The following is a 44255-nucleotide window of genomic DNA, read 5'->3' on the forward strand; positions in this document are numbered from 1 at the left end:
GATTTGGCAAAGATTGAAAGTGGAAAAATGGAACTGCAATTGGAACAATCTGATATCATACCATTCATAAAATATTTATGTGAAAGTTTTAATTCTTTAGCTGAAGAAAACCAAGTCAGTCTTACTATATATTCTGAAATAGACACATTAATAATGGATTTCGATGCAAATAAACTAACATCTGTTATTTCAAATTTGCTTTCAAATGCGACTAAGTTTACTCCTGAGTACGGTAAAATAATAGTGCATATTAAAGAAATTAAACAAAAAGAGAAGAACTATTTATTCATAAAAATAAAAGACAGCGGTATAGGTATCTCCAATGAAGAACTCCCCTATATTTTTAATAGGTTCTATCAAGCAGACGCAACAACAATTCGAAAAAATGAAGGTGCGGGAATCGGTTTGGCATTAACAAAAGAACTCGTAGAGGTGATGAATGGAACTATAAAAGTTAAAAGCACACTCAATAAAGGAAGTGCGTTTAGCATCATGTTACCTGTGACAAGAAAATCTCCTGTTTCAAAAAATATAGAAATTAATAATTTATCTCATTCTTACTTATCCCATTCATCATCAATCCATACTGAACAAACTCCTGAAATAAATTCTGAATTGCCATTGGTTCTTATCATTGAGGATAATATGGATGTCGCATTCTATTTAAAAACATGCCTTTTAAATAAGTATGAAACTATCCATGCAGCAAACGGCATTGTAGGTATTGAAATGGCTTTGGAAAAAATACCAGATATTATTATCTGTGATGTAATGATGCCTGGAAAAGACGGATTTGACGTATGTGCAACGCTTAAATCTGATGAACGTTCAGACCATATTCCAATTATAATATTAACCGCCAAAGTAACTATAGAAGATCGGCTAACTGGATTGTCTCATGGTGCAGACGCTTATTTAGCAAAACCATTTAATAAAGAAGAATTATTTACACGATTAGATCAATTAGTTATATTAAGAAAAAAATTAATAAGTAAAATTCATAAAGATGGGTTTAATACTTTATTAAAAAACCGCACCAAAAATCCAAAATTACAATTCCTTCAAAAAGTTGTAAAAATAATCCATAAAAATATAGACAACTCAAAATTTGGATCTGCATACCTAGCTAAAAATTTACTTATAAGTGATTCTCAAATATATAGAAAAATAAAGGCTATTACAGGGAAATCTACAGCCGTCTTTATCCGTTCAATTCGTTTAAAATACGCAAAAGAATTGCTCTCAAATACAGACAAGACAGTTTCAGAAGTAGCCTACGAGGCTGGCTTTAACGACCCATCTTGGTTTAGTCGCACTTATAAGGATGAATTTGGTGTTTCTCCAAGTTCATCGTCTAAATAAGGCATTACAAAATTCTTTTCACCTAAATCTATCCTGTTTTTCTCTAATAGGGCAATTATTCTTTAATATTTCAGAAATACTCCTAGTCTTTGAATAAATAGTACATGCCATATTAAAGATATTGTAATAATCTTGTAGTGTACTTAATTACAGTTTTTTTAGTAAAAACGAAGCAACTATTAGGGCGTTTGTTTCAACAGTCACAAAAGATTTATAATTCAAACAATAGAATATTTTATTTAACTTAAAAAAAAACAATTATGAAAACAAAACAAGTATTAACAGTACTGATTACATCCCTATTTATTTTATATGGGTGTTCGAATAATGATGCCAGTGTTGAAGGATCAGAATTGGCTTCTAAAAGCGCATCTTTATCCAAGAGCGCATCTGAATCCCACGGTTCATCTGAAATTCACCGGGCATATCCAAAAGAAGAAGCAGAGGTCTTAGCAACTTTTGTGGACATTGCAACAAATATTACACTCGGAGCAGGACTTGGGGCTGATACCGAATTTATGAACCAACTTATCTCTTTTCATGATTATGAGGGATACACGTTTACCGAATTCAACTACGATTTTAATGGTGTGGGACATTCTTACACTGCTGCGGAAAATGAAGCTACTGAACGTACGCTTTTTGGTACTATGGTAAACCCAGAAGGAGTACAGAAATTTGCCGCTGTCCCTGGAACTTTGAAAATTGCTGTATATTATGGAAATGTAGCTAATTTAACCTTTATCTCAGATTTTGAACTGAAGATGAATCCGGATAACCCAGATGAAATTACTCCAATCAATAATCTAATTACTTTGTTATTTGTTAAAACAAATGGTGATTGGAAATTGGTTCACGAGCATCATTCTCCTGTGCATGTTGGAGCATCAACAGAGGGCACAACTTCCTATCCTTCTGAACAAGCTGACCTAAGTTCAACAGCACAGAAAGAGGTCTTAGCAACTTTTGGGGCCATTGGAGCAAGTATAATGGAAAATTCTGGAACAGGACCCGAAAATATGGATGAACTTATCTCTTTTCATGCCTATGGAAAAAAGTTTACTGAATTCAACTACGATGGTGGGGGTAATGGATATTCTTTCAATAGTGAGGACAATGAAGCTAATGAACGCGATTTTTTTGGTAAAAACACAGTTACTCAATTTGCAGCTAAAGCTAATACTGTGAATATTGTTGTATATCATGAGAATGTAGCTAATGTAACCTTTATCTCAGATTTTGTAGTGGATATTAAAGACGGACCAGTAGGTTATAAAGTAAATAACCTAATTACTTTGTTATTTGTTAAAACAAAGGGTGAATGGAAATTGGTTCACGAACATCATTCTCCTGAAAATCTACCAGTAATCTAAACATTAAAACGCAAAACCATTATGGTTATAATCCGCAATGGTTTTGCATACTATAGGTTTTGTCATTATCTATTAATCTAAGACACAAAAAATCCACTCAAGAAATTGAGTGGATTTTTTGTACTTAAAATTCTACTTTTCATTTACAATATCGTTTATTTTTATTCGATTGGAAATGCTAATATAAACCTGCTGTGCCGAACATGTTTATTATTTTACCAACTACTTATAATGAAATTTTGTGATTAAAGTATCAAGAACAATTGCCGATTTAGAAGGCGTTGCAGAAATTTCAACAGCACACATTTCTGAAGCTATTCAATACCGAAGTTTAGACAGAGAAGGCTGGCTGGGATAATAATTTTAAAATACCATTGATAAATGTTAAAAGAAAATGTTTTCGGCTTTAATGAAACGCCGAAGAATTATTAAAACAGCCATAAAATTAAAAAAGGGGGAATTTCCCCTTTTTTAAAGGGCTATTCCCCCTTAATTTTTTCAAATTTTCACCTTATTTTTGACTTAACGAAAAAGAAAAACACATTATTTTTTTTAATTATGGGAAATTGCTAAAAAAAGCCTCTCAAATTTGAGAGGCTTTTCTAGTTACAAAAATAACCAATATTAATATCTGTAATAATCAGGTTTATAAGGCCCTTCAACATTTACACCAATATATTTCGCTTGATCTTCTCGCAAAGTTTCCAATTCAACACCAATTTTAGCCAAGTGTAAACGAGCCACTTTTTCATCTAAATGCTTAGGCAACATATACACTTCATTTTTATAAGCCTCTCTGTTGTTCCACAATTCCAATTGTGCCAATGTTTGATTTGTGAATGAATTACTCATCACAAAACTTGGATGGCCGGTTGCACAACCCAAATTCACCAAACGGCCTTCCGCCAATATCAAAATCTCGTTTTTACCAATCGTATATTTATCAACCTGAGGTTTAATTTCAACTTTGGTATGTCCATAATTTTTATTCAACCAGGCCATATCCAGTTCATTATCAAAATGTCCAATGTTACAAACCACTGTTTTGTCTTTCATTTTCTCAAAATGACGAGATTGAACGATGTCTTTATTTCCTGTTGTTGTAATAACGATATCCGCATTTCCAACAACAGTATCTAATTTTTTCACTTCAAATCCGTCCATAGCAGCTTGTAATGCACAAATAGGGTCAATTTCAGTAATTGTTACGATAGAACCTGCACCTCTAAATGAAGCTGCTGTTCCTTTACCAACATCGCCATAACCGCAAACAACCACGCGTCTTCCTGCCAACATTAAATCTGTTGCTCTGCGAATAGCATCAACAGCACTTTCTCTGCACCCGTATTTATTATCGAATTTAGATTTAGTAACAGAATCATTTACATTTATTGCAGGCATTGGCAATGTTCCTGCTTTCACCCTGTCATATAAACGGTGTACACCCGTTGTTGTTTCTTCGCTTAAACCATTAATTCCAGCAGCCAATTCAGGGTATCTGTCCAACACCATATTGGTTAAATCACCACCATCATCTAAAATTAAATTCAACGGTTTTCTGTCTTCCCCAAAAAATAATGTCTGTTCAATACACCAATCAAACTCTTCTTCATTGAGTCCTTTCCACGCATAGACGGAAACTCCTGCAGCAGCAATTGCAGCAGCAGCCTGATCTTGCGTTGAAAATATATTGCAAGAACTCCAAGTCACCTCAGCGCCCAATTCAACCAATGTTTCAATTAAAACCGCTGTTTGAATGGTCATATGTAAACAACCTGCAATTCGCGCACCTTTTAAAGGGTTTTTGCCTTTAAATTCTTCTCTTAAACTCATTAGCCCAGGCATTTCTGCTTCAGCCAATTGAATTTCTTTACGTCCCCATTCAGCAAGATTGATGTCTTTTACTTTATATTTTACGTAAGTTGATGTTGATGTACTCATATTTCTTAAATTTGTTTTTATTTTAAACAACTAAAACAAGTTGTTTAATGAATGTGCAAAAGTACAAAATACCTTTTAAATTATAAATGCCTTTATTCAAAACTATAAAACCAAATAAACATACCACCATTTACGTGTGGAAAATTGAAGAATCTTTGAGCAATTTGTCCAAAAACATGCCATTGACGGAAAGAAGCGAAAAAAGGTTGCTTTCCATGAAATCTGAACTTCATCAATGCGGATTTTTAAGTGTGCGACATTTGTTGAAAACAGCAGGATATACGGACTTTGACTTATATTATAACGGGAATGGAAAACCGCATTTAACTGACGACAAACACATTTCCATCACACATTCCTTCACTTTTTCGGCCATTGCAATCAGTGATGCAGCAATTGGAATAGACATTGAAAAAAACAGGGAAAAAATTAAAATCATCCAACATCGATTTGTCAATTTTGAAAGAGGATTCATCCATAAAGATGATGATTATATTGAACAACTTACCGTAATTTGGGGTGCAAAAGAATCTTTGTACAAAATTTATCCATTTGGCGGATTGACCTTTAAAAATGATATTGATATTAACTCATTTCAAATAGCCGATAAAAAAACTACTGGTTATATCAAGGTTGAAGGCTGGAATAAAAATTATGATATTAGGTTTGAACAACTTGGTGGATTTACCTTGGTTTATGCTTTAGACAATTCAGAAAATGATTAAAAACATTTTAAAATTCATCCAAGAAGCAGCCATTAAAAAAGAAAAATTGCTGGCTATCTTATTAGATCCCGATAAAACTGCTTTAGAAGAACTGCCTGAAATTTCTTCAAGAATCAACAATTTAAATGCGAATTTTATTTTTGTAGGCGGAAGTTTTGTTGAAAACGGCATTACCGATTTGTTCGTAAAAACGCTGAAGAAACTCGCAAATTTACCTATTGTTCTTTTTCCGGGAGATTTTTCACAACTCACCAATCATGCAAATGCATTGTTGTTTTTATCATTGCTTTCAGGAAGAAATCCTGAATATTTAATTGAACAACAAATTAAATCGGTTCCTTTTTTAAAAAATTCAACCTTAGAAATTATTCCGACAGGCTATATTTTAATTGATGGAGGAACAAATTCATCTGTATTAAAAATTAGCAACACAATTCCAATTCCCCAAGAAAACATAACATTGGCAGTAAATACCGCAGTTGCAGGAATGTACAAAGGCAAACAACTCATTTATTTAGAAGCGGGCAGCGGTGCTGTTAATCCGGTAAACGGCCAAATTATAGCAAGCGTAAAACAACATATTTCAATTCCACTCATTGTTGGGGGAGGCATAAAAACCAAAAAACAATTAAACGACGCCTATAAAAATGGCGCCGATTTGGTGGTTGTTGGCACTGCTTTTGAAAACACTAACACTTTCAAATTTTAGCCAATGCATGATGTCCTAAACTTTTTCACAGAACCTTATCAATCGGAAAGCACCTTAAATATTTTACTCGAGTTTATTGCTGCCATTTTTGGTGTGTTAAGTGTTTTTTATGCTAAAAAAGAAAATATTCTGGTGTTTCCAACTGGTATTATAAGTACTGTAATTTATGTTTATCTTTTATCCAAATGGAATTTATACGGCGATTTAATAATAAACATTTATTACACTTTAATGAGTGTTTACGGCTGGTATATGTGGAGCAGAATTGTGGATAACAAACAACATCATTTACCAGTTTCAACAACAAACAGCATTGATAAATTAAAAACTTTTGGTATTTTTTTATTCACTTCCATTTTTGTAATTGCCGTTTACCGGCATTTTAATGTGATGCCGAATCATTTGAATTTTACGGGAAGTATTGATTATGCTTTGACTAACTTAACTGCTGGAAATTTAGAAGATTTCAGAAAAATAACACCTTTTTTAGATACTTTTACTACGGGAATCTTTTTTGCCGGAATGTGGTTAATGGCCAATAAAAAAATTGAAAATTGGTTGTTTTGGATTGCAGGCAATGTGGTTTCAATTCCGTTGTATTTTGTTAAAGGATACGGTTTTACAGGAATTCAATACGCCATATTTTTAATTTTGGCTTTTCAAGGATACAATGCATGGAAGAAAAACTTAAACAAACAAACATAAATATTGTAAAAGTGGTGCTTTTTGGACCTGAAAGCTCCGGAAAAACAACACTTTCCAAACTTCTGGCCCGTCATTATAACACGGTTTGGGTTCCTGAATATGCGCGAGATTATTTGCAAAACAAATGGAATAATGAGCGAAAAACCTGCGAAAATTCTGACATGATACCCATTGCTGAGGGACAAATGAAATTAGAAAACGAATTGGCTCAAAAGGCTGATAAAATATTAATTTGCGATACCGATTTACTGGAAACAAAAGTGTATTCTGAAGCATTTTATGGTGGTTTTGTGCATCCGGATCTGCAAAATGCCGCATTACAAAATACTTACGATTTATATCTATTAACCTACATTGACGCACCTTGGAAAAAAGACGATTTAAGAGATCGGCCAGAACAACGCAAAGAAATGTTTGATGCCTTTGAAAATGCCTTAAAAAAGCACCATCGGCCTTATATTTTATTGAAAGGCGAAAAAAAAGAGAGACTTGAAATTGCCATCCGTGAAATTGATAAAATTCTAAAATCGCGGTCAGATTTACACCGATTCTTGGGCAAATAATTCATTAAAAACAAAAAAATGAATACCGAATTGATCATTAAGGAATTGAAGTTTAAAGCAATTCGTAGCAGCGGTGCAGGCGGACAGCATGTGAATAAAGTTTCCTCAAAAATAGAATTGACATTTGATTTACAGAATTCAGAAAGTTTTACTGAGGAAGAAAAAACATTGCTGATTCAAAAACTAAAAAATAAACTTACCAAAGACAATATATTGCTGCTTCAATGCGATGAGCGTCGAAGCCAGCACAAAAATAAAGAAATTGCCATAGATCGATTTCTAAAAATTATTGCCGACGGATTGAAAGTTCAAAAACCACGAAAAGCGACAAAACCAAGTAAATCAAGTATTCATAAACGTTTGGATAAAAAGAAAAAACAAGCCTTCAAAAAAGCATTCAGAAAAAGACCTGAAATTTAAAATTGACCTAATTTCTTTTTGCTCTATTGTTTTAATTATAATAACGCCAACCAATTTTTCAATGCCTGAATGCCCTCAATTATCTTAGGGCAGTCTCTTTCCAAATTAAAGTCTTTTTTTTGAAGAGGATCCTCAAAATCCACATAAGACAATCGAACTGTTAAATGGTTTTCTTCCATTCCAAAGGCAGAACCCGGAAGCAATGCAACACCTGTTTCAGACAAAATCTTATTGCACAACTCATTAGATGTATTAATTCCAAGTTTTCCAAGCCTTTCAACATAATTTGAAAAATCAGGGAATAAGTAAAACCCACCTTCAGGAGGATACAATTTAATGTCAGACTGAACCAATTCAGTATAACAATAATTGCCAACTTCCTCTAATATATGACATTGCCGCTTAGCAAATTCCTGAGCCTTTTCAACATTTCCATAGGCAACTTTAGCCGCCATTTGAATTGGTGTTGCGGCACAGGAATAGGTCTCAGAAGCAATCCCAATGAGGGCCTTTTTAAATTCATCCTCAATTCCTTCGTAAAGCAATGCAACACCAAGTCGCCAACCTCCTGCTCCACACCATTTTGACAAACCGGTTGTTGTAATTGTTTTTTCAGGATAAAAATTCGCAAAAGAATGATGCTCTTGATTATGGGTAAGTAACCCATAAATCTCATCAGAAATCACTAAAATATTTAATTCACGGGCTTTCTTCGCAATTTGCATCACTTCCGCTTTTGTATAGGTAAGTCCGTCTGGATTCCCCGGATAATTTAATATCATTATAGAGACTTCATGTTCCTTTTTAGCATAAGCATGCTCCATTGATTCAGGAGTTACTCTCCACCTTTTGGCAAAAGAAGTTTCAATAGGAATTATGTTATGCCCCGCCAATTTGGCTTGCGGTGCGTAAGAAACCCAAGCAGGCGCAGGAATAAAAACATCTGCTTCCTTAAAACTCAACAGTATGCTGTAAATCAAAATTTTAGACCCAGGTGCTATCATAACATTACCGGCAGCCACTTTCAATCCATTTACTTGAAAATGAAAGTCGGCAATAAGCTGTCTCAATTCCGGGTCTCCCTGGACCGAGCTGTATTCTTTGCGGTGAACATTTGCTTTCAATGCTTCCATAACTTGAACTGGAGGCAAAAATGGAGATTGTCCAAATCCAAATTTGAATATCTTTTTTTGCAGACTCTCAAGATTTTTAGATTGATTATTTATCAGTAAAGTTTGTGACTCCTCTATTTTTCGAAAAATACTCATCGATTTCTTTTAAATTAAATATATAAACTCATATTGGTGATGTAATTTCCGAATGTACAAATACTATTGGTGTAATTATCAAAATTCTGAAAATGATCGCAATATCATCAAAAAGAATGTATCGATCTTTACCAACAGGTCAGGCTTTTCATTTCAACTTTTTTTTCGAAGAAAAACCTCAAAAAACCATTTCAGCAGCAATAATTACACTTCAGCAATATAATTTTAATAATTTACGATTAATTATAAAATAATAATTTTTAAATAAACTAGTTTAAAATTACCAATAATTAAATATATTTGCAGCATCTCAAAAGGGGTGCCTATAACGGCTGAGATCAAACCCATTGAACCTGAACAGGTAATGCTGTTAAGGGAAGTCAAGCGAAAAAATCGCAGGGACATTAAAATAATTATTCATAACATCGATTAATTACCTCTTTTTAAATCGTTTTATTTTAAAAAAAATGAAACAATATTTAAAATTGAAACTTAAAAAAGTGACGTTAGCAGTAACTTTTTTAATCATTGCATTTTCTATCAATGCAAACGCACAAGAACTTTTTACACTCTCTGGAAAAGTAAATGACGGCAGTAGTCCGCTCGCAGATGCAAGTGTTATCATAAAAGGAACTTCTGAAGGGACTACGACAAATTTTGACGGAAATTTTTCCTTTATTTTAAAAAAAGGCACTTATGTTCTAGTTATAAGTGCCATTAGCCAACCTAAAGAAGTGAAAGTTATTCTAAAGGAAAACACTTTTATTGCTATAGATATGTCAGATAGTTTTGTGAATCTTGAAGAAATATTGGTTTCAGCAGTTCGCGTAAAAGCAACATCGCCCGTCACACATAGCAATGTAACAAAAGAAGATTTAGAGAAACGTAATTTGGGACAAGATATTCCAATTCTTCTGAATTATTTGCCTTCTGTAGTTACCACATCCGACGCTGGAGCAGGCGTTGGATACACAGGAATAAGGGTTCGTGGCAGCGATGCAACACGTGTAAACATAACCATCAACGGAATTCCTTATAACGATGCTGAAAGTCAAGGAACTTATTGGGTAAACATGCCCGATTTCACTTCTTCAACAGAAAGTTTGCAGTTACAACGCGGCGTTGGAACTTCAACAAATGGTTCAGGCGCTTTTGGCGCCAGCTTAAACCTGTTGACCGATGCTATTTCAGAAAATCCTTATGGAGAAATAAGCAGTTCTTTCGGTTCCTACAATACTAAAAAACATACGGTGAAATTCAGTACCGGAAAAATTAATGACCATATAGAATTTGCTGGACGTTTATCGAAAATAGATTCAGACGGGTACATTGACCGCGCTTGGTCTGACCTGAAATCCTATTTTTTACAAGCTTCTTATGTTGATGACAATACCCTTCTAAAAGCATTGACTTTTGGCGGTCATGAAAAAACGTATCAGGCCTGGTATGGCGTTACTAAGGATGAAATGGAAACTTTAGGCAGAACCTACAATCCGTATTTCTACGAAAATGAAATTGACAATTACAAGCAAGATCATTATCAATTGCATTGGAATGAAAAATTATCAGAAAACTGGTCCACTAATGTTGGGTTAAATTACACCAAAGGCAGCGGCTATTTTGAGCAGTTTAAGGAAGGTGAAAATTTTGCAGATTATTTATTGACCCCAATTACTCTTGGCGGTGAAACTATTGACCAAACCGATTTAATTAGAAGACGTTGGCTGGACAATGATTTTTATGTAGTTAATGCAAATGCCACTTACAAAAATGATGATGTTGAGTTTATCTTTGGAACCTCCTACAGCAACTATAAAGGAAATCATTTTGGAGAAATTATCTGGGCTGAATTTGCCAGTAATTCAGAGATAAGAGATCATTATTATGAAAGCAACACTAAAAAAAATGATGTCAATATTTTTGGAAAATTGACCTATAATTTGAATGATTCCTGGACACTTTTTACCGATTTACAAGGTAGATTTGTGAAGTTTGACACAGAAGGATTGACATCTGACAGAACTCCAATTAACGTTGATGATAACTATTCATTTTTTAATCCGAAAGCCGGATTGACATTTGAGGCAAATACCAACAACAGTTTCTATTTATCGTATGCAAAAGCAAATAGAGAACCAAATCGCAACGATTTTGAAAATGGCATTTTCACTTCAGAAAAATTAAATGATTTTGAACTGGGCTGGCGTATTAAAAATGAATCTATTAAAATAAACAGCAATATTTATTATATGTTTTATAAAGATCAGCTGGTTTTAACCGGAGCAATTGACGATACCGGATCTCCAATAAGAGCTACCAGCGGAAAAAGTTACCGACTTGGTTTGGAAATTGATGCCCAAATTAAATTCGCCGATAAATTTTCAATTCAGCCGAATATTGCCATCAGCAGCAATAAAAATGTTGATTTTTTAACTTCCTGGAATGGCGAATTGGTTGATTTGGGAAATACCGACATCGCATTTTCTCCAAATTTAATTATTGGAAATTCCTTTGTGTTTCAGCCTAATGACAAAATGCAATTCTCCTTATTATCTAAATATGTTGGAGAACAATATATGGGGAATATTGACAATGCAAACTCAAAACTGGAAAGCTATTTTGTTAACGATTTTAATGTTTCTTATGAAATTAAACCGAAAAAAATAGTTAAATCAATTGTATTAAATGTTTTGGTAAACAATATTTTTAATATAGAATATATATCAAACGGTTATTATTATACCTATGATGATACCTGGTCAAATCCAAATCAAAGCACAACTTTAGATGGTGCCGGTTATTATCCGCAAGCCACAAGAAACTTTTTAGTAGGAGCGACATTTAAATTTTAAACAAATATCAATCATAATCCTTGATCATTTGTAAACGAAAAATCCCGAGGCAATAAATTGCCTTAGGATTTTTCTGTTTAATAAAGTTATTTCCGTTATTCTTCTGAAGTGTTCAAATTTACAAGAACTTCATGAATGCCTTCTATGGCTATAATATCCTATTTTTTAAAAGCAATGCTCCAAATCCCTCTTAATTCACCTTCTAAATATCCTACAGCCTTGTCATTAGGATAAAGCGATTTGATAATTGAATCCGTTTTTACAGTCACAAATTCTTTAACTATTCCGTGACAGACCAAACAATTTGCTTTCACTGTAATCGGCGCATAAAAATGTTTGTTATTATTGCTGTCCATTTCTACAATTGGTGCAATTTCTTTATGTTCTGAAATTAGTTTCTGGTAACTGTCAATAATTTTAGACTCTCTTTCTGAAGGTTTATTTTTTTGATTTCTTAATTTATCAGAAGTTCGTTTTATGGTAACATTATATTTTTCAGACAATTGTTTTGTAAGTGGCAAAGCTTCAACATTACAAAAGGGGATTGCTTTAGCAGCGCCTCCCGTTTTCATTTGTTCTGTCAATTTTTCGCTTAAAGCATTAAATGAAGCTTGAACAATTTCCTTTCCTTTATCAGAATATTCTTGCTTTTCTTCAGGAGTCAAAGAATGATTACATGATATAAATCCTGTAAAAATCAGAAATATGAAGAAATTTTTCATGGTAATTATTTTATGACCTCATTGTTGTTTTTTACCCAATTTAGGATTCCACCTTCCAAATCATATATTTGTTTAAATCCCGAATCTGATATTTTTTTCGAAGCCTGACCTGATCTATTTCCTGATTTGCAATAAATAAATACTGGCTCATCTTTTTTGTATTTAGAAATTTGTTCTAAAAAAGTAGCATCAAAAAAGTTAATATTTACAGCACCTTCAATATGGCCTTCACTAAATTCCTGAGGTGTTCTTACATCAATAATTGTATTATTTACTGCCTTTTCTTTAAATTCAGTTGGTGAAATAACGCTTATTGAATCAGTTTGTGATTGTGATTTGGTATTGCAGCTTATGCCTAAAACAGCCACAAATAATAAAATAGTAAGTTTTAATGTAGTTTTCATGTGTTCTTGATTTTTTTTTAAAAGTAAATTTACAAATAAATATTTGCAGTAACCAAAGTTACCTTATATAATAAAAATGGGAAGTAAAAAACTTCCCATTCATATTTATAGTTAAAAAAATATTTACAATAAAGTTGTTGGGCAAACATACTCCGTAAGTTTAGCGCCAGTATCTTTAATATCCTTAAATCCACCCCTTACATCTGTTACGTTTTTAACACCATTTGCCTGAAAAATTGAAGCGGCAATAAGTGAACGATATCCACTGGCACAATGTAAAAAGTATTCTTTATCAGGTTTTATTTCCGCAAAACTTGAATGAATAAAATCTAAAGGATAATTTTCAACCCCCACAACATGCTCTGAAAGATATTCAGATTCTTTTCGAACATCAAGTGCCACTTCAATGCTTCCTTCCTCTAATTTATTGGCAAATTGAGTTGCAGATACAGAGCCAATTTTATCAACTTTAAATCCAGCTGCCAGCCAAGCATGAATTCCACCACGTAAATATCCGAGGATATTATCATAGCCAACACGCGAAAACCGAGTTACAACTTCGTGTTCTCTTCCACCTTCTGCAATAAAAATTATTTTCTGATTTATATTTTTAATTAAACTTCCTACCCAAGGCGCAAAATTTCCGTCAACACCTATATACCATGCTCCCGGAACGGTTCCTTCTTCCGCATAATCATCTTTGGAGCGTGTATCTACCACTAAAATATCTCCGCGTTCACTCATTTCCTTAAAAGTAGCTGCATCAATTGGTCTGGTTCCTTTTGCTAAAACCTCATCAATACTTATATTTATTCCTTTATTCATACGAACATTGTTCCCAAAGTATTGTGGGGGTGGTTTTAAACCTGTGGTAACTTCAACAATAAATTCTTCTTTTGTCATATCCGCTCTAAGCGCATAATTTGTTTTCTTTTGATTTCCTAAAGTGTCAAAAGTTTCTGAACTCATGTTTTTACCACACGCGGATCCTGCTCCATGATTGGGATATACAATGATATCATCAGGAAGCGTCATTATTTTATTTCGCAAAGAGTCGAATAAATGTCCTGCTAAATCTTCTTGTGTTAATTTTCCTGATTTAACTGCTAAATCCGGTCGACCAACATCTCCAATAAATAAACAATCTCCAGTACATACATAGGGCGTATTGCCTTTTTCATCTGTAATTAAATATGAAGAAGATTCCATTGTGTGACCTGGTGTGTGTAACAATGTGATTTTTCCATTACCTAATTTAAATTCTTCGCCATCTTTTCCTTGATGAATTTCATATTGAGGGTCGGCATTTGGTCCAAAAACAATAGTTGCACCTGTTTTTTTAGCTAAATCTACCTGACCAGATACAAAATCGGCATGAAAATGAGTTAAAAATATATATTTTATTTTAGCGCCGTCGGCTTTCGCCATTTCAATATACGGTTCCGTTTCTCTTAAAGGATCAATTATGGCAGCTTCTCCATTCGACTCAATATAATAGGCCATTTCCGCCAAACAGCTTGTAAATAATTGTTCTACTTTCATATTGTTCTATTTTTTTGTTTAAATTCGGTCATATGTAATTCGCATTTTTTCATCGGTGTTTGAATCGTGTTCCGTAATGCTCATTTCATAATCGATTGATTTTTATTTAATTAAAATTACTTCTTGTTTTTCAAAATTACAAGATGCATCATATTTGTTTTGTAATCTTGGTCACTTAATAGAAAATATTCTCAAAAAATTAACTATTTGTCTGTTTTAAATAATCAAAATATTTTTTCCCTGCCGCTTTATTTTTTTCACCCTCTTCAAAAGCATCTACCGCTTCCTGAATACTCAAAAAGCAGTTTTGGTAACTTATTTTTTTCATGATGCCGCTTTTTTCCAACACATCCCTAACTGGCCCTTTCATTCCGGTAAAAGCAATGTCTATATTCATGCTTTTGTATTTGGCAATAACATCACTTAACATATAAACACCAGAGCTGTCTATACTGTTTATACTTTCTCCATCAATAATTAACAATTTTAATTTACCTCCCTTTTCTTTAACTGAGTCTTCCAATTTATCCTTAAAATATTGAACATTTGCAAAGAATAACTGGGCATCAAATCTTACAATTAAAATATCTTCTGAAGTGATTAGAAGTCCCTCAAATCTTTTTATATTCCTATAAAAGTGGGTATCAGGAATTCGCCCCAAAATTGCAATGTGAGGTTTGGCGCTTGTATAAATTAACATGCCTAGGGACAATATAACTCCTATAAAAATACCCTCTTTTATGCCAACAGTGGCTGTAATTAATAGTGTAATATTTAAAATAACCAATTCTCTTTTAGAATACTTAAGCAATTGCTTTGGAACTGTAAAATCCAATAAACCAAAAACCGCAACTATAATGATTGCACCCAACACAGCCTCGGGTAAATAGTAAAAAACAGGTGTAAAAAACAGCAAAGTTAGTCCTACTACTGTACCAGAAATTATGGCCGCCAAAGGTGTTTTGGCTCCTGTCTGATCGTTTACAGCAGTTCTTGAAAACCCCCCTGTTGCAGGATATGTTTGAAAAAAGGAACCCACAATATTACCCATTCCCAGCGCAATTAACTCTTGATTGGGAATCACTTTATAATCATTATGCTTTAATTCAACAGCTTTAGCTACTGAGATTGCCTCTAAAAAAGCAATGAAGGACAGGGTTAGTGCGATTGGAAATAAATCAATAAGTGTTTTCATTTCGAATTCAGGAATTATGAAATTTGGCAATCCTTCAGGAATATCACCAACTATTTTAACACCAATTTGTTCCAAATTAAAAATTTTAACCGCTAAAATTCCTAAAACAACGACCACTAAGGCAGCTGGGATTTTTTTTGAAAATTGTTTAAAATAAACTAAAACCATTATTGAAATTAAGCCAATTGCCAATGTGATTAAATTGGTGTCTTTTATATGCTTAAATGCTTCAAACAAAATACCGTGTATTTTATGCTGCTGAATATTAAACCCTAACAGATGTTTCAATTGACTTAAAGCAATAATTAAAGCTGCTGCAGACGTAAAACCACTAATTACGGGCCTTGATAAAAAATTAACCAAAAATCCCAATTTAAAAAACCCAAACAAAACTTGTAAAACGCCCATCATAAAAGCCAGAAGAATTGCAAATTCAATAAAATGTTCTGTGCCTATTTCTGCCAATGTCGCTACTCCTGAAGCCACAATAAGGGAATCCATAGCCACAGGCCCAACAGACAACTGACGGGAAGTTCCAAAAATAGCATAAACAATTTGTGGAATCATCGCAGTATACAATCCGTAAATTGGCGGTAATCCTGCGATCATTGCATAAGCAATTCCTTGGGGTATCAGCATAATTCCAACAGCTAACCCAGCGCCCAAATCATTTTTAAAAAATTCCCTTTTATAGTTTGGCAACCAATCTAAAATTGGAATAAATTTTTTAATATTCATTCTAAAACACTCTATTTACACTCGTTAAATAATTTAATGTCGCAATTTTCGCAAATAGCTATATCAACCTTTTTATAAATTGTTGAAAGGGCCGTATGTTTATCGTTAAAAAAGTTATCCGCTCCAATCATATCTATAAATCCACCTTTTATGAGCACTTCCTGACTAACTAATTTTAAACCTACAAAATAAATACCGCCACCTCTTTCCTGCCATTTTAAAACCTCATGAGTCAGCCATTCTGCACCTGCCAAATCAATAAAATTAATTCCATTCGCAATAATTAACAGATGCTTATTATCAATTTCCTCATACAAATTGGCAAAATAATTGGAGATGCCATCAACAGCGCCAAAATATATGGAGCCATCAATTCTAATCATTTTTAGCTGAGGACATTCCTGCGCCGTTTCATCTCTTATAATATTTACAAATTTCTCCTTGGCATTTTTTCCAAAAACAGCAATATTTGGTTTAGAAGTTCTTTCTAAATAGAAAAATAAAGAAATTAATATTCCTAAAAACAAGGCGATTTCCAATTCTAAGAATAAGGTTCCCAATAAAGTGACCATTAAAACTAAAAATTCACGCTTACTGGTTTTTATTATTTGTTTTATGTGCTTAACGTCAATTAAATTATATCCTACTAAAAGTATGATTCCTCCCATAGCCGCTTTTGGTAAAAAAGACGCATACTTTGCAAAAAATAAAACCACAATCGTTAACCCAATCGCTGAGATTATAGCAGAAAATGGTGTTTTGGCCCCAGCCTGGTAATTTACGCCAGATCGTGTAAATGAGCCTGAACTTACATAAGATGAGAAAAAACTGGAAATAACATTAGATAAACCTTGCCCGATAAATTCCTGATTATTATTTAATTTCTGATGAGAATGCAATGCCACAGCTCTTGCTATGGAAACGGCTTCAACCAAACCCAGCAGGGCTAATGTTATGGCTCCAGATGTTAATAAACGCATGTCCTCAAAATTAAAATTTGGAATTTTAAATGGCGGTAAGTGAGAAGGAATATTTCCAACACTTTCAATTCCATGCAGTTCACCTCCCAAAAAGAAAGCCAAGAAACTTCCTAAAACCATAGCGATTAACATATATAATCTAGCTATATATTTAATAAATCGCCTGATTAAAAGTGCTATTAAAAGCGTACCGAGAGCAACCCCCAAAACATAAAAATTTGTTTCTGTGATATGTAAAATTATATAGTTGATGATTTCATAAAAAGTACTTCCCCCTGGAACATTTATGCCAAATACATGTTTCAATTGTTTAAAAGCAATTAAAATTCCGGCCCCAGCAGCAAAACCAATTACCACAGAGTTTGACACAAAATTCACCAGCTTACCCATTTTGGCAAGCCCCATAAATAATTTAATAATTCCGGTCATAAAAGATAAGAGAATTGCTAAAGAAATAAATGCCTCTAAATCAGTTTCAGGACTTGCAAATTTACTTATAACTGCAAAAACCACGATGGAACCTGTAGTTGTTGGACCGGAAATTAAATGATAGGATGAACCAAATAAAGCTGCAATAATTGGTGTTATCATGGCCGTATAAAAACCATAAATTGGCGGTAACCCGGCAATCATGGCGAAAGCTACAGCTTGCGGAATTACAATAACAGTTCCTGTAATCCCCGCTATTAAATCATCTTTCCAAGAGTTTTTTACTAAAGGCAGCCAAACTAAAAAGGGAAATATTTTTTTTAAACTCATAGCACAATAAGTTTCAATTATTTGTTACAACAAAAGTAATGGGAACTATTTTTAGTTTTGTGATTCACATCACAAATAATGCTAAAATAGTCCCCCTTGGATGTTTCCTTTAATTCTCCCTAAATGTTTGTAAGCAAGCTCCGTCACTTCTCTTCCGCGAGGAGTTCTCATAATAAAACCTTCCTGAATCAAAAATGGTTCATAAACTTCTTCAATGGTTTCTGTATTTTCACCAACAGCGGTTGCTATAGTGCTTATGCCTACTGGACCTCCTTTGAATTTATCAATGATCGTGGAAAGAATTTTATTGTCCATTTCGTCTAAACCATGAGCGTCAACATTTAATGCGTTTAGCGCATATCTGGCAATTTCGATACTTATTTTTCCGTTTCCTTTAATTTGGGCGAAATCCCTGACTCTTCTCAAGAGTGCATTGGCAATTCGCGGTGTACCCCTGCTTCTTCCTGCTATTTCTATAGCAGATTCCATAGAAATTTGAACTTTTAAAATAGTTGCACTTCGTTGCACAATGGTTGTCAATAATTCAGTATTATAATATTGCAAACGGCTGCTAATTCCAAAACGCGCTCTCATTGGTGCTGTTAGCAAACCGGAACGTGTGGTTGCCCCAATTAAGGTGAAAGGCTCTAAATCTATTTGAACCGTGCGGGCATTTGGCCCAGATTCGATCATGATATCAATACGATAATCTTCCATCGCTGAATATAAATATTCTTCCACAATTGGACTTAATCGATGAATTTCATCAATAAATAATACGTCTCGTTCACTTAAATTGGTAAGCAATCCTGCCAAATCTCCTGGCTTATCCAATACCGGGCCTGAAGTAATTTTAAGGCCAACATTTAATTCGTTTGCTAAAATATGCGCCAAAGTTGTTTTACCAAGTCCGGGAGGACCATGAAATAGCGTATGGTCCAAAGCTTCGTTTCTTAAATTGGCTGCTTCTACAAAAACTTTCAGATTGTCTATAACCTGTTCCTGACCCGTAAAATCATCAAATGTTAAGGGACGTAACTTTTTTTCTACGTCTAAATCTTCAGGAGAAGAAAGGTTTTTATCCGGATTCAAGTTTTCGTTCATAAAAACAAAGATAACGAAGTAAAATAATTAATAATTGATAATTGATAATTAATAGTTGGTGATAGGGTATTGTTTATTCAAAAACAAAAATTCTCAGCAACATCTTCCTTGTAAGCATGTTTGCTGAGAATTTTCAGAAAAAATATTTTAGTTTAACAGAAAAAAATTAAGATTCCTCTTCTCCTTCATATAAAGGCGTAATTTGGGAAACATAATCTTCCGGCATCCCGGGTTTGCTGTAATCATAAGGCCAACGATGAACTGCAGGGATTTCTCCAGGCCAGTTTCCATGTATATGTTCAACAGGCGTAGTCCATTCCAAAGTATTCGATTTCCAAGGGTTTTGTGTGGCCTTCTTACCTTTATATATGCTAATAAAGAAGTTTGCCAAGAAAATGATTTGTGCGGCTCCCCCTAAAATAGCGAACATCGTAATTACAATATTTACGTCGGCCACATCATCAAATAAAGGAAATGCAGTATTGGCATAATACCTACGCGGCAATCCTGCCAACCCAACAAAATGCATCGGGAAAAATACGCCATAAGCGGCAATCGCCGTAATCCAGAAATGCCAGTATCCCAATGCTTTATTCATCATTCTTCCATACATTTTAGGAAACCAATGGTAAACACCGGCAAACATTCCATAAATTGCAGATACACCCATTACCAAATGAAAGTGGGCAACCACAAAATACGTATCGTGAACATTAATATCCAAAGCACTGTCCCCAAGAACAATTCCTGTTAACCCTCCTGAAATAAACGTAGAAACAAATCCTATGGAAAAAAGCATCGCGGGATTCATTTGAAGGTTACCTTTCCACAAAGTTGTAATCCAGTTAAAAGCTTTTACTGCAGAAGGAATTGCAATTAATAAGGTGGTAAATGTAAATACAGAACCTAAAAACGGATTCATTCCTGAAACGAACATATGATGTCCCCAAACAACGGTAGATAAAAATGCAATGGCTATAATTGACCCAATCATTGCTCTATACCCAAAAATAGGTTTACGCGAATTGGTGGCTATAATTTCAGAAACAATACCCATAGCAGGTAATATTACAATATAAACTTCAGGATGTCCCAAAAACCAAAATAAATGCTCAAACAATACCGGAGAACCGCCTTGGTAATGCAATACTTCCCCTTGAATAAATATATCTGATAAATAAAATGAGGTACCAAAACTTCTATCGAAAATCAATAACAATGCTGCAGACAATAATACAGGAAATGATACCACCCCAATAATAGCTGTTACAAAAAACGCCCAAATAGTTAAAGGCAATCTTGTCATTTTCATTCCCAAAGTTCTTAAATTAAGAACGGTAACAATGTAATTTAAGGCACCCATTAAAGACGAAGCTATAAATATTGCCATAGAAATCAGCCAAAGCGTCATTCCCAATCCTGAACCTGGAATGGCCTGTGGCAATGCACTTAATGGCGGATAGATTGTCCAACCTGCGGATGCCGGTCCTGCTTCAACAAAAAGTGAAAAAACCATAATTACACTTGACAAAAAGAACAACCAATATGATACCATATTTAGAAATCCAGAAGCCATGTCACGTGCCCCAATTTGCAATGGAATTAATAAATTACTAAATGTTCCGCTTAAGCCAGCCGTTAACACGAAGAATACCATAATAGTTCCATGAATGGTCACTATTGCCAAGTAAATATCGGGCGACATAACGCCCCCGTCCTGATGGCGGCCTAAAAACGCTTCAATTAAACTAAAAGAAGTATCGGGCCAAGCAATTTGCAATCGAAACATCATTGACATAAATACGCCAATAACGCCCATAAATATTCCAGTAACTAAATACTGTTTTGAAATCATTTTATGATCAGTACTAAAAACGTATTTTGTAATAAATGTTTCTTTGTGATGGTGATCTGACATATTTATATATTTTTTAGTAGTCTAGTAGTTAATTTTCTTTTATAACCTCAGCTATTGTTTTTTGACTGCTTAACCAACTGTTAAATTCAGCTTCCTCCTGAACAATAATCTTCATTTGCATATTGTAATGTGAAGCACCGCAAATTTTGTTGCAAAGCAATAAAAAATCAAATTCGTAAGGATCTTCTCCTTTTTCAGCCCTTATTTTATTGATTCCGTTTACTTTAGCAACCGTTTTTTCATTTACTCTCATTTCTTCAGTGGTCATATTTGGAGTGAAGGAAAATTGGGTAACCATTCCCGGTACACAGTTCATTTGCGCTCTAAAATGGGGCATAAATGCAGAGTGCAAAACATCTTGCGAACGAAATTTAAAAATAATTTGTCGTCCCTTTGGCAAATGCAATTCTCGGGTTGGAATATCATCTAACGAATTTAGATCGGTCATATCAACGCCCATTGTATTGATTCCTTTTATATTGCGCACATTCGCTTTTCCCAATTCATTATCAACTCCGGCATAGCGTGCTTCCCATTGAAATTGTTTAGCATACAATTCAATAATCAACGGGTTTTCTGCATCTGAAGCGTCCATCACATCATTCCAAACTGAGAGTCCGTAAAGCACCAAACCAGCAAGAACAACAGCCGGAACAATAGTCCAAATCATTTCCAATTTATGGCTATCTGCATAAAACAAAGCTTTTCTCCCTTCTGTCCCTCTGTACTTAAAAGCAAAATAGAACAGTAAAAATTGTGTCACCGCCTGTACAAATAAAATAAGCAGCATAGTCACTATGTACAATTTATCAATGCGGACACCTTCAGCTGAAGCAGATTCGGGCAATAGAATTACAGAGTATTTCCAAAAAGAAAATATCATTAACCCATAAAAGAAAACTCCAAAAGCTACAAATAAAATTCCTTGAGTGTTGTTGTCCTTCTCAGTGGCTATTGCGCCTTTTAAATTAAAAATACTTGTTATTTGCCATATGGCAACGCCGATTATAAAGGCAAGTAAAATATAAAGTAATGCTGTCATATTTTTTTAGCTAGTAGTTATAGTGTTGTCAAATATAAAAAAAATGCTGAATATTTAACCTTCAGGACTCTTTTCAATGTGTGTTTTTTTTTATATTTTAATAGTGAAAATGTTCACTTTCTGTTATAAAAGGATTTCCCTTAGCATTTAATGGTGATTTTGAAAGCGCATTAAATACTACATAAATAAACAAGCCCAAAAAGAATAGAATTGAACTAATTTCAGGAATACCAATTTGCCAATGATCGCCTACTGTAGCAGGGGATATCATTACAAATATATCAACATAATGGCCCAATAAAATAATGATCCCTGTACTTATTATAAACCAAGGAATTCGCTTAAAATCGCTATTCATTAGTACCAGTAGCGGGAAAACAAAGTTGGGAATTAGCATCCCTATAAATAATAATTGATATGGACCTAAAAGCCTCGGCGCAAAATAAGCCGTTTCCTCAGGCATATTTGCATACCAAATTAACATAAATTGAGAGAACCATAAATAAGTCCAAAAAACGCTGAAACCAAACATAAGCTTGGCCAAATCATGAAAATGGCTATTATTCACTTTTGGTAAAAACCCCTTCGATTTTAAATAAATAGTGACCATAGCAATTACAGTAATTGAAGACACAAATAAGGTTGAAAATACGTACCAGCCAAATAAAGTGCTTAACCAATGCGGTGTTAACGACATAATCCAATCCCAAGCCATCATAGATTCAGACACAACAAAAAATAGCAAGAAAAATATGGATGCTTTAAAATTTTTCTTATAATGTGTTAAATCAACTCCTGAATCTTGGGCCAAAGAATTTTTTACGGCAAAATAGCGATAGATATTCCACCCAAGTAAATAGATAAAAGTTCTAATCATCCAAAAAGGAACATTTAACCACCAGCTTTTACCTACTAAAATTTCATCATAAAGTTCACTTTGAGGATTGTAAAAATCCGGGTTCATCCAAACATAAAAATAATGACCATTTGCGACTGTAATGATTAAAAATGCCAATATAAACAATGATCCAGGCAATAAATACGCTGTTATTCCTTCCATAACCCTAAAAAGCACAATAGACCATCCTGCTTGAGAGGCGTATTGAATTGCATAAAAAACTAGTGTCCCCAATGCAATCATAAAAAAGAAAAACATGGCAATAAAAACTGCTGCATAAGGCCGATTTTGTAAAGCATGTAATTGGTGTGTAAGGTGTTCTGATTCTGTACCCTCACTTACTCCAGTATTGTTTTCGGCAGCATGATTTGCATTTTGTTCAATTTCGTTAGCAGCATTGGCTTCATTGTGCCCATGATTTTGTTGCTCCGTTAATTGCTTCACATCTTCAATAGAATTAGGAACCGTTAAAAAGCCGTAAGCAATGCCCAAAGCCCCTAAAATCATAAAAACGATTGCACTTATCTTTAATTTTTTTGAAAAACTATACATATCTTTAATATCTATCTAATTATTGGATGTGTTTTGTGGCAACAAATCTGTTCTTAGTTTTTGCACATACTGAACAATTTCCCAACGTTCGTTGTCTTTTAATTGAGAAGCATGAGATCCCATCATATTTCTTCCATACATAATTACATGGTAAATACTGCCTTCGGTTATTTCTCTATCTTTATAGTTAGGAATCCCCAGGACTTTATCACGTTGCACTAAAACTCCTTGTCCATCACCTTTATCACCATGACAAACAGTACAATTAATGGTATACAAAGCTTTTCCTTTTTCCAAGTTCCCCTCGTTAACTTCTAAAGGAGACATTACTGTTTCTTTAGCTAATAAGTAACCCTCTTCGGTATTAGGAATTTCATAAGGTACTTCTCCTCTAAAAATAGTTCCTGCAACAGGTAATTGAGCTTCTAGCCCATTTTTAAAATTAGGATTTTCAGCATACGTTTCATAACCAACAGAAGTATACATATCTGTAGCAGCCATAAAACGAACATTTGGTTTACGCATAACGCCATCGCTACAAGAACTCAAACTTATCCCTATTAAAGTTACAGCTACTATGTTAAATATATGTTTCATATTCTTTATGCTTTTATTTTGATTTCTTTAGCACCTGCTTTTTTCAGTAAGTCTTCTAAAGCATTTACATCGTCAGACACCGCTATTTCGATCATAAAGTGATCGTCGGTAGTTCTTGGGTCAGGATTTTCGGCGTTTTTAAAAGGCCATAATTTACTGCGCATATAAAAGGTAATTACCATTAAATGGGCGGCAAAAAACACTGTTAACTCAAACATAATCGGAACGAAAGCCGGCATATTTTCAGCAAAACTAAAACTAGGCTTACCGCCTATATTTTGCGGCCAATCGGCAATCATCATATAATTCATCATCCAAACAGCAAAAGAGAAACCAATAACACCATAAATAAAAGCCGTAATAGCAATTCGTGTATTTGGCAAACCTACTGCTTTTTCAAGCCCGTGGACGGGGAAAGGTGTAAATATTTCTTCAATATGATACTCAGCGGCCCTTAAGTCTTTTACAGCGCTTAAAAGCACGTCGTCGTCATCGAAAATAGCTTGTAACGTTTTATTACTCATGATTATTTTCTCTTAATTTTTTATAATTTTCTCCAGATGATTTCAAAATACTCTTTAACTCTGCCTGTGCTATTACAGGAAATGTTCTGGCGTATAACAAAAATAAAACGAAGAAAAACCCAATTGTTCCAATAAAAATACCAACATCAACAAAAGTTGGTGAAAACATCGTCCAAGATGAAGGCAAATGTCCGCGACTTAAACCAATTACAATAATGTCAAATCGTTCAAACCACATTCCTATATTTATAACAATAGAAATAAAGAATGACCATACATAATTAGTTCTTAATTTTTTAAACCACAATGATTGCGGAATAATGAAATTACAAATTATCAATGCCCAAAAAGCCCACCAATATGGTCCTGTAGCGGCACCAATTGATAAATAGATATAATCCTCATAACTACTTCCTGAGTACCATGCCAGAAAAAACTCTGTTATGTAGGCTACTGAAACAATACCTCCTGTTAAAAGGATTACTTTATTCATATTTTCGATATGAACTCTGGTTATGTACGCCTCCAAATTTGAAACCTTTCGCATAATTATCAATAGTGTTTGCACCATCGCGAATCCTGAAAATATTGCCCCTGCAACAAAGTAAGGAGGGAAAATAGTACTATGCCATCCGGGAATAACCGATGTCGCAAAATCCATAGATACAATTGTATGAACAGACAATACTAATGGTGTAGCCAAACCTGCCAACACCAATGAAACTTCTTCAAAACGTTGCCAATCTTTTAATCTGCCCGACCATCCAAAACTTAATAAACCATAAATTTTCTTCTGAAAAGGTTTTACCGCCCTATCTCTCAGCATTGCAAAATCAGGCAACAATCCAGTATACCAAAACACCAACGATACAGAAAGATACGTTGAAATGGCAAAAACATCCCACAACAATGGTGAGTTAAAGTTAACCCATAACGAACCCAATGCATTTGGCAATGGCAATACATAAAATGCATTCCAAACTCTACCCATATGAATAATAGGGAATAAGCCCGCTTGAAAAACGGCAAATATTGTCATTGCCTCAGCCGAACGATTAATTCCCATTCTCCATTTTTGTCTGAATAATAACAAAACGGCAGAGATTAAAGTACCGGCGTGACCAATACCTACCCACCAAACGAAATTTGTAATATCCCAAGCCCAGTTAACCCTGTTGTTTAATCCCCAAACACCAATTCCTGTTCCTATTGTATAAAGAATACATCCTATTCCAAATAAAAAGGCTACTAGTGCTATTGTAAATGCAATCCACCATTTTTTGTTGGCTTTACCTTCAACAGGTGCTGCCACATCAACAGTAATATCGTGATAACTTTTGTTACCATTTATTAATGGTTCTCTTATAGACGCTTCGTAATGAGACATAATATATTATAAATCTTAATTATAGTTATGATTCTTCAGTATTTCTAACTTTAAGGTGATACATCACATTTGGTTTTGTACCAATTTCTGCTAAAAGATGATAAGTTCTGTCGTCATTTATTAAATGCGCAACCTCACTTTTCTTGTCATTTACATCGCCAAACACCATTGATCCGGTTGGACAAGCACTTGAACATGCTGTTTGAAATTCTTCATCTTCAACAGGGCGCCCTTCTTTTTTGGCGGTTAAGATACTCAATTGGGTTTTTTGTATACACATAGAGCATTTTTCCATAACCCCTCTTGAACGCACAGTAACATCAGGATTCAAAACCATTCTTCCTAAATCATTGTTCATGTTAAAGTCGAATTCGTTATTTTCCGGATATTTAAACCAGTTAAATCTACGTACTTTATATGGACAGTTATTTGCACAATATCTTGTTCCAATGCAACGATTGTATGCCATCTGATTTTGTCCCTGACGACCATGTGAAGTTGCTGCCACAGGACAAACTGTTTCACAAGGTGCATGATTACAATGTTGACACATTACAGGTTGAAAAGCTACTTTAGGATTTTCAGAAGGAATCGTCATCGTATTAAACATTTCACCAGTTCCAAAAATATCTTCTTCTTTTGCCTTTTCATTGGTCATATCAGAGGTGTAATACCTATCTATACGCAACCAATGCATATCTCTGCTTACTCGAATTTCATGTTTACCAACTACCGGCACATTATTTTCAGCATGGCAAGCTACAATACAAGCAGCGCAGCCAGTACAAGTCGCTAAATCTATTGACAAATTAAAATGAGGCCCAATGGTATCATCAAACTTCTCCCATAAATCTACGCGTTCTGCTGCTACCTCTTCATGATTTAGAGAAAATTTATGTGTTTCATTCCATTCTTCTTTTGGCTTATTGATATAATCTTCTAGGATTGTTTCTTTAATAATTTCATCACGACCCATTATGGTGTGTTGCAATTGAACACAAGCAAATTCATGAATATTTGCCGTTTTTTCGATTTCAACTGTTTGGAAATTACTAAAATTATGCATGAAAGCAAAAGCGTTTACACCCGTCATCATTTCATTTTTCATTCCTGCTGTTCTTCCATAACCAACTGCCAAACCAATAGATCCATTTGCCTGACCTGGCTGAATAAGAACGGGTACATTTTCTAATGTTACGCCATTAGATTTAAGCGTTACAACACTTCCGTTTAAAGCACCATCGCTTACATTCCAGTTCTCTAAACCCAGCTTATTTGCGTCGGCAGCTGAAATGGTCATATAATTGTCCCAAGTAGTTCTTGTAATAGGGTCCGGTAATTCTTGTAACCAAGGATTATTGGCTTGTTTCCCATCACCTAAACTAGTTTTTGCATAAAGATTTAATTCAAAATCTGCAGGTTTTGTTTGCGTCAATAATGCCGATGCCGATGTTGTTAAATCTACCTCATTCTTTACTAAAGAAATTTCAGTATTGTTTTTATAAATACCATCATGCAATGCTTTATTCCAAGAACCGCCATTTAAGATAGAAGCCGACCAATTGTCTTTTATAAATTGATAATAGGTTTTATTTTCACCCATCCAAATTAGCATACTGTCTTCAAACTGACGTGTGTCAAATAATTGTTTTATGGTAGGTTGCATTAAGCTATATTCTCCTGCCTGAAACTGGGCATCACCCCAAGATTCTAAATAATGAGGAGTGGTCGCTACCAATTGCGATTGCAATGCGGTCTCGTCATTTGACATCGTGCAATTTACAGATAATTTAACCTTTTTTAATGCTTCATTAAATGCATCCGCATTCGCCAAAGAATAAGAAGGGTTGCTATTGTAAATAAATAATGCGCCAACGTTTCCAGCTGCCATTTCAGCAACTAAATTGGTAACATCAGTATCATTCCCAGCTTTTACAAATCGTGGTGTTGTGATATCATACACTTCAGATTTCAAAAATTCATTTAAAGCGTTGGCAATCAATTGCGCATTTTTATCTTGAATACCTGTTACAACAACAGCTTTACTGCCTGCTTGTTTTAGAAGATCTGCTGTTTTTTTGATAGCTGTATCGGCTAAAGTCTTTTTTGAAGGAAGATTATTTCCTGTTACAGCATTGTATAAATTAATAAGTGCATAAACTTGTTCAGAAGGTTTTATTGGAAACCTATTGTCTGCATTTGCACCTGTTAATGATAAGTTCGATTCAAATTGAAGATGTTTAGACATTTTGCCATTTACAGGAACCCTGCTTTTCGCATAATTTGCGCTGTATTGGCCACCTTGCCAGTCACCCAGAAAATCGGCTCCAATAGATACTATTACTGCTGCTTTATCAAATTTATAAGATGGCAGCGCTCTTAAACCATACATTGTTTCAAAAGCATCTAACGCCGCACTTTCTGTTAATGCATCATAAACAACATGAGAAACATTTCCATATAATTGTGAGAAGTTTTCGATTACTTTTTTAGTGGAAGGACTCGCTGTTGTTCCAGTTAAAATAATAATTTTCTCATTCGTATTTTTTAGAGATTCTAAAGTATCAATTACCTTTTTATCTAAATCTGACCAAATTATTGCTTCACCATTAGACAATGGCTCTCGTAATCTATTATTGTCATATAACGACAATACAGATGCCTGAACTCTTGCTGATGTTGCACCCCAATTTTCAGCCATTTTATTTGGCTCAATTTTAATTGGTCGTCCATCTCTAACTTTTACCAATATATTTGCAATATCAGAACCATCTGAAATTAAAGAAGCGTAATAATTTGCTACCCCAGGAATAATATTATCAGGTTTAACCACATAAGGAATCGACTTTACCACAGGACCTTCGCAAGAAGCTAAAGTTACTGCCGCTGTTGTAAATCCAACATATTTAAGGAAATCGCGTCGTGTTGTTGCCGATTGGGATAAATTTTCTTTATCACCTAAAAACTCATAGGTAGGTAATTCTTCTACAAATTCTTTTTGCATTAAGCTTTCAACAATAGGACTATCGGATTTGAGTTCTTCAACGCTTCTCCAGTATTTCTTATTTGATGCCATTGTTTATGTTCGTATTATCTAAATTTTTATTAATAGTGACATTTACCACATTCTTGCCCACCCATTTGAGCCACAGTAACTTTTTCTATACCGTATTTTTTCGATAATTGGTCGTGAATATTTTTGTAATACCCATTATTTTTCATGTCAACTTCCGTTGTTTTGTGACATTCAATACACCAGCCCATCGTTAATTTAGAAAATTGTTTTGCCTCAACCATTGTTTCAACAGGACCGTGACATTTTTGGCAGTTGATGCCGCCAACAGTTACGTGTTGTGAATGATTAAAATAAGCGAAATCTGCTAAATTATGAATACGGACCCACTCAATCGGCTTTTGTTCAAAACCTTCAATGTATTTTACATTTTCTTTATCCCAGCCAACTGCGTCATATATTTTTTGAATTTCCTTATCTAAATCTTCTTTTGTGTAATTCCCAAATAATTCTCCTTTATATTCTGAAATAGATTTGTGGCAATTCATACAAACGTTTACAGACGGTATGCCCGAAGTTTTACTGTTTTTTGCTGAAGAATGACAATACTGACAATCAATTTTATTATCACCTGAATGAACTGCGTGAGAAAATACAATTGGTTGAATTGGCTGATATCCAGTATCTACACCAACTTGCATAAAATAGCCAAATACCAAGTATGCGCCGCCTAACAAAACAAATATGAGTGCCAAGAAACGTAAGAAAGGACTAAAAAACATCGCTTTTAGTATACTTTCTTCTACTTCATCAGTAGCTAAACCTTTTTTATTTGTGGTAGCCGCAACAATAAATATCAATAATAAAAATACTAAAATTGTCACTCCAAGCATTGGTAAAACACCAAAACCTGGTTTATTGAACATTTCTTCATCTTTTGTTGAAGTTGTTGTTGCAACCGCTTGTTGAACATCGCCCACAGCCAAGTATTTTAGTAAGTCATCTAAATCCTGATCTGAAAGTTGAGGAAAAGGAGTCATGGCAATTGGAGAATATTCAGATGCCGTTTTTGCCAATTTATCACCTGACGCAACTAAAGCCGCATTGTCTTTTATCCATAATTTTAACCAAGCAGCGTCATATTTGTCTTCAATATGCAAAAGTGGCGGACCAATTAACTTCCCTTCCAGTTTGTGACAAGCCGCACAATTTATTTTATAAATTTGCTTACCGCGCTCAATGCCAGGGTCAACTTCCTGAGTTGCGGATACAATATCAGTTGCAACCGGTGCACCTTTGGTATATTCTAAAATATCAATGATATCCTGATCAGATAACTGAGGATTGGGAGTCATTGGCAATTTGTTGTTCTCTTCAAAAACCTGAATTGCTAATTTATCTCCTGATTTAATCATTCCCGGACTGTCTTTAATCCAGGCAATTAACCAATCTTGGTCTCTTTTCTCAGTAATTCCAAGTAATGCAGGGCCCACCAATTTTGCATCTAGTTTGTGACAGGCTGCGCATACAGATTTGAAAAGTTTCTCACCATTCCCAGCATCAGCTTGTTGCGCTGATAGGTTAAGCGAGAAAAAGAATAGGAAAGCAAGACTACTAATGACTAATCTTGATAATGGACTGTGTTGTTTCACACTTTTCATATTTAAAAAAGATATTTTCTTTCTAGTTTGGTACAATTTTTTCATATATAAAAATATGACTTAAATCATTTTTAAAAGGATTTGACAAAAGTAGCATATAATAATAAAACTTAAAATCTAAAAATTGTGTTAAATGTAATTTATATTCATTCTAAATAACTAATTTATCTCAAGGAAAATTATAAATTTGAAAAATATATAAAATATCATGAATAAATTATCGATCAGAGCAATTATCCCTTTGTTTTTTGTTGCTTTTTTAAGCATCACAAACGCCTACTCACAAAATGAAAATGATAAGATCAATACGTTAATAGCACAAAAAAAGGCATTTAATAAGACAAATAAAAATATAATTGTCTTTAAAATTCAAATTTATAACGGAAATGAAACTCAGGCTTATGCCATTAAACGAAGTTTTGAAGCTGATTTCCCTGAATACCGCACAAAAATTAAATATGATAACCCTGAGTTTAAAATACGATTCGGAAACTTTAGAACGCGACTGGAAGCTGATAGGGCTTTAAATATTATAAAAGAAAAATATGCAGGAGCCATTGTTTTGGAAGATAAAATTTAGGCTTTAAACCACCCTGTTTAATCTTTCAAACAAACGTTGTTTTAAATTGTTGTAGTTTATGATAGATTCCATTATTTTATCTCTTTCTTCTTCAATCCCAACTTCAGCAATTAATGAATTGATTTTTTGTTCAATAAGAATGCGGCGAATATTGTAAATGGCGTCAAGCACCATTTTAGGAAGGTCACTTTTTTTACTTCTTATGAAAATATCTTTTCGTTCCCAGTTGCTTAGTACATGCCTTTCATCATCCATTAAAATAGTGGTGACTAAATTTGCCACTTCATTATTCTCATGATTCACCAACATATCTACAGAAATTGTTTCATCTTGATTTAACTGATAAATTATTTCATAATAAATATTTTTAAAGGTCTCGTCTGTAAATTCAACCTCATCATCGTGTAAATTCAAATAAATTTCCTTGGAAACCACATTGCTGAATTTTACCTTTTTTATAGCATTAAAATCACGGTCATCAGATTCTTCACCTGCAATAATATCGACAAAATCAACCTCATTATTTCCATACAACAATAAAATTTTTATAATTTCCCGTTCATATTTCTGAAGCTCATTAACTTTTTCAAATTGCGGCGTTTTTTGCATAACAGCCTCCGTAGGTTTTTCCTGAACAGGCCTTTTTGCAGCATCTCTTTGTTCCTTTTTATCGATTTGCGCCAACTCATTAAATAGCACATTTTCAGAAATATCCATGATTCTTGAACATTCCTGAATATAAACCTCGCGTTGAATTCTGTCGGGTATTTTAGAAATGCTTACCACAATATCCCTAATTAGCCCTGCCTTTTTAACAGGATCGTGTTGTGCTTCTTCCATCAATAAAGCCACTTTAAAATTGATGAAATCTTTGGAATTTTGTTTTAAGTATTCTTTTAGTTCCTGGCTGGTTACTTTTTTGGAAAAACTGTCAGGATCGTCTCCATCAGGAAACATCACCACTTTTACATTTAAGCCTTGCTCTAAAATTAAGTCAATTCCTCTTATTGAAGCGCGCATTCCGGCAGCATCACCATCAAAAAGAATCGTGATATTTTTTGTTAGCCGGTTTATCAATCGGATTTGATTTTCAGAAAGCGCAGTACCTGATGAAGACACCACATTTTCAATACCTGCCTGATTTAATGAAATTACATCGGTATAACCTTCAACCAAAAAACAATTGTCTTCTTTGGCAATGCTTTGTTTTGCGTAATAAATACCATATAAAACATTGCCTTTATGGTAAATTTCACTTTCAGGTGAGTTTAAATATTTTGCTGCTTTTTTATCGTTGATTAAAATTCTGCCTCCAAAACCGAGAACCCTTCCACTCATACTGTGAATCGGAAACATCACACGACCTTTAAAACGGTCAAATTGTTTGGTCCCTGTTGATGAAAGTAAGTCATCCTTAACAATGGTAAGCCCTGTAGATTCGAGATATTTTAAGTTATATCCTTTATTTAGCGCCTCGCTTGAAAAAGCATCCCATTCGTTCAGCGAATATCCCAATTGAAATTTCCGGATCGTTTCATCCGTAAAACCACGTTCTTTAAAATAGCTCAGGCCAATCGCTTTTCCCTGCGTATTTTCAAGCAATGTCTCATGAAAATAATCTCGTGCAAACTCCGAAACAATAAACATGCTTTCGCGCTCATCAGCCTGATGTTTTTGTTCATTGCTTTGTTCCGTTTCCTCAATTTCAATATTGTATCTTTTTGCCAAAAACCGAATGGCTTCCGGATAGGAATAGTGTTCCTGTTCCATTAAAAAAGTCACCACATTCCCTCCTTTTCCCGAACTGAAATCTTTCCATATTTGCTTAACGGGAGAAACCATAAACGACGGACTTCTTTCTTCGGAAAAGGGACTTAATCCTTTGTAATTGCTTCCTGATTTTTTCAATTGAACAAACTCGCCAATAACCTCCTCAACACGAGCAGTTTCAAAAACTTTATCTATGGTACTTCTGGAAATCAACGGTGTTTATTTTATGGATTTTAATTTTTCTAAATTACAATTATTACTGACAAAAAAAAACTGTCTAAAAGGAAATTCTCATCTTTATGAACCATTCTGTCAACGACAAATATGGTTTAATGATTTTATACCCTTTTAGACAGCTTTTTAAAAATCTAAGTCTTTATAATTTTATTTTACGAAACAGCTTTTAATTTTTTTATGGTTGACCTGTTGATTTTATCTTCAGCATAACCTTTCGTGATTTTTAGTGTTTTTTCACCTGTTCCCGGCAAATCAAACATCGCATCCGTTAAAATAGCTTCACACAAAGATCGAAGTCCGCGAGCACCTAATTTATATTCCACAGCCTTATCAACGATATACATCAATGCATTTTCGTTAATGGTGAAATCAATTCCATCCATTATAAACAATTTTTGGTATTGTTTTATGATTGAATTTTTAGGTTCGGTTAAAATCATCCTCAATGTTTTTTCATCTAAAGGATCCATATGCGTCAATACCGGCAAACGCCCAATAATTTCCGGAATTAAACCAAAATCTCTTAAATCTTTCGGAATAATGTATTTTAACATATTTGACTTATCAATTACATCTCCTTTTATTGACGCATCAAAGCCAACTGCTTGACGGTTTAGTCTTTTTCCAATTACTTTATCAATTCCTGAAAATGCCCCACCTGCCATAAATAAAATATTTTTGGTGTTGACTTCAATAAATTTTTGGTCAGGATGTTTTCTTCCTCCTTTTGGCGGAACATTAACTACCGAGCCTTCCAATAATTTCAACAATGCCTGTTGAACACCTTCTCCCGAAACGTCACGGGTAATTGACGGATTGTCGCCTTTACGGGCAATTTTATCAATTTCATCAATAAAAACAATTCCTCGCTCAGCCTTACTCACATCATAATCTGCCGCCTGCAGCAAACGTGTTAAAATGGTCTCCACGTCTTCACCTACATAACCAGCTTCTGTTAAAACCGTGGCATCAACAATGCAAAACGGCACATTTAACATTCTTGCGATGGTACGGGCAATTAAGGTTTTACCAGTTCCTGTTTCTCCAACGATGATGATATTACTTTTTTCTATTTCAACCTCCTCTTCATCTTTAGATTCAGGCTGCAACAAACGCTTGTAGTGATTGTAAACTGCAACCGCCATTACGCGTTTTGCCTGATCCTGTCCAATCATATACTGATCAATAAACGTTTTTATTTCCTTTGGTTTTTTAACAATCAAGTCATTAGTAAGTCCGGAAGAATTACTTCCGGCAATTTCTTCCATCACAATTCCATGAGCCTGCTCAATACACTTGTCGCAAATATGCGCATCTAAACCTGCGATAAGTAAATCTGTTTCTGGCTTTTTTCTTCCGCAAAACGAACATTCCAATACTTCATCTTTCGCCATTTCTTCAGTTATTTGTTTTTAGTTATTAGTTTTTCAGCAGTTTTAATCTACCGATATTTTTATATATTATTTTCTAATCAAAACTTCATCAATCATCCCATAAGCTTTTGCTTCATCGGCTTTCATCCAGTAATCACGATCTGAATCGTGATGCACTTTTTTCATAGTTTGACCAGAGTGTTTTGAAATTATTTGATACAATTCATCTTTTAATTTCAAAATTTCACGTGTGGTGATTTCTATATCACTTGCCTGACCTTGGGCACCTCCCAAAGGCTGGTGAATCATTACACGAGAATGTGGCAACGCCGAACGTTTTCCTTTTGTTCCGGCGCACATTAAAACAGCCCCCATTGATGCTGCTATTCCTGTACAAATTGTAGCGACATCAGGTTTTATAAATTGCATAGTGTCATAAATTCCCAAACCGGCATAAACGCCTCCGCCCGGTGAATTGATATAAATGGAAATATCTTTTGAACTGTCTACACTTTCCAAAAACAACAATTGCGCCTGAATAATATTGGCAACATAATCGTCAATTCCCGTTCCTAAAAAAATAATTCTATCCATCATTAAACGTGAAAACACATCCATTTGGGCAACGTTTAACTGACGTTCTTCAATAATATAAGGTGTTAGACTGCTAACCAACTTGTCATAATACATGCTGTTGATACCTTGGTGCTTAGTCGCGTATTTTTTAAATTCTTTTCCGTAATCCATTTTTCGGTGTTTTAAAGTATTAAGAGGACAAAGATATGAAGTATTTATTTATTTTAAACCGTATTTAAAATTTGTGTGTATTTATCTAAAGTTATTGTAATTAATTATCTCATTTTATTATGCGTGCATAATATTATTTCTTATCTTTGATAGGAATTTTTGATATTAAACTTTAAATAAAAATCAAAGCAATGAAATACACTTTATTAACATTCTCTCTCTTTATTTTTTCAATAAGCAGTTACGGACAAGAATTTGTAAACGGAACTATTATTACCCAACGTCATGACACCATCGCAAATGTAAAAATTGAAACCATTAGCGAAGCTAAAAGTTTGTTGCATTTAACCTATATTGATGCTGATGGCAACAAACAAAAACCAGACATTGAATCTATAAAAAGTTATACCAGAGGCGATGAAAATTTTACCCGCATTTACCATAATGGGGAAATGATTTTGGTAAAACAAATCACCGCAGGAAAAAAATTAAATTTATATGGACGAGATTATAATAGCATAACAACCTATTATGTGGAAAAAGTTTTTGATGAAATTATAAAAGTTCCTGCATCCGATTCAAAATTCAGCAGGATTTTAGGGGATTATTTAAGTGATGCCCCTGAAGTTGCAAAAAAAATTAAATCCAAAGAATTACAGGACCTAAAAGAAATTGTAAAACTTTACAATAACGCCTAACATTATGGTCATGTGAAAAAGGTCCGCTGATGATTCATTAGCGGACTTTTTTATTTGTTTTCTTTCCCTTTTAGTTATCTTTGAAATTCATTATCATTATTTAAAAATGAAAAATTTTTATACCTTTTTAATTATATTAATTATTGTCCCCTTTACAATTACTGCTCAAAACTACAAACAACGTTTTGATGCCGTGGATATAAAACATTATAATTTAGCCATAGAAGTCAACGATTCCACCAACAGTATTGAGGCTACCATGATTGTTTATATGAAATTTAAACAATTGGCAAACGACTTTGAATTGGATTTGGTTCAAAAAAATTCCACAGGAAAAGGCATGAATATTGAATCTGTTTTTCAGAATAATGATACGATACAATTTATACACTCAGAAAATAAAATAACCATTCAGCCAAAATTTGTAAACACTGACAGCATTTTCAACTTTAAAATAAAATACTATGGCGTTCCTAAAGATGGCTTCATCATTGGCGAGAACATTTACGGAGACAGGACTTTTTTTGCTGATAACTGGCCAAACAGGGCTCAAAATTGGTTTCCTTGTGTAGACCACCCTTCTGATAAAGCCACCATTGAATTCTCCATCACAGCGCCCAATCACTATCAGGTAATTGCAAACGGATACTTGGCAGAAGAAACCAATTTAACCAATAATTTAAAATTATATAAATACAAAACTTCCGAGCCACTATCCACAAAAGTAATGACAATTGGCATTGCCCGTTTTGCCGTGCAGCATATTGGTGAAACACACAATATCCCGGTTTCAACCTGGGTGTATCCTCAAACAAAAGAACAGGGATTTTACGATTTTGGCAATGCAAAAAATATCCTCGATTTTTTTATCGAAAATTTTGGCAAATACCCTTACCAAAAATTGGCAAACGTGCAATCTAAAACACAATTTGGGGGCATGGAAAATGCTGGAGCTATTTTTTATTTCGAGAAATCAGTTACCGGAAAAAGAGACCATGAGGATTTAATTGCCCATGAAATAGTACACCAGTGGTTTGGGAATTCAGCCTCAGAAATTGACTGGCCACATCTATGGTTAAGTGAAGGTTTCGCAACCTATTTTACTGATTTGTATGTTCAAGAAACTAAAGGCGAAGATGCTTTTCAACAAAGGATCAAAGAGGAGCGGGAAAAGGTTTTTCAATTTTACAAAAGAAAACAAACACCAGTAATTGACTCAGAAAATGGCGATTTAATGAGCTTTTTAAACGCAAACTCCTATCAAAAGGGTGCCTGGGTTTTACATATGCTCCGAAAAAAATTAGGAAATGAAACTTTTTGGAAAGGAATTAGAACCTATTATGAAAAATTCAAATTTCAAAACGCTTCAACTAACGATTTCAAAAACGTGATTTCCGAAGTTTCCGGCCAAAATTTAGATGTCTTTTTTACGCAATGGCTTCAAAAATCAGGACACCCCATTTTAAAAACATCATGGCTTTACTACGAAAACAAACTTCGATTGATTATTAACCAAACTCAGAAAACTGCTTTTCAATTTCCGCTTGATGTTGAATTAATTTACACCGACGGCACTTCTGAAATAAAAACCATCGAAATTTCTCCTATCGAAATTCCCTATGAAATTGCGACCAAAGGAGAAGTGAAAGAAATTAAATTAGATCCGAATACCTGGTTGCTGTTTGAAATAGCCCCCTAGCCCCCGAAGGGGGAATTAATAAGTTATAAAGTTGTAATTATAATTACTAAAAACTTTTTAACATTTAACTTTTCAACTTTCTGACTTTCAGACTTTGTGACTTTCCTAATTTCCGGCTTCGGACTTTAAACTTTGAGTCCACTCCGAAAAGCGGCTAATACTAAAAAATCAGTTTTCCCCGCCCCTAAATGGTGACTGATTTTCAGCAACTTACCCCCTGCCGGCCGGACAGGCAGGCTTTAGGGCAGGGGTGAAAAGTTGCTGAAAATTGAATATTGGACTTATCAGAGCGGACTCAACTTTCGACTTTCTATCTTTGCAACTTATTAACTTATTAAGTATTACATTTGCAAAAAATAGAATAATGACCTTTTCCGATTTAAATTTAAACCGATTTTTGATTAATGCTTTGGACGACTTAGGCATTACCATTCCGACTCCCATTCAAGAAAGGGCGTTTTCGGTAATTATGAGCAGTAAAGATATGGTTGGTATTGCGCAAACAGGAACAGGTAAAACATTTGCTTATTTGCTGCCAATATTAAGACAGCATACCTACTCTGATCAAAAACATCCTCGTGTTTTAATTGTTGTTCCAACCCGCGAATTGGTGGTTCAAGTGGTTAAAGACATTAAAAGTCTTACTCCTTATATTAATGTTCGATTTGCAGGAATTTACGGCGGCACCAATATAAATACCGATAAACAGATGGTGCACGCAGGTGTGGATATTTTAGTTGCAACTCCCGGTCGTTTGCTCGACTTGGCTTTGGACGGTGTTTTAAAACTGAAATTTATTCAAAAATTTGTGATTGATGAAGTTGACGAGATGATGAACCTGGGTTTTAGACCGCAATTGATTACCCTGATGGATTTGTTACCTAAAAAACGCCAGAGCATTTTGTTTTCGGCGACTTTAACCAAAGAAGTTGATAATTTGCTGGATACCTTTTTTAAATCTCCCGTAAAAATTGAAGTCGCAAGCAGTGGAAGTCCGTTAGATACCATTCAACAGCAAGCCTATCCGGTTCCTAATTTTTACACAAAAGTCAACTTTTTAAAAAATATCCTACAAGATAAAAAGACTTTTAATAAAGTATTGGTGTTTGTAAAAAACAAAAAACAAGCCACCATTCTTTTTGATGAAATGGACATTGCGCTTCCAAAACAAGTGGCGGTGATTCATTCCAACAAAACGCAAAATTATCGCTTGCGGTCGGTAGAAAAATTTGAAAAAGGCAGCATTTCTGTTTTAATTGCAACCGATATCATTGCTCGTGGTTTGGATTTAACAAATGTAAGTCACGTCATAAATTTTGACATCCCTAAAGAACCTGAAAATTATATTCATCGAATTGGAAGAACCGGTCGCGCTGAGCAATTGGGAACTTCGATTTCTTTATTTACGGAAGCCGAAGCTGATTATTTGGGTGAAATTGAATTGTTAATGAATAGGGAAATAGACGTTTTTGATCTTCCTGAATCTGTTGAAATCTCAACCCAGTTGATTGATGAGGAAATTCCAAGATCAGAACTTGAGCTTTCCAATGAGAAGAAAAGAAAGGCTGAAGTTACAGGGGCCGCTTTTCATGAGAAAAGCGAAAAAAATAAAAAAATAAATCTAGGCGGTTCTTACCGAAGGGAACTTGTAAAAAAATACAAAAAACCGCTAACTCGCGGACAAAAAAGGAAGTAATATTTATCAATTCCTAAGTATAAAAGCCACATAAAAAAAACGCCTTAAATAAATTATTTAAGGCGTTTTTTAATTATATGAAAATGGAAACTTTTATTTATAAACTTCTTTTACAAACTCATCGTAGTTCACATCTTTTGTTTTAAAAGTGATTTTTTCTTTATAGAAATTCAGTAATTTTTGACTTACCAATTGATCTTGCAAACGTTTGGCTTCATCTTGATTGGTTAAAACACGTTGAACAATATCGTCCAACTCTTTTTCTTCAGGATTTAATTGCCCGTATTGTGCCATTTGAGTTTTTACAAAACCTTTGGTAAAGTCTTTTAATTCGTCAAAACTAACCTGCAGTTTATTTTCCGTTAAAATTTTACCTTCAATCAATTGATAACGCAAACCTTTTTCCGATTTTTCGTATTCTTCAGCAGCATCTTCTGGAGTCATTGGTTTTTCACCTGCAACAACCATCCATTTTTTTAGAAATTCAGCAGGCAAATCAAACTTTGTGTTTTCCACCAAATATTCGGTTACCGCATTTAATAACTGCTGATCAGCTTGTGTTTGAAATTGTTTTTCAGCGTCTTCTTTAATTTTGGCTCTTAATTCTTCTTCAGATTTAACAACATCAGCACCAAATATTTTATCAAACAACTCCTGGTTAATTTCAGCAAGTTCAGTCGCATTAATTTCTTCAATGGAAAAAGTTACCGGAATTTCCATTCCGTGAATTTCATCGTGACTCAATCCCAAAGCGCCCATTAATTTATGATCGTCATCAAACAGACCTTTTGTGTTTAATTCAACAACATCACCAACTTTTTTTCCAAGAAATTTTTGTTGATTTGCTTTTCCTTTAATGGAGTCTAAAGCGATGGTAGATTTTTTGTTAAGTTCTCTTTCCTCATTCACAAAAGTTCCTGCAATATTCACATCTTCTTCAACAGTTTCTTTAGGAACCAATTTCCCAAAACGCTTTCTGATATTTTCAACTTCTTTTTTTAACAATTCCTTGTCTGCAACAATATTGTATTGCGTGATTTTATTTTTTGCTTCAAGGTTTACTTCAAATTCAGGAGCAAGACCCAATTCAAATTCAAAAGTATAATCTTCAGTTTCCCAAGAAAATTCTTCTTCCATTTTTGGCAATGGATTTCCAAGAATGTCTAATTTCTCTTCAACTAAAAAATTATTTAACGCTTCTTGTAACAGTTTATTAACCTCATCAATCATAATAGATTTACCATACTGCTTTTTAACCATTCCCATTGGAACTTGTCCTTTTCTAAATCCTGGAATGTCAGCTTTTTTACGGTAATCCTGTAAAATTTTCGCTACTTTTTCTTGGTAATCTGCGGCTGATATTTCAACCTTTACCACTGCATTTAACGCATCAATATTTTCTTTTGTAATATTCATTTTATGCTGTTTTTATCTTAAATCATTCAAAATTGGGTGCAAAAGTACTATTTTTTACGCATCAAACAAATAATTAACCCGTTCAAATTCAACTATTATCTTTCTATTCCTCTAAAAATGAATATAAAAAGGATTGAAATATGGAGAGTATGAGACTAAATATTAAGGCTATCCAAAAGCCAGATACATAAAAACCGTCAATAAGATTATCGGCCAACATAATAATTAAAGCGTTGATAACCAACAAGAACAAACCCAAAGTCAGGATGGTAACCGGCAGTGTCAATATAACGAGAATTGGTTTTACGGTAATTCTCAATAAGCCCAAAACAATAGCTACAATTATTGCGCTGGTGTAATTTTCAATTGAAACACCCGGTAAAAAACGGGCAATTATCAATACTGCGGCTGCTGTTAATAAAATTTTTAAAATTAAGTTCATGGATTTATATTTTAAGTGAATTTATAAAATTAACTAAAATTATGCCAACATACTAATTAGATTAAAAAGTTGATCACCTCCTCATAAAACTGAGTTGGGTTTTCGGCATGAAGCCAATGACCTGCATTTTTAATAGTCACAATTTTTGAATTTGGAAAATGTGCTTCAATTAATGGCTTGTCACCTTCCGTAATATAATTTGAGTTTTCTCCTTTTAAAAATAAGGTTTCGCTATGAAACTGGGTAAAAGAAGGCAGTGCCTCTCCCACTTCGCTGTTATGTTCCATTAAACTATATAAATTGAATCGAAAGGCCAATTCATCTTTTGATTTCCAATAGACGTTTTTGAGTAAAAATTGCAAAACACCTTCTTCTTTAATGTATATTCTTAAAACGTCCTCCACTTTTTTTCGCGTGTTGTGAAGCGAGAAATTGACCACGTTCAATGCCGCTAAAATATCCTCATGGTGTGGCGTGTAAAATCTCGGACCAATATCTGCGACAATTAATTTATCAACCAATTCGGGATACGTAACGGCAAATTGCATGGCCACTTTTCCGCCCATGGAATGTCCGAGCAATATTGTAAATTCTAAATGATAATGCTGGATATAGTTGTATAAATCTTCCACCAATAATTCATAGTCAAAATCTTCCGCATGAAAACTTCGTCCGTGATTGCGCTGGTCAATTAAATGTACTTCAAAATTCTTAGAAAACTCGGTGCCCAAAGATTTCCAATTGTCACTCATTCCAAAATACCCATGTAATATGATAAATGGCTGTCCGCTTCCTAAAATTGTTGAATGCAGTATTTTCATTTTGGTTTTTGGTTTCATTGAAAAAGTTAAACAATTAAACGATTCAACCCACTATTGCCTAATGGCTATTGCCTGTTTTCAACTTATATTTATACATATTCACCACATTTTCCAATCCCAAATACAGAGACTCTGTGATTAATGCATGGCCTATGGAAACTTCCAATAAACCAGGGATGTTTTTGGCAAAAAACTGAATATTATCAAGGCTTAAATCGTGTCCGGCGTTAATTCCCAAACCAATTTCATTTGCCAGAACAGCACTTTCAACATAAGGATTTATGGCGTTTTTATTTCCTAAACCATACTGTTTTGCAAATTCTTCGGTATACAATTCAATTCTGTCTGTTCCCGTTTTGGCAGCGGCTTCAATTAATTTTAGATCAGCATCAATAAAAATCGAAGTTCTGATGCCTTTTAGATGAAATTCAGCAACCATTTCTTTCAAAAATTCTTGATGTTTAATGGTATCCCAGCCGGCATTTGAGGTAATGGCATCAATGGCATCGGGCACCAAAGTGACTTGTGTTGGGCGAATTTCCAATACCATATCAATAAATTGCTGTATTGGATTTCCTTCAATATTAAACTCAGTAGTCACTATTTTTTTTAAATCGAATGCATCCTGGTAACGAATATGCCGCTGATCGGGTCTTGGATGAATAGTAATTCCTTCAGCACCAAAATCTTGAATATCAGAAGCCACTTTCACTACATTTGGATAATCTCCTCCACGCGAATTTCGCAGTGTGGCAATTTTATTTACATTTACACTTAATTTTGTCATTCTTAAAAAATCTTTAAAATTTAAATGAGTGCACAAATTTACGAAGTAAGAAGCTGTTTTTGGTTTTATTTTTGATTAATTTTGTGGCATAACGGCAAACAACATGGAAACGACCCCTTATATTTTAAATGAATTTAAAGCATTTACAACGCACACAAAAATTGCCGATGTAAAATTGCTTTTTAGAGAAACCACTTATTCTCATTTTCCCATTGTTGAAAACGGTCATTTATTGGGTTTAATTTCAGAACTTGACATTCTCGGTGTTTTTGAAGATGAGAAGGAACTAAGTAATTTTCAATATTTATTTCAGTTATTCTTTACGGAAGAAGACAATAATTTATTGGAAATCCTGAAGATTTTTGCCGCAAATGAATCAAATTTAATTCCCGTAATTAACGATAAAAAGGACTATTTAGGCTATTGCGATTTAATTGATATTTTACATGTTTACAACAATACCCCATTTTTAAAAAATGAGGGGACAGTTTTAGGCATTGAAAAAAACATAACCGAATATTCATTTAGAGAAATTTGTCAAATTGTAGAATCTAATAATGGCAGCTTGCTGGGTATTTTTATTTCAGAAGCAGACGCAACATCCGTAAAAATAACCATTAAGTTTTTTGCCCAAGATGTAAATGAAATTATTCAATCTTTTAGACGGTACAACTACAAAGTGCTGTCTAAACATAAAGAAGATTTTTACCTGGAAGATTTAAAAGAACGATCTAATTACCTGCAAAAATACCTAAACATTTAAGGATGAAACGAGCATTACAAATTTTGACACACAAAGGAATGATTAATGGCGAACAGCATCTGTTACAGCTAAAAAATAAAATTTAAACAGATGAAAATTGCTATATACGGACAATATTACAAACCAGAAGATAAAGTATACATTGAAGAATTATTGCAGGCATTAAAAATTCACAAGATTGAATTTGTAATTGAACAGAATTATTATTTAGACTTAAAAAAACATATCAATATTTTAAAGGCCGAAACTTTTTCTACCCATACAGAATTGGA

Annotated in this window: 37 protein-coding genes, 2 pseudogenes and 1 riboswitch; of the genes and pseudogenes, 16 read left to right on the plus strand and 23 right to left on the minus strand. The window is 34.1% G+C overall.

The features are described 5' to 3' along the window. The 3 genes and pseudogenes from ABY285_RS05895 to ABY285_RS05905 all read left to right on the plus strand — a co-directional run. Nucleotides 1-1362: ATP-binding protein (locus ABY285_RS05895; protein ID WP_372768013.1), on the plus strand; the 1362-nt coding region annotated here is incomplete at its 5' end. 260 nt (nt 1363-1622) lie between these two features. After that, nucleotides 1623-2735, plus strand: a complete 1113-nt coding sequence (locus ABY285_RS05900) for a nuclear transport factor 2 family protein (RefSeq protein WP_372768015.1) — start codon at nt 1623-1625, stop codon at nt 2733-2735. A 241-nt stretch (nt 2736-2976) separates the two neighbouring features. Further along, nucleotides 2977-3093: pseudogene (locus tag ABY285_RS05905) on the plus strand (ATP-binding protein); the annotation flags it as partial. Nucleotides 3094-3359: 266 nt separating this feature from the next. On the opposite strand, the gene ahcY reads toward ABY285_RS05905, so the two are convergent. Then, nucleotides 3360-4676: an adenosylhomocysteinase gene (gene ahcY, locus ABY285_RS05910; protein ID WP_372768017.1), complete on the minus strand. Its 1317-nt coding sequence runs from the start codon at nt 4674-4676 to the stop codon at nt 3360-3362. Between the two features lie 86 nt (nt 4677-4762). Between ahcY and ABY285_RS05915 the strand changes: the two genes are divergently transcribed. From ABY285_RS05915 to arfB, 5 genes are read left to right on the plus strand one after another with little or no spacing between them, the layout of a single operon-like run. Continuing rightward, nucleotides 4763-5401: a 4'-phosphopantetheinyl transferase superfamily protein gene (locus tag ABY285_RS05915; protein WP_372768019.1), complete on the plus strand. Its 639-nt coding sequence runs from the start codon at nt 4763-4765 to the stop codon at nt 5399-5401. Next, the gene (locus ABY285_RS05920) at nt 5394-6110 is read left to right on the plus strand and encodes a geranylgeranylglyceryl/heptaprenylglyceryl phosphate synthase (protein ID WP_372768021.1); all 717 of its coding nucleotides are present in this window, start codon (nt 5394-5396) and stop codon (nt 6108-6110) included. Before ABY285_RS05915 ends, ABY285_RS05920 begins: the two co-directional genes overlap by 8 nt. Before the next feature lie 3 nt (nt 6111-6113). Further along, nucleotides 6114-6815, plus strand: coding sequence for a nicotinamide riboside transporter PnuC (pnuC, locus tag ABY285_RS05925; protein ID WP_372768023.1), 702 nt, complete (start codon nt 6114-6116; stop codon nt 6813-6815). After that, on the plus strand, nt 6785-7378 hold the full coding sequence (locus ABY285_RS05930; protein ID WP_372768025.1) for an AAA family ATPase: 594 nt from the start codon (nt 6785-6787) through the stop codon (nt 7376-7378). Before pnuC ends, ABY285_RS05930 begins: the two co-directional genes overlap by 31 nt. A gap of 18 nt (nt 7379-7396) precedes the next feature. Further along, a complete protein-coding gene (gene arfB / locus ABY285_RS05935; protein ID WP_372768027.1) occupies nt 7397-7798 on the plus strand; it encodes an alternative ribosome rescue aminoacyl-tRNA hydrolase ArfB in 402 nt (133 codons plus the stop codon). 35 nt (nt 7799-7833) lie between these two features. Here the strand turns inward: arfB and ABY285_RS05940 are convergent, their stop codons facing one another. Beyond that, entirely contained in the window at nt 7834-9066 is a 1233-nt protein-coding gene (locus ABY285_RS05940; RefSeq protein ID WP_372768029.1) for a pyridoxal phosphate-dependent aminotransferase, read from the minus strand. Between the two features lie 92 nt (nt 9067-9158). On the opposite strand from ABY285_RS05940, the gene ABY285_RS05945 reads away from it, so the two are divergent. Both ABY285_RS05945 and ABY285_RS05950 read left to right on the plus strand, forming a co-directional pair. Continuing rightward, nucleotides 9159-9320, plus strand: coding sequence for a hypothetical protein (locus ABY285_RS05945; protein ID WP_372768031.1), 162 nt, complete (start codon nt 9159-9161; stop codon nt 9318-9320). A gap of 51 nt (nt 9321-9371) precedes the next feature. After that, nucleotides 9372-9461, plus strand: a riboswitch (TPP riboswitch). 72 nt (nt 9462-9533) lie between these two features. After that, nucleotides 9534-11918: a TonB-dependent receptor gene (locus tag ABY285_RS05950; RefSeq protein ID WP_372768032.1), complete on the plus strand. Its 2385-nt coding sequence runs from the start codon at nt 9534-9536 to the stop codon at nt 11916-11918. A gap of 158 nt (nt 11919-12076) precedes the next feature. On the opposite strand, the gene ABY285_RS05955 is transcribed toward ABY285_RS05950, so the two are convergent. The 14 genes from ABY285_RS05955 to ABY285_RS06020 form a co-directional block, all read right to left on the minus strand. Further along, a complete protein-coding gene (locus ABY285_RS05955; RefSeq protein ID WP_372768034.1) occupies nt 12077-12640 on the minus strand; it encodes a DUF3365 domain-containing protein in 564 nt (187 codons plus the stop codon). 5 nt (nt 12641-12645) lie between these two features. Further along, nucleotides 12646-13044: a rhodanese-like domain-containing protein gene (locus ABY285_RS05960; protein ID WP_372768036.1), complete on the minus strand. Its 399-nt coding sequence runs from the start codon at nt 13042-13044 to the stop codon at nt 12646-12648. A 123-nt stretch (nt 13045-13167) separates the two neighbouring features. Continuing rightward, nucleotides 13168-14586 carry a rhodanese-like domain-containing protein gene (locus ABY285_RS05965; protein WP_372768038.1) on the minus strand — a complete coding sequence of 473 codons (1419 nt, stop codon included), beginning with the start codon at nt 14584-14586 and terminating at the stop codon, nt 13168-13170. 199 nt (nt 14587-14785) lie between these two features. Then, nucleotides 14786-16519, minus strand: a complete 1734-nt coding sequence (locus ABY285_RS05970; protein ID WP_372768040.1) for a SulP family inorganic anion transporter — start codon at nt 16517-16519, stop codon at nt 14786-14788. 11 nt (nt 16520-16530) lie between these two features. Continuing rightward, entirely contained in the window at nt 16531-18258 is a 1728-nt protein-coding gene (locus ABY285_RS05975; protein ID WP_372768042.1) for a SulP family inorganic anion transporter, read from the minus strand. A gap of 81 nt (nt 18259-18339) precedes the next feature. Continuing rightward, nucleotides 18340-19362: a Holliday junction branch migration DNA helicase RuvB gene (ruvB, locus tag ABY285_RS05980; protein ID WP_372768044.1), complete on the minus strand. Its 1023-nt coding sequence runs from the start codon at nt 19360-19362 to the stop codon at nt 18340-18342. Nucleotides 19363-19528: 166 nt separating this feature from the next. Next, complete coding sequence (locus tag ABY285_RS05985) at nt 19529-21280, minus strand: cbb3-type cytochrome c oxidase subunit I (RefSeq protein WP_372768046.1); 1752 nt, start codon at nt 21278-21280, stop codon at nt 19529-19531. A gap of 28 nt (nt 21281-21308) precedes the next feature. Continuing rightward, on the minus strand, nt 21309-22322 hold the full coding sequence (locus tag ABY285_RS05990) for a cytochrome c oxidase subunit II (protein WP_372768048.1): 1014 nt from the start codon (nt 22320-22322) through the stop codon (nt 21309-21311). A gap of 97 nt (nt 22323-22419) precedes the next feature. Continuing rightward, entirely contained in the window at nt 22420-23772 is a 1353-nt protein-coding gene (locus ABY285_RS05995) for a quinol:cytochrome C oxidoreductase (protein WP_372768050.1), read from the minus strand. A gap of 15 nt (nt 23773-23787) precedes the next feature. Next, a complete protein-coding gene (locus tag ABY285_RS06000) occupies nt 23788-24369 on the minus strand; it encodes a cytochrome c (RefSeq protein ID WP_372768052.1) in 582 nt (193 codons plus the stop codon). Between the two features lie 5 nt (nt 24370-24374). Then, nucleotides 24375-24893, minus strand: coding sequence for a DUF3341 domain-containing protein (locus tag ABY285_RS06005; RefSeq protein ID WP_372768054.1), 519 nt, complete (start codon nt 24891-24893; stop codon nt 24375-24377). Next, the gene (gene nrfD, locus ABY285_RS06010; RefSeq protein ID WP_372768056.1) at nt 24886-26280 is read right to left on the minus strand and encodes an NrfD/PsrC family molybdoenzyme membrane anchor subunit; all 1395 of its coding nucleotides are present in this window, start codon (nt 26278-26280) and stop codon (nt 24886-24888) included. Before nrfD ends, ABY285_RS06005 begins: the two co-directional genes overlap by 8 nt. 25 nt (nt 26281-26305) lie before the next feature. Continuing rightward, entirely contained in the window at nt 26306-29356 is a 3051-nt protein-coding gene (locus ABY285_RS06015) for a TAT-variant-translocated molybdopterin oxidoreductase (protein WP_372768058.1), read from the minus strand. A gap of 29 nt (nt 29357-29385) precedes the next feature. After that, complete coding sequence (locus ABY285_RS06020; RefSeq protein WP_372768060.1) at nt 29386-30954, minus strand: c-type cytochrome; 1569 nt, start codon at nt 30952-30954, stop codon at nt 29386-29388. 208 nt (nt 30955-31162) lie between these two features. Here ABY285_RS06020 and ABY285_RS06025 point away from each other — a divergent pair, with 208 nt between their 5' ends. After that, nucleotides 31163-31534, plus strand: coding sequence for an SPOR domain-containing protein (locus ABY285_RS06025; RefSeq protein ID WP_372768062.1), 372 nt, complete (start codon nt 31163-31165; stop codon nt 31532-31534). Nucleotides 31535-31537: 3 nt separating this feature from the next. Here the strand turns inward: ABY285_RS06025 and dnaG are convergent, their stop codons facing one another. The 3 genes from dnaG to clpP all read right to left on the minus strand — a co-directional run bounded on the left by dnaG (nt 31538) and on the right by clpP (nt 35661). After that, nucleotides 31538-33517: a DNA primase gene (dnaG, locus tag ABY285_RS06030; RefSeq protein ID WP_372768064.1), complete on the minus strand. Its 1980-nt coding sequence runs from the start codon at nt 33515-33517 to the stop codon at nt 31538-31540. A 176-nt stretch (nt 33518-33693) separates the two neighbouring features. After that, nucleotides 33694-34935 (minus strand): ATP-dependent Clp protease ATP-binding subunit ClpX, encoded by a 1242-nt coding sequence (gene clpX, locus ABY285_RS06035; protein WP_372768066.1) that lies wholly within the window; start codon nt 34933-34935, stop codon nt 33694-33696. Between the two features lie 66 nt (nt 34936-35001). Beyond that, nucleotides 35002-35661, minus strand: a complete 660-nt coding sequence (gene clpP / locus ABY285_RS06040) for an ATP-dependent Clp endopeptidase proteolytic subunit ClpP (RefSeq protein ID WP_372768068.1) — start codon at nt 35659-35661, stop codon at nt 35002-35004. A gap of 191 nt (nt 35662-35852) precedes the next feature. On the opposite strand from clpP, the gene ABY285_RS06045 reads away from it, so the two are divergent. From ABY285_RS06045 to ABY285_RS06055, 3 genes are all read left to right on the plus strand, one after another. Beyond that, entirely contained in the window at nt 35853-36359 is a 507-nt protein-coding gene (locus ABY285_RS06045; protein ID WP_372768070.1) for a hypothetical protein, read from the plus strand. A 106-nt stretch (nt 36360-36465) separates the two neighbouring features. Continuing rightward, complete coding sequence (locus ABY285_RS06050) at nt 36466-38058, plus strand: M1 family metallopeptidase (protein ID WP_372768072.1); 1593 nt, start codon at nt 36466-36468, stop codon at nt 38056-38058. A 364-nt stretch (nt 38059-38422) separates the two neighbouring features. Then, nucleotides 38423-39754 (plus strand): DEAD/DEAH box helicase, encoded by a 1332-nt coding sequence (locus ABY285_RS06055; protein WP_372768074.1) that lies wholly within the window; start codon nt 38423-38425, stop codon nt 39752-39754. Nucleotides 39755-39847: 93 nt separating this feature from the next. On the opposite strand, the gene tig is transcribed toward ABY285_RS06055, so the two are convergent. From tig to ABY285_RS06075, 4 genes are all read right to left on the minus strand, one after another. After that, complete coding sequence (tig, locus tag ABY285_RS06060) at nt 39848-41170, minus strand: trigger factor (protein ID WP_372768076.1); 1323 nt, start codon at nt 41168-41170, stop codon at nt 39848-39850. Nucleotides 41171-41273: 103 nt separating this feature from the next. Next, complete coding sequence (locus tag ABY285_RS06065; RefSeq protein WP_372768078.1) at nt 41274-41612, minus strand: phage holin family protein; 339 nt, start codon at nt 41610-41612, stop codon at nt 41274-41276. 56 nt (nt 41613-41668) lie between these two features. Next, nucleotides 41669-42433 (minus strand): alpha/beta fold hydrolase, encoded by a 765-nt coding sequence (locus ABY285_RS06070; RefSeq protein ID WP_372768080.1) that lies wholly within the window; start codon nt 42431-42433, stop codon nt 41669-41671. A 58-nt stretch (nt 42434-42491) separates the two neighbouring features. After that, nucleotides 42492-43220, minus strand: a complete 729-nt coding sequence (locus ABY285_RS06075; protein ID WP_372768082.1) for a pyridoxine 5'-phosphate synthase — start codon at nt 43218-43220, stop codon at nt 42492-42494. 103 nt (nt 43221-43323) lie between these two features. On the opposite strand from ABY285_RS06075, the gene ABY285_RS06080 reads away from it, so the two are divergent. Together ABY285_RS06080 and ppnK are read left to right on the plus strand one after the other, a co-directional pair. Beyond that, nucleotides 43324-43983: a CBS domain-containing protein gene (locus tag ABY285_RS06080; protein WP_372768084.1), complete on the plus strand. Its 660-nt coding sequence runs from the start codon at nt 43324-43326 to the stop codon at nt 43981-43983. Between the two features lie 90 nt (nt 43984-44073). Continuing rightward, nucleotides 44074-44255 (plus strand): annotated as a pseudogene (gene ppnK, locus ABY285_RS06085) (NAD(+) kinase); the annotation flags it as partial.

This window comes from Lutibacter sp., from assembly GCF_041555395.1.
Taxonomy (GTDB): domain Bacteria; phylum Bacteroidota; class Bacteroidia; order Flavobacteriales; family Flavobacteriaceae; genus Lutibacter.

What these genes read in the sequence shown, in the direction of transcription:
- ABY285_RS05930 (WP_372768025.1), top strand. Translation starts at nt 6,785, where the DNA reads ATGGAAGAAAAACTTAAACAAACAAACATAAATATTGTAAAAGTGGTG.
- arfB (WP_372768027.1), top strand. Translation starts at nt 7,397, where the DNA reads ATGAATACCGAATTGATCATTAAGGAATTGAAGTTTAAAGCAATTCGT.
- ABY285_RS05990 (WP_372768048.1), bottom strand. Translation starts at nt 22,322, where the DNA reads ATGACAGCATTACTTTATATTTTACTTGCCTTTATAATCGGCGTTGCC.
- clpX (WP_372768066.1), bottom strand. Translation starts at nt 34,935, where the DNA reads ATGGCGAAAGATGAAGTATTGGAATGTTCGTTTTGCGGAAGAAAAAAG.
- ABY285_RS06055 (WP_372768074.1), top strand. Translation starts at nt 38,423, where the DNA reads ATGACCTTTTCCGATTTAAATTTAAACCGATTTTTGATTAATGCTTTG.
- ABY285_RS05955 (WP_372768034.1), bottom strand. Translation starts at nt 12,640, where the DNA reads ATGAAAAATTTCTTCATATTTCTGATTTTTACAGGATTTATATCATGT.
- clpP (WP_372768068.1), bottom strand. Translation starts at nt 35,661, where the DNA reads ATGGATTACGGAAAAGAATTTAAAAAATACGCGACTAAGCACCAAGGT.
- ruvB (WP_372768044.1), bottom strand. Translation starts at nt 19,362, where the DNA reads ATGAACGAAAACTTGAATCCGGATAAAAACCTTTCTTCTCCTGAAGAT.
- ABY285_RS06050 (WP_372768072.1), top strand. Translation starts at nt 36,466, where the DNA reads ATGAAAAATTTTTATACCTTTTTAATTATATTAATTATTGTCCCCTTT.
- ABY285_RS05940 (WP_372768029.1), bottom strand. Translation starts at nt 9,066, where the DNA reads ATGAGTATTTTTCGAAAAATAGAGGAGTCACAAACTTTACTGATAAAT.
- ABY285_RS05975 (WP_372768042.1), bottom strand. Translation starts at nt 18,258, where the DNA reads ATGAGTTTAAAAAAAATATTTCCCTTTTTAGTTTGGCTGCCTTTAGTA.
- ABY285_RS06015 (WP_372768058.1), bottom strand. Translation starts at nt 29,356, where the DNA reads ATGGCATCAAATAAGAAATACTGGAGAAGCGTTGAAGAACTCAAATCC.
- ABY285_RS06080 (WP_372768084.1), top strand. Translation starts at nt 43,324, where the DNA reads ATGGAAACGACCCCTTATATTTTAAATGAATTTAAAGCATTTACAACG.
- ABY285_RS05950 (WP_372768032.1), top strand. Translation starts at nt 9,534, where the DNA reads ATGAAACAATATTTAAAATTGAAACTTAAAAAAGTGACGTTAGCAGTA.
- ahcY (WP_372768017.1), bottom strand. Translation starts at nt 4,676, where the DNA reads ATGAGTACATCAACATCAACTTACGTAAAATATAAAGTAAAAGACATC.
- ABY285_RS06045 (WP_372768070.1), top strand. Translation starts at nt 35,853, where the DNA reads ATGAAATACACTTTATTAACATTCTCTCTCTTTATTTTTTCAATAAGC.
- ABY285_RS05945 (WP_372768031.1), top strand. Translation starts at nt 9,159, where the DNA reads ATGATCGCAATATCATCAAAAAGAATGTATCGATCTTTACCAACAGGT.
- ABY285_RS06075 (WP_372768082.1), bottom strand. Translation starts at nt 43,220, where the DNA reads ATGACAAAATTAAGTGTAAATGTAAATAAAATTGCCACACTGCGAAAT.
- ABY285_RS05900 (WP_372768015.1), top strand. Translation starts at nt 1,623, where the DNA reads ATGAAAACAAAACAAGTATTAACAGTACTGATTACATCCCTATTTATT.
- pnuC (WP_372768023.1), top strand. Translation starts at nt 6,114, where the DNA reads ATGCATGATGTCCTAAACTTTTTCACAGAACCTTATCAATCGGAAAGC.
- ABY285_RS05960 (WP_372768036.1), bottom strand. Translation starts at nt 13,044, where the DNA reads ATGAAAACTACATTAAAACTTACTATTTTATTATTTGTGGCTGTTTTA.
- ABY285_RS05915 (WP_372768019.1), top strand. Translation starts at nt 4,763, where the DNA reads ATGCCTTTATTCAAAACTATAAAACCAAATAAACATACCACCATTTAC.
- ABY285_RS05920 (WP_372768021.1), top strand. Translation starts at nt 5,394, where the DNA reads ATGATTAAAAACATTTTAAAATTCATCCAAGAAGCAGCCATTAAAAAA.
- ABY285_RS06020 (WP_372768060.1), bottom strand. Translation starts at nt 30,954, where the DNA reads ATGAAAAGTGTGAAACAACACAGTCCATTATCAAGATTAGTCATTAGT.
- nrfD (WP_372768056.1), bottom strand. Translation starts at nt 26,280, where the DNA reads ATGTCTCATTACGAAGCGTCTATAAGAGAACCATTAATAAATGGTAAC.
- ABY285_RS06005 (WP_372768054.1), bottom strand. Translation starts at nt 24,893, where the DNA reads ATGAGTAATAAAACGTTACAAGCTATTTTCGATGACGACGACGTGCTT.
- tig (WP_372768076.1), bottom strand. Translation starts at nt 41,170, where the DNA reads ATGAATATTACAAAAGAAAATATTGATGCGTTAAATGCAGTGGTAAAG.
- ABY285_RS05970 (WP_372768040.1), bottom strand. Translation starts at nt 16,519, where the DNA reads ATGAATATTAAAAAATTTATTCCAATTTTAGATTGGTTGCCAAACTAT.
- ABY285_RS06000 (WP_372768052.1), bottom strand. Translation starts at nt 24,369, where the DNA reads ATGAAACATATATTTAACATAGTAGCTGTAACTTTAATAGGGATAAGT.
- ABY285_RS06065 (WP_372768078.1), bottom strand. Translation starts at nt 41,612, where the DNA reads ATGAACTTAATTTTAAAAATTTTATTAACAGCAGCCGCAGTATTGATA.
- ABY285_RS06025 (WP_372768062.1), top strand. Translation starts at nt 31,163, where the DNA reads ATGAATAAATTATCGATCAGAGCAATTATCCCTTTGTTTTTTGTTGCT.
- ABY285_RS05965 (WP_372768038.1), bottom strand. Translation starts at nt 14,586, where the DNA reads ATGAAAGTAGAACAATTATTTACAAGCTGTTTGGCGGAAATGGCCTAT.
- ABY285_RS06070 (WP_372768080.1), bottom strand. Translation starts at nt 42,433, where the DNA reads ATGAAAATACTGCATTCAACAATTTTAGGAAGCGGACAGCCATTTATC.
- ABY285_RS05995 (WP_372768050.1), bottom strand. Translation starts at nt 23,772, where the DNA reads ATGTATAGTTTTTCAAAAAAATTAAAGATAAGTGCAATCGTTTTTATG.
- ABY285_RS05985 (WP_372768046.1), bottom strand. Translation starts at nt 21,280, where the DNA reads ATGTCAGATCACCATCACAAAGAAACATTTATTACAAAATACGTTTTT.